Source organism: Streptomyces viridochromogenes, from assembly GCF_001270495.1.
Lineage (GTDB): Bacteria > Actinomycetota > Actinomycetes > Streptomycetales > Streptomycetaceae > Streptomyces > Streptomyces viridochromogenes_A.
Genome location: NZ_LGUR01000253.1, coordinates 1 through 56,634, shown reverse-complemented (window position 1 = coordinate 56,634; position 56,634 = coordinate 1). Strand labels below are relative to the sequence as shown.

52 protein-coding genes and 1 pseudogene (1 of these 53 only partly in view) are annotated in these 56,634 nt (G+C 70.5%); 24 read left to right on the top strand and 29 right to left on the bottom strand.

Annotated elements, in window-relative coordinates:
• Window positions 1-868, top strand: partial view of a LacI family DNA-binding transcriptional regulator gene (locus ADK36_RS40845; RefSeq protein ID WP_048586573.1) — the 3' portion only. It extends 206 nt beyond the left edge of the window; 868 of the gene's 1,074 nt are visible here — the last part of the coding sequence; its start codon lies beyond the left edge, outside the window; its stop codon occupies window positions 866-868.
• Window positions 869-872: 4 nt separating this feature from the next.
• A complete protein-coding gene (locus tag ADK36_RS40840) occupies window positions 873-1,415 on the top strand; it encodes a carbohydrate ABC transporter permease (RefSeq protein ID WP_267887444.1) in 543 nt (180 codons plus the stop codon).
• A 270-nt stretch (window positions 1,416-1,685) separates the two neighbouring features.
• On the opposite strand, the gene ADK36_RS47325 is transcribed toward ADK36_RS40840, so the two are convergent.
• On the bottom strand, window positions 1,686-1,823 hold the full coding sequence (locus tag ADK36_RS47325; RefSeq protein ID WP_234330060.1) for a hypothetical protein: 138 nt from the start codon (window positions 1,821-1,823) through the stop codon (window positions 1,686-1,688).
• Between the two features lie 283 nt (window positions 1,824-2,106).
• Window positions 2,107-2,322, bottom strand: a pseudogene (locus tag ADK36_RS40835) (dihydrofolate reductase family protein); the annotation flags it as partial.
• Between the two features lie 162 nt (window positions 2,323-2,484).
• Here ADK36_RS40835 and ADK36_RS40830 point away from each other — a divergent pair.
• The 4 genes from ADK36_RS40830 (at window position 2,485) to ADK36_RS40815 (ending at window position 6,601) form a co-directional block, all read left to right on the top strand.
• Entirely contained in the window at window positions 2,485-3,381 is an 897-nt protein-coding gene (locus ADK36_RS40830) for an aminoglycoside phosphotransferase family protein (protein ID WP_078916711.1), read from the top strand.
• A 159-nt stretch (window positions 3,382-3,540) separates the two neighbouring features.
• A complete protein-coding gene (locus tag ADK36_RS40825; protein WP_053201227.1) occupies window positions 3,541-4,818 on the top strand; it encodes a GNAT family N-acetyltransferase in 1,278 nt (425 codons plus the stop codon).
• Window positions 4,819-5,095: 277 nt separating this feature from the next.
• The gene (locus ADK36_RS40820; protein WP_053201225.1) at window positions 5,096-5,818 is read left to right on the top strand and encodes a dienelactone hydrolase family protein; all 723 of its coding nucleotides are present in this window, start codon (window positions 5,096-5,098) and stop codon (window positions 5,816-5,818) included.
• 255 nt (window positions 5,819-6,073) lie between these two features.
• Window positions 6,074-6,601, top strand: a complete 528-nt coding sequence (locus tag ADK36_RS40815; protein WP_048586577.1) for a DUF6083 domain-containing protein — start codon at window positions 6,074-6,076, stop codon at window positions 6,599-6,601.
• Between the two features lie 97 nt (window positions 6,602-6,698).
• On the opposite strand, the gene ADK36_RS40810 is transcribed toward ADK36_RS40815, so the two are convergent.
• The gene (locus ADK36_RS40810; protein ID WP_048586578.1) at window positions 6,699-7,268 is read right to left on the bottom strand and encodes a DUF1349 domain-containing protein; all 570 of its coding nucleotides are present in this window, start codon (window positions 7,266-7,268) and stop codon (window positions 6,699-6,701) included.
• Window positions 7,269-7,785: 517 nt separating this feature from the next.
• On the opposite strand from ADK36_RS40810, the gene ADK36_RS40805 reads away from it, so the two are divergent.
• Complete coding sequence (locus ADK36_RS40805) at window positions 7,786-8,604, top strand: lipase family protein (RefSeq protein ID WP_048586579.1); 819 nt, start codon at window positions 7,786-7,788, stop codon at window positions 8,602-8,604.
• Between the two features lie 98 nt (window positions 8,605-8,702).
• Here the strand turns inward: ADK36_RS40805 and ADK36_RS40800 are convergent, their stop codons facing one another.
• On the bottom strand, window positions 8,703-12,914 hold the full coding sequence (locus tag ADK36_RS40800; RefSeq protein ID WP_053201222.1) for an HD domain-containing protein: 4,212 nt from the start codon (window positions 12,912-12,914) through the stop codon (window positions 8,703-8,705).
• A 455-nt stretch (window positions 12,915-13,369) separates the two neighbouring features.
• Between ADK36_RS40800 and ADK36_RS49285 the strand changes: the two genes are divergently transcribed.
• Window positions 13,370-13,540, top strand: a complete 171-nt coding sequence (locus tag ADK36_RS49285; RefSeq protein ID WP_159029320.1) for a hypothetical protein — start codon at window positions 13,370-13,372, stop codon at window positions 13,538-13,540.
• A 13-nt stretch (window positions 13,541-13,553) separates the two neighbouring features.
• Here ADK36_RS49285 and ADK36_RS40795 read toward each other — a convergent pair whose 3' ends face one another.
• The 5 genes from ADK36_RS40795 to ADK36_RS40775 form a co-directional block, all read right to left on the bottom strand.
• Window positions 13,554-14,819 (bottom strand): ArgE/DapE family deacylase, encoded by a 1,266-nt coding sequence (locus ADK36_RS40795; RefSeq protein WP_048586581.1) that lies wholly within the window; start codon window positions 14,817-14,819, stop codon window positions 13,554-13,556.
• A gap of 110 nt (window positions 14,820-14,929) precedes the next feature.
• On the bottom strand, window positions 14,930-16,351 hold the full coding sequence (locus tag ADK36_RS40790; RefSeq protein WP_048586582.1) for a HAMP domain-containing sensor histidine kinase: 1,422 nt from the start codon (window positions 16,349-16,351) through the stop codon (window positions 14,930-14,932).
• A complete protein-coding gene (locus tag ADK36_RS40785) occupies window positions 16,352-17,068 on the bottom strand; it encodes a response regulator transcription factor (protein WP_048586583.1) in 717 nt (238 codons plus the stop codon). It lies immediately after the preceding gene.
• A 206-nt stretch (window positions 17,069-17,274) separates the two neighbouring features.
• A complete protein-coding gene (locus tag ADK36_RS40780) occupies window positions 17,275-18,369 on the bottom strand; it encodes an LLM class flavin-dependent oxidoreductase (protein ID WP_053201220.1) in 1,095 nt (364 codons plus the stop codon).
• A gap of 110 nt (window positions 18,370-18,479) precedes the next feature.
• Entirely contained in the window at window positions 18,480-19,070 is a 591-nt protein-coding gene (locus ADK36_RS40775) for a TIGR03086 family metal-binding protein (RefSeq protein WP_199830356.1), read from the bottom strand.
• Between the two features lie 62 nt (window positions 19,071-19,132).
• Between ADK36_RS40775 and ADK36_RS40770 the strand changes: the two genes are divergently transcribed.
• Entirely contained in the window at window positions 19,133-19,966 is an 834-nt protein-coding gene (locus ADK36_RS40770; protein ID WP_053201216.1) for a helix-turn-helix domain-containing protein, read from the top strand.
• Window positions 19,967-19,987: 21 nt separating this feature from the next.
• On the opposite strand, the gene ADK36_RS50810 is transcribed toward ADK36_RS40770, so the two are convergent.
• Window positions 19,988-20,740 carry a zinc-binding dehydrogenase gene (locus ADK36_RS50810; RefSeq protein ID WP_053201214.1) on the bottom strand — a complete coding sequence of 251 codons (753 nt, stop codon included), beginning with the start codon at window positions 20,738-20,740 and terminating at the stop codon, window positions 19,988-19,990.
• Window positions 20,741-20,883: 143 nt separating this feature from the next.
• Between ADK36_RS50810 and ADK36_RS40760 the strand changes: the two genes are divergently transcribed.
• Complete coding sequence (locus ADK36_RS40760; RefSeq protein ID WP_048586471.1) at window positions 20,884-21,219, top strand: YnfA family protein; 336 nt, start codon at window positions 20,884-20,886, stop codon at window positions 21,217-21,219.
• A 33-nt stretch (window positions 21,220-21,252) separates the two neighbouring features.
• Here ADK36_RS40760 and ADK36_RS40755 read toward each other — a convergent pair whose 3' ends face one another.
• Entirely contained in the window at window positions 21,253-21,681 is a 429-nt protein-coding gene (locus ADK36_RS40755) for an ester cyclase (RefSeq protein WP_048586472.1), read from the bottom strand.
• 116 nt (window positions 21,682-21,797) lie between these two features.
• Here ADK36_RS40755 and ADK36_RS40750 point away from each other — a divergent pair, with 116 nt between their 5' ends.
• Window positions 21,798-22,574, top strand: coding sequence for an SDR family NAD(P)-dependent oxidoreductase (locus ADK36_RS40750; RefSeq protein WP_048586473.1), 777 nt, complete (start codon window positions 21,798-21,800; stop codon window positions 22,572-22,574).
• Window positions 22,574-22,744 (top strand): hypothetical protein, encoded by a 171-nt coding sequence (locus tag ADK36_RS49280; RefSeq protein WP_159029315.1) that lies wholly within the window; start codon window positions 22,574-22,576, stop codon window positions 22,742-22,744. The genes ADK36_RS40750 and ADK36_RS49280 overlap by 1 nt, the downstream gene beginning before the upstream one ends.
• A gap of 25 nt (window positions 22,745-22,769) precedes the next feature.
• Here the strand turns inward: ADK36_RS49280 and ADK36_RS40745 are convergent, their stop codons facing one another.
• Complete coding sequence (locus ADK36_RS40745; protein ID WP_048586474.1) at window positions 22,770-23,963, bottom strand: RtcB family protein; 1,194 nt, start codon at window positions 23,961-23,963, stop codon at window positions 22,770-22,772.
• A gap of 214 nt (window positions 23,964-24,177) precedes the next feature.
• Here ADK36_RS40745 and ADK36_RS40740 point away from each other — a divergent pair, with 214 nt between their 5' ends.
• From ADK36_RS40740 to ADK36_RS40730, 3 genes are all read left to right on the top strand, one after another.
• A complete protein-coding gene (locus ADK36_RS40740; protein ID WP_048586498.1) occupies window positions 24,178-25,053 on the top strand; it encodes a hypothetical protein in 876 nt (291 codons plus the stop codon).
• A 122-nt stretch (window positions 25,054-25,175) separates the two neighbouring features.
• Entirely contained in the window at window positions 25,176-26,096 is a 921-nt protein-coding gene (locus tag ADK36_RS40735) for a DUF3558 family protein (RefSeq protein WP_053201212.1), read from the top strand.
• Between the two features lie 194 nt (window positions 26,097-26,290).
• Entirely contained in the window at window positions 26,291-27,574 is a 1,284-nt protein-coding gene (locus tag ADK36_RS40730) for a DUF2637 domain-containing protein (RefSeq protein WP_048586476.1), read from the top strand.
• A 64-nt stretch (window positions 27,575-27,638) separates the two neighbouring features.
• On the opposite strand, the gene lysS is transcribed toward ADK36_RS40730, so the two are convergent.
• Entirely contained in the window at window positions 27,639-29,381 is a 1,743-nt protein-coding gene (gene lysS, locus ADK36_RS40725) for a lysine--tRNA ligase (RefSeq protein ID WP_048586499.1), read from the bottom strand.
• Between the two features lie 262 nt (window positions 29,382-29,643).
• On the opposite strand from lysS, the gene argS reads away from it, so the two are divergent.
• Window positions 29,644-31,407 carry an arginine--tRNA ligase gene (gene argS, locus ADK36_RS40720; protein ID WP_048586477.1) on the top strand — a complete coding sequence of 588 codons (1,764 nt, stop codon included), beginning with the start codon at window positions 29,644-29,646 and terminating at the stop codon, window positions 31,405-31,407.
• Window positions 31,408-31,491: 84 nt separating this feature from the next.
• Here the strand turns inward: argS and ADK36_RS40715 are convergent, their stop codons facing one another.
• Window positions 31,492-31,938, bottom strand: coding sequence for a peptidoglycan-binding domain-containing protein (locus ADK36_RS40715; protein ID WP_048586478.1), 447 nt, complete (start codon window positions 31,936-31,938; stop codon window positions 31,492-31,494).
• 332 nt (window positions 31,939-32,270) lie between these two features.
• Between ADK36_RS40715 and ADK36_RS40710 the strand changes: the two genes are divergently transcribed.
• From ADK36_RS40710 to ADK36_RS40700, 3 genes are read left to right on the top strand one after another with little or no spacing between them, the layout of a single operon-like run.
• The gene (locus tag ADK36_RS40710) at window positions 32,271-33,089 is read left to right on the top strand and encodes a peptidoglycan-binding protein (RefSeq protein ID WP_053201210.1); all 819 of its coding nucleotides are present in this window, start codon (window positions 32,271-32,273) and stop codon (window positions 33,087-33,089) included.
• Entirely contained in the window at window positions 33,086-34,006 is a 921-nt protein-coding gene (locus tag ADK36_RS40705) for a helix-turn-helix domain-containing protein (protein WP_053201208.1), read from the top strand. The genes ADK36_RS40710 and ADK36_RS40705 overlap by 4 nt, the downstream gene beginning before the upstream one ends.
• 45 nt (window positions 34,007-34,051) lie before the next feature.
• Window positions 34,052-34,831 (top strand): DUF4253 domain-containing protein, encoded by a 780-nt coding sequence (locus ADK36_RS40700; protein WP_048586481.1) that lies wholly within the window; start codon window positions 34,052-34,054, stop codon window positions 34,829-34,831.
• A gap of 49 nt (window positions 34,832-34,880) precedes the next feature.
• On the opposite strand, the gene ADK36_RS40695 is transcribed toward ADK36_RS40700, so the two are convergent.
• On the bottom strand, window positions 34,881-36,089 hold the full coding sequence (locus ADK36_RS40695; protein WP_048586482.1) for a PLP-dependent aminotransferase family protein: 1,209 nt from the start codon (window positions 36,087-36,089) through the stop codon (window positions 34,881-34,883).
• A 379-nt stretch (window positions 36,090-36,468) separates the two neighbouring features.
• Between ADK36_RS40695 and ADK36_RS40690 the strand changes: the two genes are divergently transcribed.
• A complete protein-coding gene (locus ADK36_RS40690) occupies window positions 36,469-36,663 on the top strand; it encodes a hypothetical protein (RefSeq protein ID WP_048586483.1) in 195 nt (64 codons plus the stop codon).
• Between the two features lie 40 nt (window positions 36,664-36,703).
• Here the strand turns inward: ADK36_RS40690 and hemB are convergent, their stop codons facing one another.
• Window positions 36,704-37,702: a porphobilinogen synthase gene (hemB, locus tag ADK36_RS40685; protein WP_048586484.1), complete on the bottom strand. Its 999-nt coding sequence runs from the start codon at window positions 37,700-37,702 to the stop codon at window positions 36,704-36,706.
• Between the two features lie 218 nt (window positions 37,703-37,920).
• On the opposite strand from hemB, the gene ADK36_RS40680 reads away from it, so the two are divergent.
• Window positions 37,921-39,315 carry an FAD-binding oxidoreductase gene (locus tag ADK36_RS40680; RefSeq protein ID WP_048586485.1) on the top strand — a complete coding sequence of 465 codons (1,395 nt, stop codon included), beginning with the start codon at window positions 37,921-37,923 and terminating at the stop codon, window positions 39,313-39,315.
• 129 nt (window positions 39,316-39,444) lie between these two features.
• Here ADK36_RS40680 and ADK36_RS40675 read toward each other — a convergent pair whose 3' ends face one another.
• The 5 genes from ADK36_RS40675 to ADK36_RS40655 form a co-directional block, all read right to left on the bottom strand.
• Window positions 39,445-41,151: a uroporphyrinogen-III synthase gene (locus tag ADK36_RS40675; RefSeq protein WP_048586486.1), complete on the bottom strand. Its 1,707-nt coding sequence runs from the start codon at window positions 41,149-41,151 to the stop codon at window positions 39,445-39,447.
• Entirely contained in the window at window positions 41,148-42,107 is a 960-nt protein-coding gene (hemC, locus tag ADK36_RS40670; protein ID WP_048586487.1) for a hydroxymethylbilane synthase, read from the bottom strand. The genes ADK36_RS40675 and hemC overlap by 4 nt, the downstream gene beginning before the upstream one ends.
• Window positions 42,104-43,909 (bottom strand): glutamyl-tRNA reductase, encoded by a 1,806-nt coding sequence (locus ADK36_RS40665; RefSeq protein ID WP_053201206.1) that lies wholly within the window; start codon window positions 43,907-43,909, stop codon window positions 42,104-42,106. The genes hemC and ADK36_RS40665 overlap by 4 nt, the downstream gene beginning before the upstream one ends.
• Complete coding sequence (locus tag ADK36_RS40660; protein ID WP_030051883.1) at window positions 43,906-44,679, bottom strand: redox-sensing transcriptional repressor Rex; 774 nt, start codon at window positions 44,677-44,679, stop codon at window positions 43,906-43,908. The genes ADK36_RS40665 and ADK36_RS40660 overlap by 4 nt, the downstream gene beginning before the upstream one ends.
• Window positions 44,680-44,978: 299 nt before the next feature.
• A complete protein-coding gene (locus tag ADK36_RS40655) occupies window positions 44,979-45,269 on the bottom strand; it encodes a glutaredoxin family protein (protein WP_078916691.1) in 291 nt (96 codons plus the stop codon).
• A 131-nt stretch (window positions 45,270-45,400) separates the two neighbouring features.
• Here ADK36_RS40655 and ADK36_RS40650 point away from each other — a divergent pair, with 131 nt between their 5' ends.
• The 3 genes from ADK36_RS40650 to ADK36_RS40640 all read left to right on the top strand — a co-directional run bounded on the left by ADK36_RS40650 (window position 45,401) and on the right by ADK36_RS40640 (window position 49,138).
• Window positions 45,401-46,324 carry an HAD family hydrolase gene (locus ADK36_RS40650; RefSeq protein ID WP_078916696.1) on the top strand — a complete coding sequence of 308 codons (924 nt, stop codon included), beginning with the start codon at window positions 45,401-45,403 and terminating at the stop codon, window positions 46,322-46,324.
• 532 nt (window positions 46,325-46,856) lie between these two features.
• On the top strand, window positions 46,857-47,630 hold the full coding sequence (locus ADK36_RS40645) for an ECF subfamily RNA polymerase sigma factor, BldN family (RefSeq protein ID WP_078916693.1): 774 nt from the start codon (window positions 46,857-46,859) through the stop codon (window positions 47,628-47,630).
• Between the two features lie 251 nt (window positions 47,631-47,881).
• Window positions 47,882-49,138, top strand: a complete 1,257-nt coding sequence (locus tag ADK36_RS40640) for a DUF5667 domain-containing protein (protein WP_053201204.1) — start codon at window positions 47,882-47,884, stop codon at window positions 49,136-49,138.
• A gap of 101 nt (window positions 49,139-49,239) precedes the next feature.
• Here ADK36_RS40640 and ADK36_RS40635 read toward each other — a convergent pair whose 3' ends face one another.
• The 8 genes from ADK36_RS40635 to ADK36_RS40605 form a co-directional block, all read right to left on the bottom strand.
• Window positions 49,240-50,292 (bottom strand): lysophospholipid acyltransferase family protein, encoded by a 1,053-nt coding sequence (locus ADK36_RS40635; RefSeq protein ID WP_048586492.1) that lies wholly within the window; start codon window positions 50,290-50,292, stop codon window positions 49,240-49,242.
• Window positions 50,293-50,306: 14 nt separating this feature from the next.
• Window positions 50,307-51,368: an NAD-dependent epimerase/dehydratase family protein gene (locus ADK36_RS40630; RefSeq protein ID WP_048586493.1), complete on the bottom strand. Its 1,062-nt coding sequence runs from the start codon at window positions 51,366-51,368 to the stop codon at window positions 50,307-50,309.
• A gap of 288 nt (window positions 51,369-51,656) precedes the next feature.
• On the bottom strand, window positions 51,657-51,755 hold the full coding sequence (locus ADK36_RS47310; protein ID WP_003948845.1) for a 30S ribosomal protein bS22: 99 nt from the start codon (window positions 51,753-51,755) through the stop codon (window positions 51,657-51,659).
• Window positions 51,756-51,911: 156 nt separating this feature from the next.
• Window positions 51,912-52,124: a helix-turn-helix domain-containing protein gene (locus tag ADK36_RS40625; RefSeq protein WP_004984898.1), complete on the bottom strand. Its 213-nt coding sequence runs from the start codon at window positions 52,122-52,124 to the stop codon at window positions 51,912-51,914.
• Between the two features lie 129 nt (window positions 52,125-52,253).
• Complete coding sequence (locus ADK36_RS40620; protein WP_048586494.1) at window positions 52,254-53,069, bottom strand: phosphatase; 816 nt, start codon at window positions 53,067-53,069, stop codon at window positions 52,254-52,256.
• Window positions 53,070-53,416: 347 nt separating this feature from the next.
• The gene (locus ADK36_RS40615) at window positions 53,417-54,589 is read right to left on the bottom strand and encodes an acetoin utilization protein AcuC (protein WP_048586501.1); all 1,173 of its coding nucleotides are present in this window, start codon (window positions 54,587-54,589) and stop codon (window positions 53,417-53,419) included.
• On the bottom strand, window positions 54,540-55,772 hold the full coding sequence (locus tag ADK36_RS40610; protein ID WP_078916694.1) for an MFS transporter: 1,233 nt from the start codon (window positions 55,770-55,772) through the stop codon (window positions 54,540-54,542). The genes ADK36_RS40615 and ADK36_RS40610 overlap by 50 nt, the downstream gene beginning before the upstream one ends.
• Window positions 55,773-55,838: 66 nt before the next feature.
• The gene (locus ADK36_RS40605) at window positions 55,839-56,507 is read right to left on the bottom strand and encodes an HAD family hydrolase (RefSeq protein ID WP_053201203.1); all 669 of its coding nucleotides are present in this window, start codon (window positions 56,505-56,507) and stop codon (window positions 55,839-55,841) included.
• Between the last annotated feature and the right edge of the window lie 127 nt (window positions 56,508-56,634).

Genomic DNA, 56,634 nt, shown 5'->3' with positions numbered 1-56,634 from the left:
CCGCTCCAGCAAGCTGATCGGCTACGGCATCCTGCCCACACTGAGCAGCAACCCGGTCCTGGACCGGTTCCTGCACGCCTTGTCGCAGGCCGCCGATGAGGCCGGATACCGGATCCTGCTGTTCGCCTGCCCGCCCGGCGGCCCGACCCTTCAGGGGTACGAGGAACTGCTGGACCAGCACAAGGTCGACGGCTTCGTGCTCAGCGGCACCGCCCGCAACGACCCACGCCAGGCGTGGCTCGCCAAACGGGGTGTGCCGTTCGTCGCCTTCGGCCGGATCTGGTCGGGGCGGCAGATCGGCGACTGGGTCGACGTCGACGGCGCCTCGGGCACGGACGCCGCGGTCGAGCACCTGGTCGCCCTCGGGCATCGCAAGATCGCCTTCCTGGGCTGGGAACGCGGCTCCGGCTCCGGTGACGACCGTGCCGAGGGCTGGCAGCGGGCCATGCGCCGGCACGGACTGCCGACCCGCGGGCGGCGCGCGCAGACGGTGGGTGACATCGACGCGGCCCGCACCGCCGTGAAACCGCTCCTGGACGCGGGCGCGACCGCCGTGATCGCGGCCAGCGACATGCTGGCCCTCGGCTGCTACCAGTCGCTGCGCGAGCGCGGCGCCGCCCCCGGCCGCGATGTCGCCGTGGTCGGCTTCGACGACTCGCCGACCGCCGAGAACCTCTTCCCCGCGCTGACCTCCGTCGCCCAGCCGCTGGAGGAGGTCGGCCGGGAGTGCGTACGGCTGCTGCTGGCGCGGATCGCCACGCCGGACGCACCGCCGGAGCGCCTTCTGCTGGAGCCGTCGCTGGTCGTGCGCGACAGCAGCGGCGCAGCGGGCGACGGCACCGCGGACTCGACCGAGTCAGCCGAGTAGCAGGCTGCGCTTCCGGGGACGCGCGCTGCTGTTCGGCTTCGTCATCGCCGTGATGGCGGTGCCCGGCATCGCCCTGCTGATCCCGCGGTTCCTGGTGCTCAACACCCTCGGGCTCTTCGACACCTACACCGGCATGATCCTGCCGATGCTGGTGGGCGCGGGCGGCATCTTCATGATGAAGCAGTTCTTCGAGTCCATCCCGCGGGAAGTGGAGGAAGCCGCGCGGGTGGACGGCGCCGGGGTGTTCCGCACCTTCTGGTCGGTGGTCCTGCCGATGGCCCGGCCCGCCCTGATCACCCTGACCATCCTGTCGTTCCAGGGCTCCTGGAACGAGTTCACCCACTTCCTGGTCGCCACCCAGTCCGCCCAGTACGAGACACTGACGACCGGACTTGCCCGGTTCGTCTCCGGTGGCCTGGGCAGCGGCACACAGTACCCGCTGAAACTGGCGGCGGCCCTGCTGTCGACACTGCCGGTGGCGGTGCTGTTCTTCTGCTTCCAGCGGTACTTCGTCCGGGGCGCCAACGCCGGAGCCGTCAAGGAGTAGCGGCGGGTGAACCCGTAGCGACCCGCACGGCGCCCCCACCGAAGGAGTCGCACAACCGCATGCCGACAACCGGTAACACCGCACCGTGGTGGCGCAGCGCCGTCATCTTGAGGTACGCGCCCTGGCCGTCGACCGTGCGCACGGCATGAACTCCGGCTCCGGACCGCGACTCAAGTGGTGAAGGGGACGCGCGGCGCACCAGCCTCAACGAGTCCAGGGCGGCTGTCGCGAAATCACTCGGTATCCGGGCTCCCGGGACTTGAGATCCGGTCACAGCACCCGGAGCCCGCCGCGGGCCACGATGCGTTCACGGATACGCGCGGCCATGTCGACGGACTCCTCGGTGCTCATGGCCAGCACACCGCCTTCGGCCATCAGGGCGTGGAACTGCTGCTGCTCATAGGGCACGTCCGGCGGCAGGCCGGCGATGTGCCGGTGCAGATGCGCGTTGCCCTGCTGGCTCCCGTGCGGCCCGGGTCCGAGTGGCCGAGGTGCTCGGGGAGCGCCTTGATGCTTTCCCCCGCGTCCCGGAGTACGGACACGTACGCGTGCCGGAGGGCATGGATGCCGTGGTTGGTTTGTGGTTGTGGGCGAGTACGGGGGTCTGCAGTGGTAACTCGCCCACACCTACGCGTTCATCTGCTGGAACACTCGCGTCGGCCACGCTGAGGTTCCCGCGTTGCCTCTCTTGTCATTTGCGCCAGAAAAGGTGGTGCGTCACGCCGCTCGGGCTGGGCACGACCTCCATGTGGAACCGGTCCAGCAGTTGTTCGGGCGAGTCCCAGAGGCGTAGCCCGGACCCGAGCTTCACCGGTGAGACGGCCACGTGCATGGTGTCGACGAGGTCGGCGTCGAGGAACTCCCGGGTGGTGGTCACGCCGCCGCCGAGCCGGACGTCCTTGCCCTTTAGCGATAGCTGCCGAGTAGTTACTCGATGCGGGCGCTTCACCTCGCGTGGCATACCCGTCAGCCGGACCGCCGGACTGCTGGACTGCTGGACTGCCGGCAGGAAAGGTTGCGCGACGAAAAACGGATTGCCGGTGAAGATCGTGACGCGGATGCTGCCACCATGAAGATGCACGCCAACCAACTGGCCCTGTCACCTGAGACGGTGCGCACGTTGGTGGATCAGCAGTTTCCTGAGTGGCGGAGCCTGCCGGTCAGGAGTATTGCTGGGCAGGGTACGGTCAACGCCATCTTCCGCATCGGCGATCGGTTCACAGCTCGATTCCCTCTTGAGTCCGCGGACGTCGATTCGACACGGCGCCAACTGGAATCCGAAGCCGCAGCGGCTCGCGAATTGGCGGGGCGCACGCGTTTCCCCACGCCCGAGCCCGTCGCGCTGGGCGAACCCGGGGCAGGCTATCCCCTTCCGTGGTCGGTGCAGACGTGGCTGCCCGGAATGGTGGCCGCCGATGAGGATCCGGGCGAATCGTCGGCGTTCGCCCGCGACTTGGCCGATCTCATCGGCGACCTGCGGGCGGTCGAGACACGTGGTCGCGTCTTTGCCGGCACAGGCCGGGGAGGCGACCTGCGAGCCCATGACGCGTGGATGGAGACCTGCTTCGAACACAGCGAGGAGCTCCTGGATGTTCCGCGGCTGCGCCGCCTCTGGGCAACGCTGCGCGAGCTGCCGCGCAGTACATCGGAGGACGTGATGACCCACGGTGACCTGATTCCCGGCAACGTGCTCGTGTCCGCCGGCCGGCTGGCGGGGATTCTTGACGTCGGCGGCTTCGGGCCGGCCGATCCTTCTCTGGATCTCGTGAGCGCGTGGCATCTGCTCGATGCCGGGCCGCGGCGGGTTCTCCGCGATCACCTGGGGTGCGACGACCTTGAATGGGAACGGGGCAAGGCGTGGGCCTTCGCTCAAGCCATGGGGTTGGTCTGGTACTACGTCGAAAGCAACCCGCCCATGAGCCGGATGGGCCGACGCTCCTTGGAACGCATCATGGCGAGCGTCTGAGACGGCCGGTGGCCGCAGAGGTGACCGCGGGCGCGCGCCCCTCCCGTCGATGCGGCCGTCGGCCCGGTCGTAATTCGCTTGCCCTTGCCTCGGGTCAACGCTGCATTGTGGCCAGACGCCACGAGTCGTGGTGCCGATCCCGAGGAGGCAGCGGCAGCAATGGAGATCCGTCCCACGACCGACAGGGATCTCGACGTCTTCGTCGACACGGTCCACGCCGCGTTCGGGCGCTTCCCGGAAACCCCGATCGAGGGCGGCGGGCTCTGGTGGTCGGCGCTCGAAATGGACCGCTGCCTGCTCGCCCTGACGGCGGACGGGCGGCCCGTCGGCACCGCCGCGACGCACGCCTTCGAGCTCACCCTGCCTGGTGAGACCCTCGTCCCGGCCCCCGGGGTGACCGCCGTCGGCGTCCTGCCCTCGCACCGGCGCCAGGGCGTGCTCAGCGCGATGATGCGGCATCAGCTCACCGAGTTGCGGGCCCGCGGGGAGTTCCTTTCCGTGCTGTTGGCCTCTGAGGCCCCGATCTACGGCAGGTTCGGCTACGGACCGGCGACCTACACGGCGCGGCTGACGGTGCCGCGCCACCAGGCCGCCCTCGCCGTTCCCCGGGCGCGCGGAGTGGTCCACGCACCGGCGGCCGGCTCAGACCAGGGCTGGGGCCAGGGCCCGGACCAGGGCTGGGACCAGGGCTCGAACGACGGCTCGGTCGAGGTGCTGCGTCGGGCCGAATGCGGCGAGATTCTGGAAGACGTCTACGACCGCTATCGCCGCGCCCAGCCCGGCGCGCTGTCCCGGCCGCACCGCTGGTGGGCCTTGCGCGCGGGGCAGCCCCCGATCTCGCCGGCGCCGCGCTACGTCGCTGTCCACCGGGACGCCGACGGCGTTCCGGACGGGTACGCCAGCTACTCGACCGAGTCCGGCACTCTGACGGTCGACGAGACCATCGCCACCGACGACGCCGTCTTCGCGGCCCTGGCCCGGTTCGTACTCGGACACGACCTGGTCTCTCAGGTCGTGTTCCAGCACGTCCCGCCCGGGCACCCGCTGCGCTGGCAGCTCGCGGACTTCCGCGCCGGCGAGGTGAGCGGCGACATGGACTGGCTCTGGGTGCGGCTGCTGGACGTCCCGCGTGCGCTGACGGCACGCGGCTGGTTCCTGGACGGCGAGCTCGTCCTGGACATCCACGACCCGTTCCTCGGCGAACACGACCGCTACCTGCTGACCGTCCAGGACAGCAAGGCCGACTGCGTCCCGACGGACCGGGACCCCGACCTGTCCCTGGACATCAGCGACCTGGGCTCCGTCTACCTCGGCGGCACTGCCCCGAGCACGCTCGTGCGTGCCGGACACATCCGGGCCCACCGCCCAGGAGCAGCCACCCTCGCTGACGCACTCTTCCGCGCCGAGCGCTCCCCGCACTGCCTGCACTGGTTCTGACCGCCCGCTCGCGGGGCATCGCACCCATGGGCTCGTGCTGTCCGGCTGTGGCCGCAAGGGCGTTGACACGGTGTGGGTGAGTGGCATCGGCCACGGGCCTTGGCAAAGCCCGTTGGCTGACCACGGTGACCACTGCTAGCTTTCCGGAGGCCGTGCCGGAGACGAGGAGGTGGTACCCGTGAACGCAGTATCGACATGGGTGCTCCCCTCCGGGGTCGCGGTCGGGCGGTAGGTCGTCCGGGAGCGCCGTTCAAGCGCACTCCCGAAAGGCACGACCATGCAGTTCACTTCTGAACAGCGTCTCGACGACGGTGTCCTCGCGCGCGAATTCACCCTCGGCGAGATCCCCGGCACCCTGTGGACGCCCGCATCCACCGCACCGGCTCCGCTGATCCTGATGGCCCACAACAACGGCCTGCCCAAGGGGCAGTCCCGGCTGGTGGCCCGGGCCCGGCTCACCGCGGCGTACGGCTACGCGGTGGCCTCCATCGACGCCGCCGGGTGCGGTGACCGGCCCCGTTCCGCCGCCGACGAGCAGGCCCGCGCCGACCTCCGCCGGGCGATGCAGGCCGGCGAGCCGGTCGACGAGATCTTCGAGTCCCTCGTCGGCCCGCTGGTCGAAAGGGCCGTTCCGGAATGGCGGACCACCCTGGACGTCCTCCTCGCACTGCCCGGGATCGGCGGCCCGGTCGGCTACTCGGGGTGGGCCGCCCTCGGCATCCGCCTCGCGGTGGTCGAACCGCGCATCGCGGCCGCCGGTTTCTTCGCCGGGGGTTACGTGCCCCGCGCCCAGCGCGAGGAGGCGCGGCAGGTCACCGTTCCGCTGCTGCTCCTGCTCCAGTGGGACGACGAAGGGAACCCCCGGCAACGGGCCCTGGACCTGTACGACGCCTTCGGCAGCAAGGAGAAGACGCTGCACGCCAACATGGGCGGGCACCTCGGCACCCCGTCGTTCGAGCTGGAGGACGGGGGCCGGTTCTTCGCCCGGCACCTGAGGTGAGGCCGGGCCGCCGCGGTCAGGCCGTCAGGCCGTCAGGCTGGCAGCAGACGCTAGGAGTTAGGCGCTAGGCGGCAGGCGGTGTCAGCCAGGTCGCCGCTCATCGAGGACAGGTCCCGGCCTCCTCGATGGCGGCGGCCTGTCGTGTGCGCTCTGAGCCACCCGGCACGCTTGTCCGCCCCGTGCTCCCCACTTCCCCACCATTGCGCCCGGATCGCGCCCTACCTCCACATAAGACGCACACGGACGCTCAGCAGCATGGGGGAAGCAGACAAGACGAGCACCAGCGCAGCACCCGGCCCGGACGACGGCAAGCAGCCCGTCGTCCCGTTGCCCAGCCCGGACCAGCAGCGCCAGCCGCCACCAGGCACCCCGCAGCCGTGGGGGAACGTCGACCGCGCTCAAGCCGCCATGGACGGTGCCGACGCACCCGAGCCGCCGTCCCCGCCCGTGTGCCCGCAGTGTGGGCTGGCAGGCAAGCGCCACCCGACCTACTACGGGGCGTACGTCCTCTTCGAGCCCGGTCTGACGGCGCCCGCGCACATGGTGCCGGCGTGGCATCGGTGGTACGTCGACTCGAACGGCACGGCATGGAACAGCGGGCCCGAGGAGCCCACACCGGGAGCGGAGTGCCGGGTACCTCACCGGTTGGCGTGTCCGGGGCTGACCCTGGAGGAGATCGGGCTGTGGCGGTGGCTGGACACCCTGCGTCAGGAGAACGCGCGGTGCGCGCAGCGTCAGGCCGATGAACAGCGAATCCCGGGCAGCTTGCCGGACGTTGGCTGAATTCGGGAAGCACGTTGAGGGCACGTTGAGGGCACGTCCAGGGGAAATGGCCTGGGACGGGGGCGCCGAACCAAGTACCGGCCGGCGCAGGTCCGTCTCAGGCGTGCAGATCCCGGCCAATCGGTTCCGTGACGGTGAAGTCGCTGAACCTGGCCCTGAAGCCGGCCCGTTGAGGGGAGCACGCCATGACGCCGACCTGGCAGGTCGCCGGCAGCGGCAGGTAGCCGAGTCGCAGCAACTGCCAGGCGCCGTCCGGTGTCCGGAACTGGACCCGGATCGCCGTACCGTGCCGGGTCAGCCGCAAGGTGACGGACTTCGCGGCCTCGGGTGCCGTGATCACGGACCAGTCGGAGAAGTCACGGGTGACGACGCAGCTGAGATGGGCCGTTCCGTCGGTGAACTCGACGCCGGTCTTGACCCAGTTGTTCTCGTCCACCCGGAGCATCAGTCCGGTCTGGTCGTAGAGGGTTTCGTACTTCCCGGCCAGCGTGACCTGTGCGGTGAAGTCGCCCGTCACCTCCCTGCCGTAGAAGTGCCCGTCGTCGCGGACGAAGTCGTAGAAGGTCTCCCGCCAGAAGTCCGTCCTGTCGCCGGTGGTGACGACGAGCGTGCCGTCGTCCACGGACCAGTGAGGGGGCTCGTTGAGCCACTGCATCGCGTCGAACATGGAGTCCTTCCCGGAATCGTTGAGTTGACCTTGCAGGGCCGGGGCGGGGGAGGCAAGCAATTGTCGCGGACGGTCGGCCGTCGCGGCGCCCACGTCTGTCAAGGCCGGGCCCGGTATCAGGGTGGCCAAGGAGGCGTACGAACCCGAGGGCCCCGCCGACCTGGAACTGGGCACCCGGCACGCCCGCGCCGCCGCCTTGCTGATCCCCTGGTCCGGTCCGGTCCGGTCCGGACCACCGCCCCGTACGGCTTCAGCCCCGACGGCGGTGGCGCCCCGGACCAGGCGGCCTGTCCGGCGGTGTGACGGTCCGACGGACCCGCCCGGAGTCAGGGCGGGACCTCGGACCCCGCCCCTGACCAGGAACGATCCAGGATGACCCAGGGAAGCAGCCGCTGGGTTCTTTCGAGTGAAGATCGACTGCCGGGCCGCGTCCGCCTCCTGAGTCCCGGATAGGTAGATAGCGATCTCGCGCCGCTAGGCGCCGCGCCCTCGCCGCACCCTCTCAGGAGGCAGCACCGTGCCCGTCCCCCCGATCGACCACCGTGCCACCGGCTACAGCCTCGCCCACGCCTACTGGCTCGCCCGCGCCTCCGACCTGGCCTACAAGGACGAGGCCACCATCGAACGGCAGTTGCGGGAGTGGGGCTTCGACCGGGTCCGCCACCACCGCAGCACGTTCACCCCGCCGTTCCCGCTCCAGGACACCCAGGCCTACACGGCCGCCAACGAGCACATGATCATCACGGCGTTCCGCGGCACCGAGCCCGCGAACATCCGCGACTGGCTCACCGACGCCACGACCCCGCCCTGTCCCGGCCCGGCGGGCACCGGTCACATCCACTACGGCTTCGCCGAGGCCCTCGACTCCGTGTTCCCGAAGGTCAAGGACACGCTCGCCGAGTTCCACGACAACGGCCAGACACTCTGGTTCACCGGCCACAGCCTCGGCGGCGCGCTGGCCATGCTCGCCGGCTGCCGCCTCTACCTGGAGGACCCGGAACAGCTGGCGGACGGCGTCTACACCTACGGCCAGCCCCGCACCTGCGACCGACTGCTGGCGACCTCCTGCAACAAGGCGTTCAAGAACCGCCTCTTCCGGTTCGTCAACAACAACGACGTCGTCCCGCAACTGCCGCCCGAGCCCGTCTTCCACCACGTGGACGTCCTGCGCTATATCGACTCCGGCGGAAAGGTCCGGGAGACCATGTCCCTCCTCGGCGGCCTGGGCGACCGCGCGCGGGGCCTGACCACGGATGCCTTCGCCCCGGCAGGGGACGGCATCCGCGACCACTTCATGGGCAGCTACCTCACCGCGCTGGAACGCAACCTCGTCTGACTCCGCCGACAGCTCGAACACGGTCACGGAGTGTACGGAGCGGTGGCCCAACAGTGACCGTTTTCACGGGACTTCATACGGACGGACACAGGACCCTTTCACCGGGTCGACGCCTCCTCCGGCGCCATGACCAGACCGGGGACGTGCGGCAGAGCGGCGCGGACGGCTTCGGCCACGCGGGGCAGTTCCACGCCGAGGCGGGTGAGGCGGGGCAGAAGTTCGTCCAGGGGGAGGCCGGCGAAGCGCACGATGCTGAGAAAGTCGCGGATCGGGTGGCCCAGCGACAGGGGGAGATGCATGCGGTCCCCGCCCTGCTCGTGCTCCTCGACGCACAGGCGGCGGTCGGTCGGGTCCAGGCCGTCCAGCGCCTGCTCGGGGACGCGCAGGCCGAGGGCCTTCAGCCGGGCAATGGCCTCATCCCGCTCCATCATCAGTGTGTGTGGCACGGAGACGAGATGGTGTAGAGGTACCGGCTTGTCCCATACGAGCCAGAGCGAGCCGTGACCGGTTCGGTGACTCAGCAGTTCGGTGTCGTACCTGCTCGCCTTGGCCGGCAGCGTGGCGGGCACGGTGTGCAGGCCATAGCGGGCGAGGCGATCCGCGACGGCCTGTGGTGACATGCGCAGGTTCTCGGCGGCCCGGATCACCGCGAGTACGGGCACGGGCCGCTCCCGGAGCAGCTTCACCTCTTCCGGCAGGCTGAAACAGACATGTTGGAGCACCTCGCCATCACCTGGGACGGCATGCCCGGGGAAGTCTGCATCCGGTGGCAGCACGCCGTAGGCGCGGAGCCGCGACGCCACTTCCCTCGGCGAAAGCCCGGTCGACTGGGAAGCGTGCAGCAGGACGGGCAGTTCGACCTCCTCGTCGACCTCGTACCAGTCGGTCCCGCCGTAGTAGCCACCGAGGATCGCGGGATCCGTCGTGTGCACGGCCTCCGGCAGGGGTCCGGTGGCGAAGCCCAGTTCCCCGACGCGCCGGGAGACGTCGGGCAAGGGGGTGCCCGACACGAGCGACGCGCGAGCGACGAGGCCCGGCGGTACGGCCTCCCCGGCGCTGAGGTACGCGAACTCCTCCTCCCCCCAGCCCCACTCCGATCCGTGTCGCAGCAGTTCCCGGACCGACGACGAGTCAAGGGAGCCGAGTGCCGGACGGTACCCGTAGTCCTGGAGTCGCGCGACGACCTCAGGGAAGGACCGGCCGAGTCTCACGACACCGCGCAGTATGTGTCCTGCCGTCACAGGCTTGTCGAGGTCGAGCCACGGAGTGGCGGCGTTCATGTTCCGACTGAGGAGGCTCAACACCCATTCCTCAGGCGTCTCGTTCGGCATGTCCTGTTCGGGCGGCAGGGTGAAGCCGAAGGCCCTCATCCGCTCGACGGCCTCGTCGACGCCGATGTTCAGCACCAGGGCCGCCTTGAGGAGATGCCCCGGCGGTACGGGGTGCGCGACGTCAAACCAACCGCCACCCACCCGCCCGCCGAGCAACTCCACCCCGGTCGGGTCGACGATGACCGCGTCGCGGGGCCGCCCCGGGTGGGGGAGGCTGAGCCGTTCCAGGCGGGAGAGGGCCGCCTCGTACGACATGCCACAGGCCTCCGCCACGGCAAGGGCGTGTCCTGGACGCACCGTCGCGGCGTCCTCCTCACGACCGGCCCAGCGTCTGGTGTTCCACCTCCCCGAGGCGACGGTCCGCAGCAGAAAATCCGAGGGCCGGGCGGCGAGAACCGCCTTCACCCGCGACAGTTCCGGCACCATCTCGGTCAGCGTGGACAGCTCGGCATTCGGCCGATGGGCGAGCAGCCGCCACAGCAACGTGGCGCCGTCCGGGCTGCCGTAGACCTCGCCTCCCGGCATGCCGCCTGATGCCCCATCAGACTCCGGAATACCCGAGTCCGCCCGATGGACCAGGTTGGCGTCGACCGGTAGGAACCCCACCGTGGCGACGGGCGCGGGGTGACCGTGCAGTTCCAGTTGGACCCCGGCCTCTCCGGCCACCTCGGTCACGATATCCGCGAGCCGGGGGCTGTGTCCCGCGACCGCGGCCAGCCAGCGGCCGTCCAGCAGCGGGGGATCGGCGGAGAGCAGGGTCGGCAGGGCATCCCTGACAAGCCGCTCCACCGGTCGGCACACGTCGTCGTCCAGAATCTCCGTCCGGTCCACGGACAGATCGCGAGGGCGGGTCCCCCCGGTCAGGTTGACCACGATCCCACGCGGGCGGCGATTGCTCCCCGGATCGGTCAGCACTCCGCGCCGCACCCGGGACTCGGTGTAGATGCCGTCGACCAGGACACCGCCGCCCTTCTCGCACCAGATCACCTGCCCGTCGGACCCGTAGCCCTCCTCCGGCCAGGCGACCGTGTGCCCATGGGCCACATGGCCGTCCACTCGGCCCGTGGGAGCCTCCCGGGGCTGCAGCACTCCGGGGTCCCACTTCGCCTCCTGGCTGCCGTGTCTGGCGACGGTGCGGAACTCCGCGATGCCCAGGAGCCGGCGCAACTCCCGTACGCAGGAGGGCGCCTTGCCCTCGTCCCGGAGGTAGAGGCGCACCCGGGTGCCGACACGGCCCGTGGGCCGATCGGTCTTCCGGACCCTGAAGTAGTGGCCGGGCCCGGTGATCAGAACGGTCAGCTCCTCCAGACGTCCGTTGTCGCCGCCGTCCATGGGACAGGTCGTGACCCGGATCTCGTCCGCGATCATGAAGTAGCTGAGCACGCCGATACCGAACCTGCTGTTCGGGTGGACGGTGATGCCCTGCCTCTCCCAGTCCTGCTGCTCCTCCTGATAGCGGGCGAGGTCCGTGAACCGGACTCCGGCCCTGGAGAAGACGTCCGCCAGCACGGTCTCGTCCATGCCGATACCGTCGTCCGCGCACTCCAGGTAGTGACGGCCCTCCGACGCGTCGAAGTCCTGGATGAAGGTGATCTCGCCCTGGTAGGTGTCGCGTCCGTCGCGTGCGTGCTGGCGCGCCCGGCGGTAGCGGCAGGCGTCCAGAGCGTTCTGGTAGAGCTCGCGGATGGCGAGACTGCGGTCGCGATAGAGGTTCTCGCCCATGAGGAGTTCCTGGACGCGTTCCTCGTCGAGACGGAAACGGATCACCTCACCCGGCTTCCCCGGCCCGACCCCGTCGCCCGCCTCGTGCTTCTCGTGCACCTCGTCGGCGTGGGCATAGACGGGCAACGCGCCGACTTCGCCTGCCAGCCTGGCCCTGCGCGCACCGCGCAACAGGGTGTCCACCAGCTGGGCCTGTTCGGACAGCGCGGCCACGGCGGCCGGGTGATCACAGGTCGCGTTCAGCCCGAGAACGTCCCGATGGACCGTCCAGGACGCGTCCCGCACGGTGGTGAAGAGGCGGCCGAGATCCAGCGGGTCCGGAATGCCGACGTGGCGGACGGCCGCCGGGGGGAGTTCCGTGACCTCTATCGCCAGGGCGTGAGCGATCGCGAACAGCGGCCCCACCAGCCATTCACGCACCTGTTGCCAGTCCCGGCCGCTGAAGTCGAGCTGGAAGGGTTCGCCCCGCAACGTCGCCGTACGGCCCTCTTCGTACAGCTTGCGCGGCGCCATGTGCGCGCACGACAGCAACCGTGGCAGCAGTCTGGGGTCGAGGACGGTCGCGATGTCCTTCCCGTCCTCGCCGTGGGCAGCGGCCAGCAGGGCACGAGGATCCCCGGGCTGCCGTTTGGCCCACTGGTGGAACAGCCACCACCCGATCTCCCGGCGTCCGTCCGCACGGTCCGGCAGGGTGTCACCGCGCATCGCCTGCCGGACGAGCCTCTTGTGGGCTCGCAGGAGCATCCCGTACGCCAGGCGTTCGGGGCTGTCCTTGGCGGGGTCTTCCAGGTTCGTCGGGTCCACGTGTGACAGCCCGGCCGCGGTGATGGTGCGGTGCGTCTGGTGGAGGAAGGGCAGCAGCGCGAGCAGGGCCGCCTCGGCCGGGGCGAGGACTCCCCGCTGATGTCGGCGAAGGTGGTGCAGCAGAAAGTTGGTCCGGCGGGTGATGCGGCCGCCCAGGTCAGGGTCTTGCCAGGGATCGTCGGCGAGGACGGTGCGTGACCGGTCGTAGAGCTCGGCCAGCCGGCCCACAGTGCCGGCGCACTGCTCCTTCAGAGCCTGGGTCCGTTGCTCCGAGCCCTGCTCGACGAACTCCCACGCCTGGGCATGGGTCACGTCGTCCAGCCACTGCCGCCCCGTCGCGGGCTCCCCGATCGGTGCGGCGACGGGGGTGACGGGCTCGGCCGATCGCTTGGTCCGCGCTCGGCGCGCCTCGTCGGCGAAGCCTTCCCACTGTCGCGGTGTGGGGAGCGACAAGCGGGCTCCGCGCTGTCGATGCGCGATTCTCGCCAGAGCGTTCAGGAAATCGTGCAGATCCCTGCGGTCCCGAGGGATTCTCCCCGCACGCCAGTCCCTGATCGAGGGAGTCGGAGGGAGCCCGCCCGACACCCGGTCCTTCGCCATCTCCGCACGTAACTCGGCCAGGGTGGGGCTCCCGGCCGCCTCGATCAGACTCGCCAACGCCCTGTCGTACCGGAGTGGTCCCGCCGTCACCGCCGCCCCCGCCTTCCGCACAGCACAGCAACCCGAGGGAGCCGAGTGAGCCGAGATACGCGACTCGTTCGACTCGTACGACTCGTGGCACCGCACACTACCGCTTTGACCTGCGATATCCCCCGGAATCAAGCAAATCGACCAGAGCACCTTCCCCTGCCGCTCGGGCACTGTCCTCCCTGTCGCCCCCGATGTTGTGTGCTCCGGAAGGAACCTCGATGGACCCCGTGCTCGTCGCCGCCGCCTGCGGCGTCCTGATGCTGCTGATCGTGGCCTGTGCGGCCGTTCTCGTCGTCCGGTCCGCCCTCGGCGGAGCCGAGTCGAAGGACCGGGCGCGGATCCTGGTGGCCGTCGCGGAGGTGCTCCGGGCGCTCCGGGGGAGGCGCTGACCGTGGACGTGACTCACTTCGTGCCGACCGTCCGCAACACGGTCACCGCCAGCGTCCGCGCCGCCTGCACCACTTCGGCGAGCGCCACCTGCTCCCGCTCGCTGTGCGCCACCCGGATGTCCCCCGGCCCGAACTGCAAGGTCGGAATCCCCGCCCCGGCGTACAGCCGCAGATCGCTGCCGTACGGCGCCCCGCACTCCCGCAGGCCCGCCGCTCCCCCGGCATCGGCATGGGCGCCCCGGATCACCTCCGGCAGCGGGTGCCCTTCCGGCAGCCGCCCGCTGGCGAACCGGCCGCCCGGCCAGGTCACCGTCGCCGGATGCGCCCGCAGCCAGGGGTCGCCGGCACACGCCTCGGCGACGCACCGCTCGAAGGCGGCCCGCGCCTCGGCCGGGTCCTCGCCGAGCCGCACCCCCAACCGCCCTTCCGCGACCAGCAGATCGGGCACGCTGCTCGCCCAGTCCCCGGCACGCACGCTTCCCACCGACAGGGCGTACGGGATCGGGTGCTCGGCCATCAGGGGGTGCGGGTCCCGGTTCCGCTCGGTCTCCAGCCGGGCCAGCGCCCGGTGCAGCGGCACATACGCGTCGATCGCGCTCACGCCCTGGTCCCGCGCGCTGCCGTGCGCCGCCTTGCCGGGCACGGTGAGACGGAAGGTCAACGCCCCGGCGTTCGCGGTGACCAGGGCGCCGCCCGTCGGCTCGGTGATGACACAGACGTCTCCCCGGTGGCCGCGCCGCAGCGTGCCGAAGGCGCCGAGGCCGCCGTCCTCCTCCCCCACGACGAAGTGCACCCCGACCCGCCCGCGCAGCCGCACCCCGGCGGCCCGTATCGCCGTGAGGGCGGCGAGGTGGGCCACCAGCCCGGCCTTCATGTCGCAGGCGCCCCTGCCGTGCACGACGTCCCCGGTCACCCTGGGCACGAACGGATCGCCGGCCCACGCGCCGAGATCCCCGGGCGGTACGACGTCGACATGGCCCTGGAGAACGAAGGTGGGCCCGTCGCCGCCGTCCTCCGTCACCCCGACCAGCCCCCAGGCCTCCTCGCGCTCGGCCTCCGTGCCCGGGAAGCCGGGGTCGGCGCGCAGGGCGTCCAGGTCCATGGACCACAGGTCGACATGCAGCCCGAGCCGCTCCAGCCGCCCCGCCAGCAGATGCTGGAGCTCCGACTCGGCCGCGCTGCCGGTCACACTCGGCACCGAGATCAGCTCCAGCAACGTACGCCCGATCCCGGCCTCGTCGATCTCCGCCAGGACGGCGCCCTCCACGTCACTCAGCACGATGACGTTCCTCCCCTCGAGCCGGCCGCCGCGCGCGGCTCCCGGACTGCCCCCGGCCAGTCACCCATACCCGGGGAGAACCGACGGCGAAGCCTCTCGGCCGCAGCCGCTCAGGCCGAGCCCCCCACCGTGAACCCGATCGCCGCCCCGCCGCCCTCCCGCCGGAAGGCGAAGGGCGCTCCCCCGTGCGACAGCGCCACCTCCCGCACGATCGACAGCCCGAGCCCCGAACCGGGCAGGGACCGCGCGTCGGCGGCACGGTAGAAGCGGTCGAAGACCCGGAACAGGTCGTCCTCGGCGATGCCCGGCCCTCGGTCGAGGACCTCGACGCGCACGGTCCCGGGGCGGGCGGGTCCGGCGACGTTGATCTCGATCGGTGCGATGCCGTCGCGGTCGAACTTCGCCGCGTTCTCGACGAGGTTGGTCAGCGCGCGCTGGAGCATCCCGGGCCGCCCCTCCGTCGTCGTGTCGCCGCTCACGCGGACCACGATCCGCCGTCCCGTGCGCCGCCGGGTGAGCCCCGCGACGTCCTCGGCGATGTCGGCGAGGTCCACCCGCTGGGCCGGCTCGGTGTCGGACTGCCCGGCCGCCAGGTCGACCAACTCGTTGACCAGATCGGTCAGTTCGCGTGCCTCCTGGCCCAGGTCGGCCACCAGCTCCTCGCGGGTGGCGGGCGGCAGCTCGTCGATGCGGCGCAGCAGGGAGATGTTCGTACGCAGTGAGGTGAGCGGCGTACGCAGTTCGTGGCCCGCGTCCTGCACGAGCCGCCGCTGGTCCTCCTCCGACTGGGCCAGCCGGCCCAGCATGCGGTCGAAGGCGCGGCCCAGGCGGCCCACCTCGTCGTATCCGGTGACCGGCACCTGGATGCCGAGCCGGCGGGTGCGGGCGACGTCCTCGGCGGCGGAGGTGAGGACGACCAGCCGGCGCGTGATGCGCCGGGCCAGCCACCAGCCGAAGAGCCCGGCGAGCGTGACCACCGCCGCCATCAGCAGCAGCGTCCGCTGCTGGAGCGCCCGCAGCAGGTCCTCGGTGTCGCTGAACTCCTGGGCCACCTGCACCGCACCCCGCCCGCCGCCGAGCGCGACGGTCGCGATGCGGTAGACGTCGCTGTCGACGCCGACGTCCTTGTGCTGGACCATCCGCCCGGCCGTCCCGTCGACCGCGATCCGCCGGTCGGCGGACGTGACCGGCAGCCCCGGGCGGCCCGGGTCGACGACGGCGCCGTCCGGGCCCAGCACCTGCACATCGGTACGGGCCGGCCGTACGAGATCGTGCCCCGGCGCGGAGGACGAGAAGTCCTCCGGGGTCATCGGCCGCTGCCGGACCTCACCCCGCAGATCCTGCACGACCTCGTCGAACACCGACTCCTGGTCCACCCGCACCAGCCGGGCGGCGGCCGTGTACGACAGCAGCCCGACCAGGACCGTGACCACGGCGGTCACGGTCGCGAAGGACACGGCGAAGGTGGTGCCGAGTCCCGATCTGCGGCGCCCCGTCAGCAGTCTCCCGAGCCGGCGCCGGGCGGCGCCCACTCAGTCCTCCCGCAGCACGTAACCCACCCCGCGGACCGTGTGGATCAGCTGCGGGGCGCCCGGCTCGTCGAGCTTGCGGCGCAGGTAGCCGACGTAGACGGCGAGGTTCTTGGAGCCGGGGCCGAAGTCGTAGCCCCAGATGCGGTCGTAGATGGTGGAGTGGTCGAGGACGATGCCGGCGTTGCGCACCAGCAGCTCCAGCAGCTCGAACTCGGTCCGCGTCAGCTCCAGCTCCCGCGCGCCCCGCCACACCCGCCGCGCCTGCGGGTCCATCCGCAGCCCGGCCGCCTCGACCAGCCGGCCGGACGTCTCCGGAGCGGGCTGCTTCGGTACGTCGACGGGGGCGGCGGCGCCGTTCGACTCGCTGGTGCGGCGCAGCAGGGCGCGCAGCCGGGCGAAGACCTCCTCCACGTCGAAGGGTTTCACCACGTAGTCGTCGGCGCCCGCGTCCAGGCCGGCGATGCGGTCCTGGGTCTCCACGAGCGCCGTCAGCATCAGGATCGGGGTGCGGTCGCCCTCGGCGCGCAGCACCCGGCAGACCTGGAGCCCGTCTATGCCGGGCATCATCACGTCGAGCACGAGCACGTCCGGTGGCGTGCGATGGGCCTGCGCCAGCGCCTCGACACCGTCGGCGACCGCGGTGACCCGATAGCCCTCCAGGGTCAGCGCGCGCTCCAGGGCGTGGCGGATGGCGCGGTCGTCTTCGGCGAGGAGCACAGTCTGGGGCACGGGTTCATACTGCCAAGGCCGTCGGCGGTTGGGCCGTGTGAGGGAGCTAACGATCATCCTTCTTACTGGGATCTCACCGTCACACGGCCGTCATGGGGCTCCTCAAACGCCGGACGGGCCGGAGAGTGCCGCCAGCCCGTCCGGCGCCCACTCGATACGCCCGTCCAGCCTCCGCGCGGACGCAGCCGTCGGGCTCATGCGGTGGTCACCTCTGCCGAGCCCTTCCTGGCCAGCAGCGAGGCGTGGGTGGGGGCGTCCGGCACCCCGGCGGGGCGCCGCGCCGCGAACTCCTTGCGCAGCACCGGTACGACCTCCTCGCCGAGCAGGTCGAGCTGTTCCAGGACGGTCTTGAGCGGCAGCCCGGCATGGTCCATGAGGAACAGCTGGCGCTGGTAGTCACCGGCGTACTCGCGGAAGGACAGCGTCTTCTCGATCACCTGCTGCGGGGAGCCGACCGTCAGCGGTGTCTGGTCCGTGAAGTCCTCCAGCGACGGCCCGTGCCCGTACACCGGCGCGACGTCGAAGTACGGCCGGAATTCCCGCACGGCGTCCTGGGAGTTCTTCCGCATGAAGACCTGCCCGCCCAGCCCGACGATCGCCTGCTCGGGCGTGCCGTGCCCGTGGTGGGCGTACCGGGTCCGGTACAGCTCGACCATCTGCTTGGTGTGGTCGGCCGGCCAGAAGATGTTGTTGTGGAAGAAGCCGTCGCCGTAGAACGCGGCCTGCTCGGCGATCTCCGGCGAGCGGATCGAACCGTGCCAGACGAACGGCGGTACGCCGTCCAGCGGGCGCGGCGTGGACGTGAAGCTCTGCAGGGGCGTACGGAACCTGCCCTCCCAGTTCACGACGTCCTCGCGCCACAGCCGGTGCAGCAGGGCGTAGTTCTCGATGGCGAGGTTGATGCCCTGCCGGATGTCCTGGCCGAACCACGGGTAGACCGGGCCGGTGTTCCCGCGGCCCATCATCAGGTCCACCCGCCCGTCGGCCAGGTGCTGGAGCATCGCGTAGTCCTCGGCGATCTTCACCGGGTCGTTGGTGGTGATGAGGGTGGTGGAGGTGGAGAGCACCAGCCTCTCGGTGCGCGCCGCGATGTAGCCGAGCATCGTCGTCGGCGACGACGGCACGAACGGCGGGTTGTGGTGCTCGCCGGTCGCGAAGACGTCGAGTCCGACCTCCTCCGCCTTCAGCGCGATGGCGACCATGGCCTTGATGCGGTCGCGTTCGGTCGGCGTACGGCCCGTCGTCGGGTCCGGCGTGACGTCGCCGACGCTGAAGATCCCGAACTGCATGGTCGCTCACCCTCCAGATTGTTGACGGTTCAACTATAGCCGGAGAACGGGGCCCGGCCGGGGACTATTCCCGAGGGCCCGCGACCATGGCCCTCGACCAGAGCCCGCGGCTACCCCCAGTGCGGGTCCCTGCCGGTCCGCGCGAGCAGCCGCTCGAACGCCGACGCGCCCTCGGCCGCCGGCACCGGCTCCCCGAACACCCCCATCTTCCTGGCCGTCGGCGCCAGCTCGTCCACCGCGGCGGACAGCTCCGCCACGACCGCCTCGTCGGCACCCGGGTACTCCTGACCCGTCGCCCGCGCCAGATCCCACACATGCACGGTCAGGTCGAGCAGCGCCATCGAGCCCACCAGCCGCGCGGGCATGTTCATCCCGCCGGTCGTCCCCTCCTCGGCGCCGGGCGCCGACCAGGCCGCCACCAGCCGGTCCGTCTCGTCCGTGAGCCGCTCCCGCCACTTGGGACTCCCGCCGACCCGGTCGGGCGTCTCGCCGAAGTCCGACGCCTCCTTCGCGGCCAGCCGCTGGAACTGCACGATCACCTGGAAGAGGTGATTGACCAGGGCCTTCACGTCGTACTCGGCACAGGGCGTGGGAGCGGCGAGGGCGGTGTCCGCTATGCCCCGGACCACCGGGACCGCCCGCTCGCGCGCCATGCCCAGCAGCTCACCGATGCCGTACGTCCTCACAGGGTTCGTGTCCATGCCTCGACCGTAGGGACACGGACCGCTGCCGTTCTTGAAGAAACGCGACGTACGATCCGGCCATGGAGGCACCCCGCCACGACACCCGCGGGATCGTCGACCCGGCCGCGCTGCTGAGCCGCGTGCGCTTCCGCCGCCACGAGCCCGCCGAGCCGCTGCGCCGGTACGTCGAGTGGTACTGGCTCATCGACTGGGACCTGCCCGCCCCCTACGCCTCCCACATCGTCCCGCACCCCTCCGTCAACCTCACCTTCCAGTGGGACGGGGCCGACGAGGAACAAGCGCCTCCCTACGGCGAGGTCACCGGCGTCGCGCTCGGCCTGTACGCCAGGAAGCTGACCGGACGGGGGCGGGTCTGCGGGGCTAAGTTCCGGCCCGGCGGCTTCCGGCCGTACGCCCCCGAGGTGCCGGTGTCCCGCTGGACCGGCGTGGCGCTGCCCGCCCAGGAGGTGTTCCCGCAGGCCACACGGGACGCCGCCCGCTCGGTCGTCACCCCCGCCGACGACCATGCCCGGGTGGCCGCCCTGGACGCCTTCCTCCTCACCCTGCCCTGCGAGCCGGATCCGCAGGCCGACCTCGCCATGGACCTCGTCCGGCGCATCCGCGCCGACCGCACGGTCCGCCGCGTCGGCGACTTCGCGCACGCGCAGGGTCTGTCGGTGCGGGCGCTGCAACGGCTCTTCTCCACCTACGTCGGCGTCAGCCCCAAGTGGGTGATCCTCCGGTACCGCATCCATGAGGCCCTGGAACACGCCGGCACCCACAGCGACATCGACTGGGCCACCCTCGCCACCGAGCTCGGCTACGCCGACCAGGCCCATCTGGTGCGGGACTTCACGGCGACGGTGGGGGTGCCGCCCGCGGCGTACGCGGCGGAGGCCGGAGCCGGGGGCTGAGGCCGGGGCCAGGGCCGGGGATCAGGGCACGAGCACCAGCCGACCCCGCACCCCGCCCTCCGCGAGCCGGGCATGCGCCTTGGCGGCATCGTCCAGCGCGAACGTCTCGGCCACCCGCGTGGTCAGCACCCCCTCGTCCACCAGCCGCACCAGCTCCGCCAGCCGTGCCCCGTCGGCGCTCACCTCGACCGCCCCGGTCCGCACGCCCCGAACGGAGGCGGGCTCGGCCTGCGGGATGACGCCGATGTACCGGCCCCCGTCCCGCACCCACGCCAGGGCCGGCTCACCGAGGACGGCGGCATCCAGCACCAGCACCCGCTGCACACCACCCCGCCGGGTGCCGTCCGCGACCCCGCCGCTCCACACGGTGTCGAACTCCAGCAGCACCTCCGAGGGCGCTCCCCGCAGCCGTACCCGCAGACCGAGCGACTCCCCCACCCCGCCCGCGTCCAGCGCCCCGACCCGGCACCACACGACCCGCTCCCCCGCCCGCGCACACCCCTGAGGCAGCTCCTGCCGGTCCGCCAGCGGCTCCGACCAGCGCAGCCGTACCGTCGCCGCCGCCGTCGAGTCCGGCACGCCGCCCGGCCCGTGATGGTGCGGAGTGAACCGCACGTGGACCCGGCCGCCGGACATGGCAGCGGAACCGTGATAGGTCAGCTCCGCCTCCGGGCCGCGCCCGCGGCCCTCCACCGCCCCGGTGACCGGAGCCACCCCGCCGACCACCGCCACCACGGCGGCACCGCACACCGCAGCAACCCGCATCCGCCGCATAAGGCCCACTCCTCGACTCCACCACCGTGGTCGTAGGGGGATGTATCCCCCGCGGGGCGAGCCGCAGGCGCCGTCCAACAGGTGACACGGGGCCCGGACTCAAGGCGTGCGGGGCGGGTGCGGGGGCGTGCGAAGCTGACCGCATGCTCGTCCTCCGCTCGGCCGCCCTCTTCGTCGTCGCCGCCCTCTTCGAGATCGGCGGCGCCTGGCTGGTCTGGCAGGGCGTGCGCGAACACCGCGGCTGGCTGTGGATCGGCGCGGGCGTCATGGCCCTCGGCGCCTACGGCTTCGTCGCCACGCTCCAGCCCGACGCCCAGTTCGGCCGCATCCTCGCCGCCTACGGCGGTGTCTTCGTCGCCGGCTCACTGGCCTGGGGCATGGTCGCGGACGGCTACCGCCCGGACCGCTGGGACGTCACGGGCGCGCTGATCTGCCTCGCGGGCATGGCGGTGATCATGTACGCGCCGCGAGGAAACTGAGCGAGGCTCCGAGGGCGCTTCAAGTCGATCGCTTCACGTCGGCGGCAGCAGTCCCAGCTGGTCCAGGAACTCCATCTCGTCGAAGTAGAGCCGGTAGTCGACGATGTGCCCGGTGTCGTCGATGGTGGCCAAGTCCACCCCGCGGATACTGATCTCCTTCTGCGTCGCCGGCAGCGTCTCCCCGGTGGGCAACTGGATCGGCCCCGTGTTCCGGCCGCGGAAGATCCCCTCGTCGATGGCCGTGTTGCCGATCTCGTACGAGTGCACCGACTCGTACGAACCGTCGGGAACCGCCTCCGTCATCTGGCGCCAGTACCCGGCGATGTCGTCCCGCCCGTGCAGCTCCCCGCCGTCGGGGGTGACGGCGACCGCGTCCGGTGCGTAGAGCTCGGCGATGGCCTTGGAGTCCGCCGTGGTGATCGCCGCCGTGAGCCGGTCCATGACCTCACGTGCCTGTCCCATGATCCACCTCCCGTGGTGGAGGATGACCCCTCTCATTCTCCCACCGCCGACCCGGGTCGGCCGCCCGCCTATCCTGGCCGGACAGCGTCCGGAACCGACCCGCTCAAGGAGCAGCCATGCCCACCGCCGCACCGTCCGCCGCCTCCCGCATCGCCGTCATCACCGGTGCGAGCAGCGGAATCGGCGCCGCCACGGCACGCCGGCTCGCCGCGGCCGGCTACCGGGTCGTCCTGACCGCCCGCCGCAAGGACCGCATCGAGGCGCTGGCGGAGGAGATCAACGCGGCCGGCCACTCGGCGGCGGCCTACCAGCTGGACGTGACGGACCGCGCCGCGGTCGACGAGTTCGCGACGGCCTTCAGGACGATCGGCGTCCTCGTCAACAACGCGGGCGGCGCACTGGGCGCCGACCCCGTGGCCACCGGCGACCCGGCCGACTGGCGCACGATGTACGAGACGAACGTCATCGGCACCCTGAACCTCACCCAGGCGCTGCTCCCGAAGCTGGAGGCGAGCGGCGACGGCACGGTGGTCGTGGTCTCCTCCACCGCCGGCCACGGCACCTACGAGGGCGGCGCCGGCTACGTCGCCGCCAAGCACGGCGCCCACGTCCTCGCCGAGACCCTGCGCCTGGAGATCGTCGGCCGACCGGTCCGCGTCATCGAGATCGCGCCCGGCATGGTCAAGACGGACGAGTTCGCCCTGACCCGCTTCGCCGGCGACACGGACAAGGCGGAGAAGGTCTACGAGGGCGTCGCCGAGCCCCTCACGGCCGACGACGTGGCCGACACCATCACCTGGACGGTCACCCGCCCCAGCCACGTCAACATCGACCTCCTGGTCGTCCGCCCGCGCGCCCAGGCGTCCAACACGAAGGTCCACAGGGAGCTGTAGTGGCGGAAGAAGTGGCGGAAGACGGCGGCAAGGACAGAGCCAAGAACAAGGCCAAGGACGACGGCCCGCACAACGAACGCCAGATGTGGTGGTGGCTGGCCTACTTCCTCTTCGGCATCCACATCGTGGCGTTCGTGATGATCTACGCGGTGACGCACGCCCCGAAGTGACGGCTGACGGCCCGTCGAGCGGCCGTCAGCCCTTCACGCACACGACCTGCTTGAGCTTCGCCACGACCTCCACGAGGTCCCGCTGCTGGTCGATGACCTGCTCGATCGGCTTGTACGCACCCGGGATCTCGTCCACGACGCCGGAGTCCTTACGGCACTCCACGCCCCGCGTCTGCTCCTCCAGGTCCTTCGTCGAGAACCGCCGCTTCGCCGCGTTGCGGCTCATGCGCCGACCCGCGCCGTGCGAGGCCGAGTTGAAGGACTTCGGGTTCCCGAGGCCCTTCACGATGTACGAACCGGTGCCCATCGAGCCCGGGATGATGCCGTACTCGCCGGAGCCGGCCCGGATCGCGCCCTTACGGGTCACGAGCAGGTCCATGCCGTCGTAGCGCTCCTCGGCCACGTAGTTGTGGTGTGCGCTGATCTCGGACTCGAAGGCCGGCTTGGCCTTCTTGAACTCCTTGCGGACCACGTCCTTCAGGAGCGCCATCATGATCGTGCGGTTGTACCTGGCGTACTCCTGCGCCCAGAACAGGTCGTTCCGGTACGCCGCCATCTGCGGGGTGTCCGCGATGAAGACGGCGAGGTCGCGGTCGACCAGGCCCTGGTTGTGCGGGAGCTTCTGGGCCACGCCGATGTGGAACTCGGCCAGTTCCTTGCCGATGTTCCGGGAACCGGAGTGCAGCATCAGCCAGACGGCACCGGTCGTATCCGTGCAGACCTCGACGAAGTGGTTGCCGCCGCCGAGCGTTCCCATCTGCTTCCCGGCCCGCTCCGCACGGAACTTGACCGCTTCCGCGACCCCGTCGAACCGCCCCCAGAAGTCGTCCCACCCGGCCGTACCGAACCCGTGCAGCCGCCCCGGATCCACGGGGCTGTCATGCATGCCCCGCCCCACCGGAATCGCCTGCTCGATCTTCGACCGCAGCCGCGACAGGTCCCCCGGCAGGTCATTGGCCGTGAGCGACGTCTTCACCGCCGACATCCCGCACCCGATGTCCACCCCCACCGCCGCGGGACACACAGCCCCCCGCATCGCGATGACGGACCCGACCGTCGCGCCCTTTCCGTAGTGGACGTCCGGCATGACCGCCAGGCCCTTGATCCACGGCAGGGTCGCGACGTTCCGCAGCTGCTGCAGCGCACCGTCCTCGACCGTCGCCGGGTCGGTCCACATACGGATCGGAACCTTCGCGCCCGGCATTTCCACGTACGACATATCGCCCTCAATCCCCCGGAAACACATACAAGTCTGAAATCGCAAAACCGGCGCCAGGGTCTATGAAAAAGGACAACGGACCGGCGTCCACGGCAGTGCGTGCGATACACATTGTCTCCAGGTGGCGCCCCCGCGCGGCAAGCGATTAACCAGCGGGGACACTGAAAGACCGGCAATGGACCGAGCACACAGCACCGTCGAGAGGAGCCTGACCGTGCAGCGGAAGGCGTACGTATCCGGCGTCGCCGCGCTCCTCGTGGCGCTGCTGGCCGGCTGCACCGGCAGTTCCGACGACGGCGGCACGGCCGACGACTCCAACCCCGGCGACTCCGGTACGGCGACCGCGGCCGCCGAGCCCGGCCGGTACGCCACGCTGATCGAACCGTGTGGCGCGGTCGACCAGGAGACGCTCGACCTGCTGCTGCCCGGCATCAGGCAGGTCACGGACGAGGACCAGCGAGAGAAGGCGTACGAGGGCACACCGACGATCACCTACGACACCGACCGCAAGGCCGGCTGCCGTTGGAAGGCCGAGTCGACCGAGGCCACGAATCGCCTGTTCGTCGACTTCGCGCGCGTGGTGTCGTACGACACGTCGGTCAGCGACGACAGCGAGGCAGAGCAGCTCTTCGCGACCCGGCAGGTGGCCGCCGGCCTTCCGGCGCCGACGAGTTCCGAGTCCGGCGACGGTGCGGGCACTCCCTCCGCCGACCCGAGCGGCTCGCCCTCCTCGTCGCCTTCCTCCTCGACCTCACCATCGGCACCCACACCCTCTTCGTCCTCTTCACCCTCTTCGTCCTCTTCGTCCGCCGCCTCCGCCAGTCCGACAGACGGCGCGACGCCGGCCGAACTCCAGCCGCGCGTCCTCGACGACCTCGGCGACGAGGCCTTCCTCGACGACGAGCTGAGCAGCTCCGGTTCGACGGCTCAGCAGCGCACGGTGACTGTGGCGTTCCGCACGTCCAACGTGATCGTGACGATCGAGTACGAGGAGCAGCCGGCGACCGTCGGCGCGGTCCCGGACAGTGAGGAAATGCAGGACAGGGCCCAGAAACTGGCGGCGCAACTGGCCGACGCGCTGGCGGAGTAGCGCGCCCCGGTCGCCCCCGTACGCCCGAGTGCGACGTAACCGAAACGAGACCACACAGCTTCTTCACCGCGTACCGTGGCCCCTCGGACCCGATCCGACCGCAGGAACCACGAGTGTCAGTCATGAGTGAAGGAACCATGCAGCGAGCAGCAGAGCGAGACCCGCGTGACCGGCGTGACCAGGGCGAGCAGCGTGTGAGGGGTGGCCTTCACCGTGTCCTTGTCGGCGCGGCCGTCGTCCCCGTGATGCTGATCGCCGCGGGCTGTTCGTCGGACTCCGGTTCGGACGACGGGGCCGGCGACAGCGCGAAGACCTCCTCGTCGGCGCCGTCCGCGTCCGCGAGTCCTTCACCGACGGTGCAGGCGGCCGTGTACAAGTCGCTTCCCCAGCCGTGCAAGGTGCTGTCGAAGAAGACGCTGGAGGACCTGGTCCCGGAGTCGAAGTCCGGCAAGGCGGGCACGTCGGACGACACGTCGACGCGTGGCGCCTGCTCCTGGAGCAGCTTGGACAACAACGGCGTGAAGGGCTCGCAGTTCCGCTGGCTCAACGCCTCCCTGCTGCGCTTCGACTCGAACGTCACGCGCGGGTCGGGCGACAAGCTGGCGCGGGAGTACTACGAGACGCAGGTCCAGGACGCCCGTTCGGTGAGCGGCGCGAAGAACACGAAGTCGGAGCCGGTCGCCGGGGTCGGCGACGAGGCGACGGCGGTGCGCTACGACCTGAAGAAGAAGGAGGGTTCCTTCAAGCAGGTGACGGTCGTGGCCCGGGTCGAGAACGTCGTCGTCACGATCGACTACAACGGCGCCGGTTTCGCGGGCGACAAGGCCCCGAGCGCGGACACCCTGAACAAGCAGGCGCAGAAGGCGGCCAAGGAGGCGGTGGCCGCGGTGGCGAAGGCGAACGGCAGCGGCAGCGGCAGCGCGGGCACGCCGAGCAGCGCCCCGTCGAAGTCGGCGTCGAAGTCTCCCTCGAAGTCCCCGTCCGAGGGCTCCTCGAAGGCGGCGTCGAGCTCTCCCTCCAAGTCAGCGTCGAAGAAGAGCTGACCGTCACACCTGCCCCACCCCTGCGTCACAACGCGCAGCTCAGCCACGCCTGTTGCACGAGCCCGGCCCTCCTGAAGGGACCGGGCTCGTGGCATACGTGAATCCGTACGCCGCACATGTGTGCCACCCTGTTGCGCGCAACAACACGCACTGGGAGGGGAGTACGAGTGGCCGCGCCACCGCAGCTGACTCGGATGCACCGCATTCTCATCGGTGTGGTCGTGTTCGGCGCCGTCATCATCGCCGGCATCGGCTTCGCCGGTTCCTACGCGGCCGTCCGCGAGCTGGCCATCCAGAAGGGGTTCGGGAACTTCAGCTATGTCTTCCCGATCGGCATCGACGCGGGCATCTGTGTGCTGCTCGCCCTCGACCTTCTCCTGACGTGGATCCGCATCCCGTTCCCGCTCCTGCGTCAGACGGCCTGGCTGCTGACGGCGGCGACGATCGCCTTCAACGGCGCGGCGGCCTGGCCGGACCCGCTGGGTGTCGGGATGCACGCCGTGATCCCGATCCTGTTCGTGGTGGCGGTGGAGGCGGCCCGGCACGCGATCGGCCGCATAGCGGACATCACGGCCGACAAGCACATGGAGGGTGTCCGCCTCACCCGCTGGCTGCTCTCCCCGCTGCCGACGTTCCTGCTGTGGCGCCGTATGAAGCTGTGGGAGCTGCGCTCGTACGAGCAGGTCATCAAGCTGGAGCAGGAGCGGCTGGTGTACCAGGCCCGGCTGCGCTCCCGCTTCGGCCGGGCGTGGCGGCGCAAGGCGCCGGTGGAGTCGCTGATGCCGCTGCGGCTGGCCCGGTACGGGGTCCCGCTGGCGGAGACGGCCCCGGCGGGTCTGGCGGCGGCGGGCATCGAGCCGGCGCTGCTGCCTCCGGCCCCGAAGCAGGCGCTGGACGTGACTCCGGCGCCCGCACCCCAGCAGGCGACGCCTCCCGGCGAGCAGCGCCCGGAGCTGGTCGCCACGCCCCACCTGGACCAGGCGGGGCAGCCGGATCAGCCCGCGCAGCCGTATCGGCAGGAGCAGCCGGAGTACGTGCAGGACTGGTTCAACACTCCCCGCAACGTGGAGTACCAGGGCGGCTACGACCCCGCGTACAACACTCAGGAACAGTACGACCAGTGGTACCAGGAGCAGCTCCAGGCCGAGCAGTACCAGGAGCAGTTCCAGGAGGAGCCGCCCGTCCAGGAGCCCTCCCCGGAGGACACCGGCACCTTCCCGATCCCCGTGACCGGCAATCGCACCCGCCAGCTCGGTGACGGCGGTGGCCCCCCGGAGCCCTCGGATCCGACCGAGGAGGACTACTACCAGGTCTTCAAGAAGTCGATAGGCGGCACCGGCTACCCGACCCCGCGCGAGTTCAGCGAGAACGTCGAGGCGGAGTTCGGCACCGCGCTTTTGCCGGACGCGGCCAAGCGCATGGTCACCCGGTTCACGAATCTCTACAACGCGGAACTGGAAGCGGACCACATCGCCTGACGTGCAGCAGAAAGGGGCCCTCGCCGGAGGGCCCCTTTCGCGTACCGCTTACGCGTTCACTCGCTCACTCGCCGAGCAGGTGCCGGACCCGCTCCTGCCCCACCGCCAGCAGCAGCGTGGGCAGTCGCGGCCCCGTGTCCCGCCCGACCAGCAGGTGGTACAGCAGGGCGAAGAACGACCTCTGCGCGGTCTTGATCTCCGGCGGCAGCTCCTTGGGCGTGGCGTCCGCGGAGAACCCGGCCTGCACCTTGGGCACGCCGTAGACGAGGTGGGTCAGCCCGTCGAGCGACCAGTGCGACTCCAGCCCGTCGAGGAGCAGCCGCAGCGACTGCTGCGACGCCTCGTCGAGGGACTTCAGCAGTTCGGCGTCGGGCTCGTCGCGCACGATGGTCCGCTGGTCGGCGGGCACCTGCGTGTTGATCCACGCCTCGGCCTTGTCGTACCGGGGACGGGCCTCGTCCAGGGTGCCCAGCGGGTTCTCCGGGTCCAGCTCGGAGAGGATGCGCAGCGCCTGGTCCTGGTGCCCGGCGGTGATGTCGGCGACGGACGCGAGCGTCCGGTACGGCAGCGGTCGCGCCGTGCGCGGCAGCTCACCCCCCGCCGTGCGCACCGCACGGGAGTGCGCGGCGACGTCGGCGGGCAGAGCGGACCCGTCCGCCACCTTCGCGTCCAGCTTGTCCCACTCGTCGTAGAGCCGCTGGATCTCCTGGTCGAAGGCGATCTTGAAGGACTGGTTGGGCCTGCGGCGGGCGTAGAGCCAGCGCAGGAGCTGCGGTTCCATGATCTTCAGCGCGTCGCCCGGGGTGGGCACCCCGCCCTTGGAGGACGACATCTTCGCCATGCCGGAGATCCCCACGAAGGCGTACATCGGCCCGATGGGCTGCTTGCCGCCGAAGATCCCGACGATCTGGCCGCCCACCTGGAAGCTCGACCCCGGGGACGAGTGGTCGACACCGCTCGGCTCGAAGACGACACCCTCGTACGCCCACCGCATGGGCCAGTCGACCTTCCAGACCAGCTTGCCGCGGTTGAACTCGTTGAGCCGGACGGTCTCGGAGAAGCCGCACTCGTTGCAGGTGTACGACAGCTCGGTCGTGTCGTCGACGTACGAGGTGACGGTGGTGAGGTCCTTCTCGCAGTTGCCGCAGTACGGCTTGTACGGGAAGTACCCGGCGGAGCCGGAGCTGCCGTCGTCCTCGGCTGCCGCCCCCGACCCCTCGGCGGCCTCCAGCTCGGCCTCGTCGACCGGCTTCTGCGACTTCTTGGCGCCGCCCTTGGCCTTGGTGCGGTACTGGGCGAGGACGGCGTCGATGTCGCCCCGGTGCTTCATGGCGTGCAGGATCTGCTCGCGGTACACACCGGAGGTGTACTGCGCGGTCTGGCTGATCCCGTCGAACACCACGCCCATCTCGGCGAGCGCCTCGACCATCGCCGCCTTGAAGTGCTCGGCCCAGCTCGGGTAGGCCGAGCCCGCCGGCGCCGGCACGGAGGTCAGCGGCTTGCCGATGTGCTGGGCCCACGACTCGTCGACCCCGGCGACCCCGGCCGGCACCTTGCGGTAGCGGTCGTAGTCGTCCCAGGAGATCAGGTGCCGGACCTGGTGCCCGCGCCGCCGGATCTCGTCGGCGACGAGGTGCGGCGTCATGACCTCCCGGAGATTCCCCAGGTGGATGGGACCGGAGGGCGAGAGCCCGGACGCGACGACGACGGGTTTGCCCGGGGCCCGACGCTCCGACTCCTCGATGACCTCATCCGCGAAACGGGAGACCCAGTCGGTGGTCTCGGTGCTCTGAGCCACGATCGGCACGTCCTTCTTTCTCCAGGGCAGCCGTACGGTCAACGGCTGGCGCCGTCCATTGTCCCAGACCCGCTAAGCGGCGCAGCCGCTTATCAAGGGGCGCGGTCCGTATCGATATGCGGCTCCGCCGCGTGGGCGCGACCAGCCTCCACCGGCCCGCACGCGGCAAGGGTCGGCACGCCCCGAGCTCGTAGCCGCAAAAACCCCTTTACCCCCCATGGGATACTGACCGTGTCTATCGATTCCCACGAGGAGAACGGCACCCACACCCATGGCCTCGGTCACGTCCCTCACCGCTTCCGTCCACCAGCGCATCGCCGACGCTCTCGCTTCCGCCCTCCCGGAAGCCGCCGGAGGCGACCCGCTTCTGCGACGCAGCGACCGGGCCGACTTCCAGGCCAACGGGATCCTGGCGCTCGCCAAGAAGGCCAAGACGAACCCGAGGGAGCTGGCGACGCAGGTCGTCGGCGACGTCGTCACCGGTGACGTCATCAAGGACGTCGAGGTCTCCGGCCCCGGCTTCCTGAACATCACGGTCTCCGACAAGGCGATCACGGAGAACCTCGCGGCGCGCCACGCGGACACCGAACGCCTCGGCGTCCCCCTCAAGGACACCCCCGGCATCACCGTCGTCGACTACGCCCAGCCCAACGTCGCCAAGGAAATGCACGTCGGCCACCTCCGCTCCGCGGTGATCGGCGACGCCCTCCGCGGCATGCTCGACTTCACCGGCGAGAAGACGATCGGCCGGCACCACATCGGCGACTGGGGCACCCAGTTCGGCATGCTCATCCAGTACCTGTTCGAGCACCCCGGCGAGCTGGCGCCGCCGGAGGACGTCGACGGCGAGCAGGCCATGTCGAACCTGAACCGGGTGTACAAGGCGTCGCGCGCTGTCTTCGACGCGGACGAGGAGTTCAAGGAGCGGGCCCGCAAGCGGGTCGTCGCCCTCCAGTCCGGCGACAAGGAGACCCTCGAACTGTGGCAGCAGTTCGTGGACGAGTCGAAGGTCTACTTCTACTCGGTCTTCGAGAAGCTCGACATGGAGATCCGGGACGAGGAGATCGTCGGCGAGTCCGCGTACAACGAGGGCATGCCCGAGACCGCCCGCCTCCTGGAGGAGATGGGCGTCGCGGTGCGCTCCGAGGGCGCGCTCGTCGTGTTCTTCGACGAGATCCGCGGCAAGGACGACCAGCCGGTCCCGCTGATCGTGCAGAAGGCCGACGGCGGCTTCGGCTACGCGGCCTCCGACCTGACGGCGATCCGCAACCGTGTCGTCGACCTGGACGCGACGACGCTGCTCTACGTCGTGGACGTACGCCAGTCCCTCCACTTCAAGATGGTCTTCGAGACGGCCCGGCGGGCCGGCTGGCTCAGCGACGGCGTCACCGCGCACAACATGGGCTACGGCACGGTGCTCGGCGCGGACGGCAAGCCGTTCAAGACGCGTGAGGGCGAGACCGTACGGCTGGAGGACCTGCTGGACGAGGCCGTCGATCGGGCGACCGCGGTCGTGCGCGAGAAGGCCGAGAAGGTGGGCCTGGCCGAGGAGGAGATCGTCGAGAACGGGCGGTACGTCGGGATCGGCGCCGTGAAGTACGCGGACCTGTCGACCTCGCCGAACCGTGACTACAAGTTCGACCTGGACCAGATGGTGTCGCTGAACGGCGACACGTCGGTCTACCTCCAGTACGCGTACGCCCGTATCAAGTCGATCCTGCGCAAGGCGGAGGGTGCCGCCCCGGTCGCGCACCCGGAGGTCGAACTCGCCCCGGCGGAGCGGGCGTTGGGCCTGCACCTGGACGCGTTCGGCGACACCGTCTTCGAGGCCGCCGCGGAGTACGCACCGCACAAGCTGGCCGCGTACCTGTACCAGCTGGCGTCGCACCTGACGACGTTCTACGACCAGTGCCCGGTGCTCAAGGCCGAGACCCCGCAGCAGACGGAGAACCGCCTGTTCCTGGTCGAGCTGACGGCCCGGACCCTCCACCGGGGCATGGCCCTGCTGGGCATCCGGACGCCCGAGCGGCTCTGACCCACCCGCAGAACGAGCACCGCGGCCCGTCCTCTCCCCCGCAGGGAGGGCGGGCCGCGGCGGGTGTGCGGTCGTCAGTCCGGATCAGCAGCCGACGGCGTTGAAGTCCCAGAACGCGGCCCTGGTCTTCGGTCCGGCGATCCCGTCGTCGTCACCTGCGTTGAAGCCCCAGAAGTTCAGGTAGCGCTGCAGCGCCCCGATCGTCTTGGGGCCGACCTTTCCGTCCTCTGCTCCAGCGTTGAAGCCCTGGTCGTTGAACATCTTCTGCGCGGCCGTCCAGCTCTTGGTGCCGAGCTGCCCGTCGATCGTGCCGGGGTTGTAACCCTCGTCGCGCAGCCAGCACTGCCAGTTCTTGGCCCGTTCCGTGTTCAGGCCGAGGTTGTTCACCGCGAGGATGGAGACCTCGGAGTTCACGGCCGGCTTCACGTCCTGCGCCGCGAAGCTGGTGCCCGCGGTCGCGAGGCCCCCGGCGGCGAGGCCGACGACGGCGCTGACGCTGACGAGGGTCCTGGTCCAGACATTCGGTCGCATGCGTTTCCCTCTCGATCTGGGTCGGGTGGCGGTCCGTGCCGCCTGGCTTGCGATACGAGAGTGCGGGGCCGGTGACGAGGGCTGCCACAGTCGCCGCGCAACTGACGTCATGGCGGGACGTCCCACCCTCTGACCTGCGTGGACGCCGACCGCCGGGACGCCGCCGCGGGACATCTTCGGCGGGACATCCGTGGCGGGGCGGTGGCCGATTCCGTACCGGTGCGGGAACCCGCTTCCGCTGCGGGCCGTGGATGCTGATGCAGAATGCGCGGGGGCGGGGGCCGCTGACCGACGGACCACGCGCCCGGACCGTGAACGCGAGTGGGGGGAACATGTCGCGTTGGGCAGTGCTGCCCGCGGAACTGGATCCGCGCGTGCGGCAGTTGGTGGTGCGATTACGCCGGCTGAAGGATCACAGCGGGCTGAGCCTGCGGCAGCTGGCGGCGAGGACGGGGTACAGCCCGAAGTCGTGGGAACGGTATCTGGGCGGCAGGTCGCTACCGCCCGCGGAGGCCGTCGAGGCGCTGGCCCGGGCGGTGGGCGAGGATCCGACGCGCCTCCTGGCCTGCCATGAGGTCGCCGCGGAGGCATGGGGGAACAGGCGCGCCGAGGCGGCGGCAACGGGGCCGGAGAGCCTCTCCTCCGAGGCCGTCGAAGGCACGGAAGCCACCGAGGTCACCGACGCCACCGCCGTCACCGGGGCGCGCCCACCGGGCCGTTCGCTCCGTGTCACGCTCATGGCAGGGACCCTGGCCCTGGTGCTGGCGGTCGCCACGGCCGTCCTGCTCGTCGTACGACTGGGAGGCGGCGAGGAGGAGCGGCCCACGGCCCCGCTCGCCGCGACCGCCACATCGGCCTCCGCGCCGGCCCCGCAGTCGACACCCATGTACACGTGCCGCATCGAGCGGACCGACGGCCGCTGGTACGCGGGCATCAGCCGCACCCGGGGCGCCATCCTGGCGACCGGCCACGCGGGGCCGGAGGTGGCCGAGGCGCAGTGTCTGCTGCGCCGGGCGGGCCTCTCGCCGGGCGGCATCGACGGGATCTTCGGACCGGTGACGGAACACGCGGTCAAGCTGGCGCAGAAGCGGGCCGGGCTGGTCGTGGACGGCATCATCGGCCCACACACCTGGAAGGCCCTACGGCGATGACGACACCGCCGCCCGAGCGGGCCCGACTGGCCGCCTCCCTGCGGGGGTTGAAGGCGCGGACCGGCCTGAGCCTGGCCGCCCTCGCGGCGAAGACCGCGTTCAGCAAGTCGTCGTGGGACCGCTACCTCAACGCCGGGACGCTCCCGCCGCGCGACGCGGTGCAGGAGCTGTGCCGCCTCGCCGGTGAGCCGGAGGGACGCTGTCTGGCCCTGTGGGAGATCGCCGAGTCGGAGGGGAGCGGACGGGCGGCGACGGCAGCCCCACGCTCCCCTTCTCCGGCCTCGTCTCCGCCGCCCCCGCCGCCCCTTCCGCCGTCTCCTCCTCCGCCACCGGAAGAGGCCGTGCCCGCCGGCGACACCGCCGACGCCGGCTCCGTCCGTCGCGGTGCGGCGACCGTGGCGGTGCTCGCGTCGGTGGGTGCCCTGGTAGCCGGGGGCGTCGCGGCGGTGGCCCTGCTGCTGCCGCACCGGGACGACGAACGCCGGGCGTCCCTGCCTCCGCCCTCGTCCGCGGCAGCGCCGCGCTGCCGGGGAACGGTCTGCGAGGGCCAGAGCCCGATGCACATGAACTGCGCCGCCGCGCCCGCGACCCTCGCCGCGTACCGCACCGCCACCGGTGCCTGGGTGGAACTGCGCTACAGCGTGGAGTGCGGGACGAGTTGGGCGCGGATGTGGGCGACGCACATCGGTGACCGGATCGAGATGACGGCGGGCAGCCGGGACCGTCGTGACGCTCCCGAAAGCCGCAAGGACCGTGGGGGCCGCATCCGGAGCGCCGAGGTCCAGGACGACATCGACGCGGACGCCTACGTCTACACACCCATGACGGCGGCTCGTCCAGGGGCCGTCGTCCGGGCCTGCTTCCGGCCCGCGACAGGGGGCGAGGGGGAGTGCTTCAACAGCCGCGTGGGCAGATGAGTCGGCGAAGTCGCGTTGTCAGTGCCGGCCTCTACAGTCACTGACATGGCGACTCTTCCGAACCCTCTGCCGAGGCTCGCTTCCCTCGGCCTGCACCTTCCGCCCGGTGGCCTGGTCGACGCGACCGACGACGGGCACTGGCAGGAGCCGCTGCTGTGGCTGGCGGACGGCCCGGCGGCTCCCGGCGACTGGGCCGCGCTCCGGCGGACGGCACCGGCCGTCGGCCTGCTCCCGGTCGTCCTCGATGTCGGCGCCGGTCATGGCGGGCCGGAGCTGTGGGAGTTGCTGCCCGGCGAGATGTCGTACCCCGGGGATCACGACGCCGAGGAGGTGCTTGAGGAGTTCTGGGACGAGTGCGCGGAGGAGGACGCGGACTGGCCCGGCCTGGCCGTCACCGAGGTCGCCGACGCCGCCCCGGACCCCGAATCCGTGGCCTCCGACATCGTGGACTCACTCCTCGACGGCCGCGGCGGCCCCCTCAAGGACCCCCGCCTCGCCCTCGTCCCGGCCCGCCGCAGCGCCGACATCCCCACGGCGATCGGCTGGATGGGTCCGGCGAACCACGAGAGCGACACCGGCCGTCTGTCCGCAGTGCTCCGCTCCTGGGAGGACCGGTTCGGCATACGGACCGTCGCCCTCGGCTTCGACACCCTGCTGGTGTCCGTGGCCGCCCCGCCCACCACCCTCGCGGAGGCGGAGGAACTGGCCGCCGAGCACTTCGCGTTCTGCCCGGACAACATCTGGCAGGGCAGCGACAGCACTCTCCGCGCCTACGCCGAACACCAGCTCCTCAACCAGCCGGCGTGGCACTTCTGGTGGGACTGACCGGCTGTCGGGCCCCGGTCACCCGCAAGGTGCCGGACATGACGTCACCCTAGGACCGCAGCCCCTTGCCCAGCCGCCTCAGCCCCTCCCCGATCTCCTCCGGCGTCTGCGTCACGAAGCACAGCCGCAGCGTCGACCGGTCGGGCACACCGGCGTAGAAGGGTGCGCCGGGCACGTAGGCGACGTCGTGCCGCACCACCTCGGGCAGCAGGGCGGTCGTGTCGTACGACTCCGGCAGGCGGGCCCAGAGGAACATGCCGCCCTCGGGGCGGTTCCACGTCGAGCCCTCCGGCAGCGCCTCGGCCAGCCCCGCCAGCATGGCGTCGCGGCGCTCGCGGTAGACGTCCCTGACACGGGCGACATGGGTGTCGAGGCCGGTCAGGTAGCGGGCGGCGGCGAGCTGGTTCACGGTCGGGGTGTGCAGGTCGGCGGCCTGCTTGGCGACCGCGCAGGCCCGCCGCAGAGCAGCGGGTGCGCGTAGCCAGCCCAGCCGCAGCCCCGGTGCCATCACCTTGGAGAAGGAGCCGAGCAGCACCGTACGGTCCTCCGCTCCCGGGTATCTCGCGATCCACGGCACGCGCTCGCCCTCGTACCGGAGTTCGCCGTACGGGTCGTCCTCGACGATCCACACCCCGCTCCGGGCGGCGACCTCGGCGACGGCCGCCCTGCGCTCGGCGGGCAGGGTTCTGCCGGTCGGGTTCTGGAAGGTGGGGACCGTGTAGAAGAGCTTCGGCCGCTCGCGCGCCACCAGTTCCTCCAGGGCCCGCGGATCCACCCCGTCCGCGTCGCCCGGCACCGCGACGACCCGCGCTCCGGCGAGCCCGAACGCCTGAAGTGCCGCCAGGTAACAGGGATCTTCGACGAGGACCGTGTCACCGGGCTCCAGCAGCGCGGTGGCCAGCAGCGACAGGCCCTGCTGGGAGCCGGTGCTGATGAGCAGGTCGTCGGCGCCGGTCGGGAGCCCGCGCGCCGACAAGCGCGCGGCGAGCCCGGTACGCAGGCTCGGCTCGCCCTCGGTCGTGGAGTACTGGAGGGCCTGCGCCGGCGTCTCGGCGAGCACGTCCCGGAAGGCGGCCGCGATGCCGTCCCGGTCGAACAGCTCCGGCGCCGGCAGTCCGCCCGCGAAGTTGATGACCTCGGGGCGCGCGGTGACGGCGAGTATGTCCCGCACGGGCGAGCCGCCGACCGACGTGGTCCGCGCCGCGAGCGGCGGCACGGCGGCTGGGGCGGGACGGGGCGCGGGCTCTATGACGGTCATGACACGGCTCCTTCGGCTGGGCGGCGAGGGTGACGGCTCGTGCCGGGCAGCCTAGAGAACTACGTGCCGCCTACATGCAGCTTTTCGGCATACGGACGCGGCCCCTCCGGCCGATGCCTGGGCACACGGCGACACCGAGGTCGACAGGCCGACCAAGGGCGGGACTTGATGACTCGCACGCTCACGAACACTTGCCGCCGCCGCACTTGACCGACCCCCCGCGTCCCGTGCCGAGCCGTCGGGACATGACATCCCCGCAGGTCAGAGGCGATCGTGTCGTGCGGGCGTCCCGAATTCCGCCCCGACGGTGGCGGCCGGGACGGATGATCACGCAGGCTGAGGACCGACCCCAACCCCCACGGATCGAGAGGGCCGCACCATGTCCGCGTCCGCACACCCCACTCGCACCCGCGCCGGGCTGCTAGCCGCCACACTGGTGACGATCGTCGCGCTCACGCTCACCGCGTGCGAGGACGGCGAGGGCCTGCGCGACGAGGGCCCGTCGACCCCGACCAGCCCGACCGCCACGGCACCCGCGGCACCCACGTCGCCCCCGGCGTCCGACCGCCCCTGACCAGGACGCCGTACGCCCGACACCGCGTCAGCGGCCTGCGTCAGCCGCGCCCCAGCTTCTGCGCGGCCTCCGTGGCCCAGTAGGTGAGGATGTTGCGCGCACCCGCCCGCTTGATGCCGGTCAGCGTCTCGAAGATCGCCCGGTCCCGGTCGATCCAGCCCTTCTCGGCGGCGGCCTCGACCATCGAGTACTCGCCGGAGATCTGGTAGGCGGCGACCGGCACGTCCACCGCGTCAGCGACCCGCGCCAGGATGTCGAGGTAGGGCCCGGCCGGCTTGACCATCACCATGTCGGCCCCTTCCTCCAGGTCGAGGGCCAGCTCGCGCAGGGACTCCCGCGCGTTCGCCGGATCCTGCTGATACGTCTTCCGGTCCCCCTGCAACGACGAGGCGACGGCCTCGCGGAAGGGCCCGTAGAAGGCGGAGGCGTACTTGGCGGTGTAGGCGAGGATCGCGACATCCTCCCGACCGATCTGATCAAGGGCGTCCCGAACGACCCCGATCTGCCCGTCCATCATCCCGCTGGGCCCGACGACATGCGCGCCCGCGTCGGCCTGCACCTGCGCCATCTCGGCGTACCGCTCAAGGGTCGCGTCGTTGTCGACGCGCCCTTCCGAGTCCAGCACCCCGCAGTGCCCGTGATCGATGGTCTCGTCGAGGCACAGGTCGGACATGACGAGCAGGTCGTCCCCCACCTCGGCCCGCACGTCCCGGATGGCGACCTGAAGAATCCCGTCGGGATCGGTACCGGGCGTCCCGAGGGCGTCCTTCTTCTCCTCCTCGGGCACCCCGAACAGCATGATCCCGGAGACACCGGCCTGGACCGCTTCCAGCGCGGCCTTCTTCAGACTGTCCCGGGTGTGCTGGACGACCCCCGGCATGGCGGCGATCGGCACCGGCTCGCTGACGCCCTCGCGCACGAAGGCCGGGAGGATGAAGTCGGCGGGGTGCAGCCGGGTCTCGGCGACCATGCGCCGCATGGTGGGGCTGGTCCGCAGACGCCGCGGCCGCGTACCGGGGAAGGATCCGTACGTCGTCATGCCACCTACGCTACGCCCGCCCCGGCAGCGCCTTTGCCGACGTGCCGTCGGGACGGCCGGGGAGCCGAACGAGGCCCGGCATGCGGCCCCGACCCCCACGGGTCCATCCTGAAAAGGGACCCAAAAGCGAAGGACCCCGACGGCCCCGCCCCAGCCCCATCCCCACCGCCTCGCCGCCGCCGTCCCTCCGTACGTACGCGCGCACCACGGAGGACGCGATGACCGCCATCCACCACAACACCCCCGATCTCTTCGCCCTCTCCGAGATCCACGGCCCGGTCCTGCGCCCCGGCGACGACGGCTACGCCGACGAGGTGACCGGCTTCAACCTGGCCGCGCTGCACACCCCCGACGTAGCCGTGGGCGCGACGGGCGCGGACGACGTCGTGACGGCGCTGCGCTGGGCGTCGGCGACCGGCACCCCGGTCGCGGTCCAGTCGACGGGCCACGGCGCGAACTTCCCGATCGACCACGGCCTGCTGATCAGCACGGCCCGCATGACGGACGTACGCGTAGACCCCGACCGGCGCCTGGCAACGGTCGCGGCGGGCGCGAAGTGGCGCCACGTCCTGGAGGCGACCGCGCCGCACGGCCTCGCCGCCCTCTGCGGCACCTCCACCGACGCGGGCGCGGTCGGCTACACACTCGGCGGCGGGCTCCCGGTCATGGGCCGGGCCTACGGCTACGCGACCGACCTGGTCCGCTCCTTCCAGGTCGCCACACCCGACGGCACGCTCCACGAGAGCGACCCCGACCACGAACCGGAGCTGTTCTGGGCGCTGCGCGGCGGCAAGGGCAACGTGGGCGTGGTGACCTCCATGGTCTGCGAGCTGCTGCCCCTCCCCACGGTCCTCGGCGGCGGCGTGTACTGCCCCGGCGAACACACCGAGGCCCTGCTCCGCACGTGGGCCGACTGGACCGGCACCCTCCCGGACGACATGTGCAGCGCGTTCACCCTGCTGCGCCTGCCCCCGATCCCGGAGATCCCCGAACCGCTGCGGGGCGGCTTCTGGGCCCGCGTCGCGATCGCCTGGCCCGGAGACCCGGCCGAGGGCGAACGCCTGCTGGCCCCGATCCGCGCGGCGGCGCCGGTGGCGGTCGACACGGTGGAGGTGATGCCGTACGCGGCCCTGGACCGCATCCACATGGAGCCGCAGGACCCGCTCCCCGCCCGCGAGTCATGCGCCCTGCTGCGCGACCTCACCCCCGAGGCCATCGACACGTTCCTGTCCCAGGTCGGCCCGGAGGTCCCCGACTGCCCCCTCCTCATGGTGGAGTTCCGCCACCTGGGCGGCGCCCTCTCCCGCCCCGCCCGCCGCGAGGACGCGATCTGCTCCCGGGACGCGAACTACCTCCTGGAAACGGTGGGCGTCCTGGCCGCCCCACCCGCAGCCGAGGCCATAGAACAGGCCACCCGGGCCCTGCACACCGCGATGTCCCCGTACGGCACGGGCCACACCATGGTCAACATCCACGGCACCCCGGGCAACGAATCCGACCGAGCCCGAGCCTGGACCCCAGAGGTCTACACCCGCCTACGCCAGGACAAATCCACCTACGACCCACAAAACCTACTCCGCTTCGGCCACACCATCAGCCCGTCCGGCGTTTGAGGACGAGGCCGAAGGCCGAAGCGGGGGGCCAGAGGGCGGCAGCCCCCTGGCGGGGTCGAAAGGGCAGCGCCCCTTCAAGGGATGGGACGGGTAGGGACGGCGGGGGCGAAAAACTCACCCCGCCCCCACCTACGTCGTGGACCGCCGCCGCCGAGCCCCCGGCCGCCGCTCACTCGGCCGAGTAACCGGATCCCCGGCCTCCACCGCAGCGGCCCGCCGCCGCATCCCGAACTCAGCCAACGCCTCAGCCAACTTGTGCACAGACGGCTCCGGAGCCATCACATCCACCCGAAGCCCATGCTCCTCAGCAGTCTTGGCCGTAGCAGGCCCGATACAGGCGATCACCGTCACGTTGTGCGGCTTCCCGGCGATCCCCACCAGATTCCGCACAGTGGACGACGACGTGAAGAGAACGGCGTCGAAGCCACCCCCCTTGATCGCCTCCCGAGTCTCGGCCGGCGGCGGCGAAGCCCGCACGGTTCGATAGGCCGTGACGTCGTCGACCTCCCAGCCCAGCTCGATGAGCCCGGCCACAAGCGTCTCGGTGGCAATGTCCGCCCGAGGCAGGAACACCCGGTCGATCGGATCGAAAACGGGGTCGTACGGCGGCCAGTCCTCGAGCAGCCCCGCAGCCGACTGCTCCCCACTGGGCACCAGATCCGGCTTCACACCGAAGGCGATCAACGCCTTCGCGGTCTGCTCCCCCACCGCGGCGACCTTGATCCCGGCAAAGGCACGGGCATCAAGCCCGTACTCCTCGAACTTCTCCCGCACGGCCTTGACCGCGTTGACCGACGTAAACGCGATCCACTCGTACCGCCCGGTCACCAGCCCCTTGACCGCCCGCTCCATCTGCTGAGGCGTCCGCGGCGGCTCGACGGCGATCGTCGGCACCTCGTGCGGCACGGCCCCGTACGACCGCAGTTGGTCGGAGAGCGAAGCAGCCTGCTCCTTCGTCCGCGGCACGAGCACCCGCCACCCGAAGAGCGGCTTGGACTCGAACCACGACAACTGATCACGCTGAGCAGCGGCGGAACGCTCACCGACCACGGCTATCACCGGCCGCCCGCCCTCGGGCGAGGGCAGCACCTTGGCCTGCTTCAGCGTCTGCGCGATGGTCCCGAGCGTCGCGGTCCAGGTCCGCTGCCGCGTCGTCGTACCGGCGACCGTGACCGTCATCGGCGTATCGGGCTTACGCCCCGCCGACACCAGCTCGCCCGCGGCCGCGCCCACGGAGTCCAGCGTCGTCGACACGACCACCGTCCCGTCCGACGCCCCGACCTCGGTCCAGCACCGGTCCGAAGCCGTCCGCGCGTCCACGAACCGCACGTCCGCGCCCTGCGCGTCCCGCAACGGCACACCGGCGTACGCCGGCACGCCGACGGCCGCGGCCACACCGGGCACGACCTCGAACGGCACACCCGCGGCGGCGCACGCCAGCATCTCCTCGGCGGCGTACGCGTCGAGCCCGGGATCCCCGGACACCGCACGTACGACCCGCCTGCCGCCTCGCGCGGCCTCCATGACAAGATGTGCGGCATCCCGCACCGCGGGTAGCGCAGCGGTCGTTGACGCGCCGTCAACAACCGCTAGCTGGGGCGTGCCTGTGCCCGGAACGGCGTCCGAATCGGGACCCGTGTCCGTATGCACCTCGGCGACACCGGCTCTGGCGTGGTGGCGTACGACGTCGAGCACTTCGTGCTCGGCGACGAGTACGTCCGCGTTCGCCAGCGCCTCCACGGCGCGCAGAGTCAGCAGCCCCGGATCCCCGGGTCCGGCACCGAGGAAGGTGACGTGCCCGTGTTCAAGGCCGGCGGGAAGGGTGGTGGGGCTCACTGTGCTCGCTCCCCCATCAGACCGGCCGCGCCCTGCGCAAGCATCTCGGTAGCGAGTTCGCGACCGAGCGCCAGCGCTTGGTCGTGCGTCTCGGGCACGGGACCGGTGGTGGACAGCTGCACCATCCGCGTGCCGTCGGTCGTGCCGACGACGCCGCGCAGGCGCATTTCCTTGACAATCTGCCCGTCGGCCAGCAGGTCGGCCAGCGCGCCCACAGGGGCGGAGCAGCCGGCCTCCAGGGCGGCGAGCAGTGATCGCTCGGCGGTCACGGCGACCCGGGTGAACGGGTCGTCGAGCTCGCCGAGCGCGGCGACGAGGTCCGCGTTGTCCGCGGTGCACTCGATCGCCAGGGCCCCCTGGCCGGGGGCGGGCAAAACCGTGTCGACCGACAGGAAGTCGGTCACCTCGTCGATGCGGCCGATGCGCTGCAGCCCAGCCGCAGCGAGCACCACCGCATCCAGCTCACCATCACGCACGAACCGGATCCGCGTATCCACGTTCCCGCGGATCGCGACCGTCTCGAAATCCAGCCCATGCCCGCGGGCGTACGCGTTCAGCTGGGCCATCCGGCGCGGCGAACCCGTACCGATGCGCGCCCCGCGCGGCAGGTCGGTGAGCTTCAGGGCGTCCCGCGCGACGATCACATCGCGCGGGTCCTCCCGCTCGGGAACGGCCGCGAGGGTCAGCTCCTCGGGCTGCGCGGTCGGCAGGTCCTTGAGGGAGTGCACCGCGAAGTCGACCTCGCCCTTGAGGAGCGCGTCGCGCAGGGCGGTGACGAACACACCCGTGCCGCCGATCTGCGCGAGGGCCTCGCGCGAGACATCGCCGTACGTGGTGATCTCGACGAGTTCGACGGGCCGTCCGGTCACCTGGCTCACCGCGTCGGCGACCTGCCCGGACTGGGCCATGGCGAGCCTGCTGCGCCTGGTGCCGAGCCGTAGTGGCTGCTGAGTCATCGTGGGCCTCGGTTCTTCTCGGTGCTGTCCTCGGCCCGGGAGACGGAGGCCACCGTCTCCTGATCGAGGTCGAACAGGGTCCTCAGGGCATCCGCGTACCCCGCGCCGCCCGGCTCCGCCGCGAGCTGCTTGACCCGGACGGTCGGCGCGTGCAGCAGCTTGTCGACGACACGCCGCACGGTCTGTGTGATCTCGCTGCGGTGCTTGTCGTCGAGGCCCGGCAGCCGGCCCTCGAGACGGGCGATCTCGCTGGCCACGACATCGGCGGCCATCGTGCGCAGGGCGACGACGGTGGGCGTGATGTGCGCGGCCCGCTGCGCCGCCCCGAAGGCCGCGACCTCGTCGGAGACGATACGGCGGACCTGGTCGACGTCGGCGGCCATCGGGCCCGCGGACGGAGTTCGCTGATCAGACGCAGTGGCGGAAGCTTCCGCCAGCGACTCGATGTCGACCAGCCGCACCCCGGCCAGCCGGTGCACGGCCGCGTCGATGTCGCGCGGCATGGCGAGGTCGAGCAGCCAGAGCACCGGTGCGGGGCGGGGCACCTCGACGACCGGCTCGGGCTTGCGGCGCTCGGGGATACGGCCGACGGTGGCCACGGTCGCGGCGAGCGCGGTGATCAGCTCGGCGTCTGCCTCGGGGCTGCGCCGGGCGGCCTCACGCCGGTCGACGGCACTGCCCGCGGCCCAGCTCGCGTGCTGCTCCAGGGTGGCCGCGTCCATACCGGCGACGGCGGCCTCCCCGAGCACGGAGAAACCTCCCTGCACGGCGGCCATGTCCAGCGGACAGCCCTCGTCGGTGCCGACACTGGTGGGCGGCAGCGGAGTCTGCCGCACGTCACCGCCATCGGCGTTCGCCCTGGCGGCGGGCGCCTTGGCAGCCGTACGACCGTGACCCTCGGCTGCTCCGGCCTCCTCGAAGGCGACCGGCTGACCGGTACGGCCTTCCACCGCCCCGGCGACCTCTTCGGCCGTGAGGACGATCCCGGTCGCGCCGGTGCAGGAGACCACGACATCGGCACGTGTCAGCTCGGCCGGCGCCGAATCCATCGGTACCGCGCGGGCCTTCACGTCCGTGCCGTCGGGCAGGCCCTGTCCGTATTGCTCCACGAGCAGGGCGGCGAGACGCTCGGCGCGGTCGTGGGTGCGGTTGGCGACCACGATCTCGGCGACCCCGACCCGCGCGAGCGTGGCCGCGGCCAGGGAGGACATCGAGCCGGCGCCGATGACCAGGGCCTTCTTGCCGCGGGCCCAGTCCTCGACGGTCGTACCGGCGGAGGCGGACAGCTGCTCCAGACCGAAGGTGACCAGGGACTGCCCGGCGCGGTCGATGCCGGTCTCGGAGTGCGCGCGCTTGCCTACGCGCAGGGCCTGCTGGAACAGGTCGTTCAGCAGCCGCCCGGCGCTGTGCAGCTCCTGCGCCTTGGCGAGGGAGTCCTTGATCTGTCCGAGGATCTGCCCTTCCCCGACGACCATGGAGTCGAGCCCACAGGCCACGGAGAACAGATGGTGGACGGCCCGGTCCTCGTAGTGCACGTACAGGTAGGGCGTGAGCTCGTCGAGCCCCACTCCGCTGTGCTGGGCGAGCAGCGTGGACAGCTCGGCGACACCGGCGTGGAACTTGTCCACGTCGGCGTACAGCTCGATGCGGTTGCAGGTGGCGAGCACCGCGGCCTCAGCGGCCGGTTCCGCGGCGACGGTGTCCTGCAACAGCTTGATCTGGGCATCGGCGCTCAGTGCCGCCCGCTCCAGAATGCTGACCGGGGCGCTGCGGTGACTCAGCCCCACGACGAGGAGACTCATGCCGGCATCACGGCGGGTACGTCCCCGTCAGGCCCCTGGTCGGCGGATGCGTCGGACTCCTCGCGGGTGACGGCGGCCGGTCCGGTGCCGTCGGAGTGAGCGGCTTCCTCCCCGGCCTTGCGCTGCTCGTGGAAGGCGAGGATCTGCAGCTCGATGGAGAGGTCGACCTTGCGCACGTCGACGCCGTCCGGAACGGTCAGGACGGTCGGCGCGAAGTTCAGGATGGAGGTGACCCCGGCGGCCACGAGCCGGTCACAGACCGCCTGGGCGGCACCGGCGGGGGTGGCGATGACACCGATCGACACGCCGTTGTCCTGGATGATCTTCTCCAGGTCGTCGGAGTGCTGCACGGGAATCCCGGCGACGGGCTTGCCGGCCATCGCGGGGTCGGCGTCGATGAGCGCGGCGACCCGGAACCCACGGGAGGCGAACCCGCCGTAGTTGGCGAGCGCGGCACCGAGGTTACCGATACCGACGATCACAACCGGCCAGTCCTGGGTGAGCCCCAGCTCACGGGAGATCTGGTAGACGAGATACTCGACGTCGTAGCCGACACCCCTCGTGCCGTACGACCCGAGGTACGAGAAGTCCTTGCGCAGCTTGGCGGAGTTGACCCCCGCCGCGGCCGCGAGCTCCTCGGAGGAGACCGTGGGTACCGAGCGCTCCGACAGTGCGGTCAGGGCTCGGAGGTACAGCGGAAGCCGGGCGACGGTGGCCTCGGGAATCCCTCGGCTACGGGTCGCCGGTCGGTGAGTTCGGCCAGTTGCCACGGTGCTCCTGCGGGTAGAGCGGGACTGCCGGCGGTCAGTCGTCCCCAGACCGCCCCGTCGAATGCAGGCTATGTCTTTGTGAACGCGTGCACAAAGATGGTGTCCGATTTGCCCGCCCAACGTGACCGGGCTCACGCACGCCCGGCGCACTGGTCTGGAACCGGCGCATACGCACCACCGTTCCTCATCTCTTGGGGGCAAAACCGCACACTCTCCTCAACGATCCCCGCCCCCGAGACCAAGTCGCCGTCGATCCTAAGCCGTTTTCGACTCAGTTGGACTACTCGGTCAGTCACCGGTCACCGCTCGGTGAGTGCTTTGCGGAGGCGATCTTCGTTCACGCGCCAGAAGGTGTGCTGGGCGCCGTCGACGAGGACGACGGGGATCTGTTCCCAGTACTGGTCGTGGAGTTGGGGATCCTGGTTGATGTCCTTCACCTCCCACGGAACCCCCAGTTCGGCGCAGACCTTCTCGACCACGCCCTGTGCGGCATCACACAAATGGCAGTCGGGCTTTCCGATGAGGGTGACGAGCCGGTCCTGCGGGGACCTGGCTGCGGCGCGACGAAAAAGGGGACTCATGCCAGCCATTCTCCCGCGCCGCCACGCGGAAGCCCGGCCGCTGTTCCACCACGCCGTTTAACTGCGCGGTCGCGGAGAGTTCACAACCTTCAAACCTCTCGACTCCGGAAGCACCGAACAAACTGGCTATGCTCACGGTCATGGCCGCTCTTGGATGGCTCACTCCCCGTAGGCGTTCCGCCACGGCGCGGAGCGTGTTGGCTGGCGAGGCTTCGGCGGAGGCAGCGCGCAAATCGTCGCAGGAAGCGACGGAGGTCTCCGAGACCGCCGAACCGGAGTTCCCGGTGCTCGGCGACGAGAAGGCCGCCGCGTTCTTCGACCTGGACAACACCGTGATGCAAGGTGCCGCCCTCTTCCACTTCGGGCGGGGCCTGTACAAACGGAAGTTCTTCGAGACCCGCGACCTCGCCAAGTTCGCCTGGCAGCAGGCATGGTTCCGGCTGGCCGGCGTCGAGGACCCCGAGCACATGCAGGAGGCCCGCGACTCGGCCCTCTCCATCGTGAAGGGCCACCGCGTCGCCGAGCTCCAGTCGATCGGCGAGGAGATCTACGACGAGTACATGGCCGAGCGCATCTGGCCCGGCACCCGGGCCCTGGCCCAGGCCCACCTGGACGCGGGCCAGAAGGTATGGCTGGTCACAGCCGCCCCGGTGGAGATCGCCACGGTGATCGCCCGCCGCCTCGGCCTGACCGGCGCGCTGGGCACGGTGGCGGAATCCGTGGACGGCGTCTACACCGGCAAGCTGGTCGGCGAGCCCCTGCACGGCCCCGCGAAGGCGGAAGCGGTCCGCGCCCTGGCCGCCGCGGAGGGCCTGGACCTCTCCCGGTGCGCCGCGTACAGCGACTCGCACAACGACATCCCGATGCTCTCCCTCGTCGGCCACCCCTACGCCATCAACCCCGACACCAAGCTCCGCAAGCACGCCCGCAAGCTGGACTGGCGCCTACGCGACTACCGCACGGGCCGAAAGGCAGCCAAGGTCGGCATCCCGGCGGCCGCGGGCGTAGGCGCGGTGGCCGGGGGAACGGCAGCGGCGATCGCACTACACCGACGCCGTCGATAGACCTGCGGCCGACTTCACCTCACTTGACGGTCACTCTCCGGAACGGTCCAGGCATTTCACCCTGTCCGGCGTTTGACGACGAGGCCCTTCGGGCCGAAGCGGGGTCCAGGGGGCGGCAGCCCCCTGCCCGGGTCGAAGGGGCGGAGCCCCTTCAGGGACGGGACGGGTAGGGGCGGCGGGGGCGAGAAAAGCCCACATGGGCGCCGAGTTGACCACGCCCGGCCGCACAAGCCAATCCGCACCCCATACCCCCGCAACGCCCTGTCCAGTCCCCTTGGCTGCACACGACCACAACACGCCCCGGAGACAGCCGGAACACGGACGAATTCGATCAACAAGCGATCACTCTGCGGCACTTGATCGGCCGCCAAACGGTTACAGAAGAGACGCAATCGATGATTTGAGCAACTGGGCGTAGCAGTGCCTGCACGAAGCGTTATTCTCCTCAGACGCAAACCGGTACCCCTCCGTCGCTACGACGGGTGAACGGTCCCGCACTGCACGTGATGGAAGCTCTGCCTCTGGGAGTCCCGTGTACCCACACGTCGGGGTTGACGCCTCGGGCCTGGCTACGCTGCGCGCAACGGTCAAAGACCTGTTGCGCGGCTTCGTCCCCACCGCGTACGCCGTCCCCGCCCTCGCCGTAACCACCGCGCCCGTAGGCCCGTGCTACGCGCTCGCCGACGGCAGCGCCGCCGTCGGCAGACGGGGACGCTCGGCCGGTGCGGCAACCGCCCGTCGACCTGCCGCGGACAGCGACAGCGCTCGAATGATGGATCTCGTGGAACGCGCACAGGCCGGCGAGGCCGACGCGTTCGGAAGGCTCTACGACCAGTACAGCGACACCGTGTACCGCTACATCTATTACCGGGTCGGAGGAAAGGCCACCGCCGAGGACCTCACAAGCGAGACCTTTCTGCGGGCGCTCCGGCGCATCGGCACCTTCACCTGGCAGGGCCGCGACTTCGGCGCCTGGCTCGTCACCATCGCCCGCAACCTCGTAGCCGACCACTTCAAGTCCAGCCGCTTCCGGCTGGAGGTGACCACCGGCGAGATGCTCGACGCCAACGAGGTCGAGCGCTCCCCCGAGGACTCCGTCCTCGAATCCCTCTCCAACGCCGCCCTCCTCGACGCCGTACGGCGACTCAACCCACAACAGCAGGAGTGCGTCACCCTCCGTTTCCTCCAGGGCCTCTCCGTCGCCGAGACCGCCCGCGTCATGGGCAAGAACGAGGGCGCCATCAAGACCCTCCAGTACCGCGCCGTCCGCACCCTCGCCCGGCTGCTCCCGGACGACGCCCGCTGAGCGCACACCCCCTACCGAACCGACACACTCCGCAACCATCAACTCACCCTCGGTGAAAGTCCGTTGACTTCGCGGTCCGTTCATCCTCCGTCCGTAACCCAAGTGCCAAGCCGCTCGTTGTGCGGGATGCAGGCTCCCTGTGGTCGCTCCCTGGCCGACTTCGATCACTCGATCGTGTGGATTCGGTCAGGGCGTGCAACCCTCAGGACCCCCTGGGGAGTCGACCGTCATGACGAGAGGAGGTGCCGCCAGTGATCGCGAACGTATCGGCGCACCGGCGGGCGAACGCCTTCGCCCAGGCCCTGGAGGAGCTGACCGACCGGGACTCGGCGGCCGAGCAGGCCGAGCACGCCGAGCAGCCCGATGGATCGGCACCGGCACCCGCTGCCGCGGAACACAGCGAGCAGGGGCGCCTGTTGGCCCTCACCACGAGTCTCGGCGAGCTGCCCAAGCCCGTACTCGACCCCGAGGTCAAGGTCGTCCAGCGCGCCCAGCTCGTGGCCGCGATGGAGGCCATGCTCCAGGAGGGCACCGCGGGAGGCGAGGCGGGACCCGTCCTGCCCGAGCAGCGTTCGGAGCGGGCACGGGGCGCGCATCGGGCCTCACCGCTGGGGAAGTTGCGACCGCGTTCACGGCTGGCCAAGGGCCTCACCGCGGGCGGGCTCAGCGTCGGTGTCGCCGCGGGAGCCTTCGGCGGAGTCGCCGCCGCGAGTTCGGACGCCCTACCCGGTGACTCTCTCTACGGCCTGAAGCGCGGCATAGAGGACTTCAAGCTCAACGTCCTTGCCGACGGCGAGGACGAGCGCGGGCGAACGTATCTCGACCAGGCGTCCACCCGGCTCAGCGAGGCCAGGCGGCTGATGGAGCGCGGTCGCGGCGGACAACTCGACCACGAGTCGCTCAGCGAGATCCGCCGCGCCCTGTCCGGCATGCGGCACGACGCCTCGGCGGGGCACCGCCTGCTCCGCGAGGCGTACCAGCGCGACCCGAACTCCCTGGGCCCCATCCAGGCCCTCTCCGCCTTCTCCCGCTCGCACCGCGCGGCGTGGGGCAACCTCCGACAGCGACTCCCCCTCCAGCTCGGGGACGTCAGCGACCAGGTGTCGTCGGTGTTCGACGCCATAGACGACGAGGTCGCCCCGCTGGAGTCACTCCTGCCCCCGACCCCGTCGAAGGGCGGCGACGGCAAGGGACGCGGCGGTTCCGGGTCGGCGTCCACCGGTACGTCCGGCTCCGACCGGTCGGCCCGCCCCAGCGCCGGCGGCAGCGGCTCCTCCGACGGCAACAGGTCCAGCAGCCCCAGCAAGGCGGCCGAGGGCTCCGCGGGCGAGAGCGAAGGTCTGCTCGGCGGAAACACCGGCGGCCTCCTGGACCCGCCGAAGGACACCGGCAACACCGGCGCCTCACCGTCCACGTCGACACCGAGCACCGAGCCCGCCGTCACCCTCCCACCGCTCCTCCCGGGCCTCCTGCCCGGCCTGGGCATCGAGGGCGAGGACGCGAACTAGCGGCCACGGAACCAGCCGTATGGCGATGGGGGCGCCCCTCTCAGGAGGGGCGCCCCCATCGCCGTACCGCTAGAAGGTCGCGCCATCAGAAGGTCGCACCGTCAGAAAAAGACCGACCGCCGCTGCACCAACAACTTGTACAGCGTGTGCTGGATCTGCTCCCTCACCTGATCGGTCAGGTTGAACATCAGCATCGGGTCCTCGGCCGCCTCCGGCGGATAACCGTCCGTGGGAATCGGCTCGCCGAACTGGATCGTCCACTTGGTGGGGAGAGGGATCGCGCCCAGCGGGCCCAGCCACGGGAACGTCGGCGTCAGCGGGAAATACGGGAAGCCCAGGAGGCGGGCCAGGGTCTTCGCGTTGCCGATCATCGGGTAGATCTCCTCGGCCCCGACGATCGAGCACGGGATGATCGGGGTGCCCTGGCGCAGGGCGGTGGAGACGAAGCCGCCGCGGCCGAAGCGCTGGAGCTTGTAGCGCTCGCTGAAGGGCTTGCCGATGCCCTTGAAGCCCTCCGGCATCACGCCGACCAACTCGCCCTGGCCCAGCAGCCGCTCGGCGTCCTCGGCGCAGGCCAGGGTGTGGCCGAGCTTGCGGGCGAGTTCGTTGACCACGGGCAGCATGAAGACCAGGTCGGCGGCGAGCAACCGCAGATGGCGCCCCGCCGGGTGGTGGTCGTGCACGGCGACCTGCATCATCAGGCCGTCCAGCGGCAGCGTCCCGGAGTGGTTGGCGACGATCAGCGCGCCGCCCTCGGACGGGATGTTCTCGACGCCCTTCACCTCGACCCGGAAGTAGTTCTCGTACACCGGGCGCAGCAGGGACATCAGGACCTGGTCGGTGAGCTCCTCGTCGTACCCGAAGTCGTCGACCTCGTAGTCCCCGGTGAGGCGGCGGCGCAGGAAGGCCAGGCCGCCCGCGATGCGCCGCTCCAGGCCGCCGTCGTCCTGGGGCTTCTGGGGCGGCTGTTCCTCACGTGTCACAGGAACATCATCCTGCGCGAAGGCCCGTCCGGGGAGAGGCTGGACCTCGCGTACCAGCGCGGATTCACCGCTCTTGCGCCGGCTGCCCGTACTCCGGCGCCGCTGCGGCCGCTGCACGGCGCTCCCACGGGACCGGTCGTCGTCGAACGGAATGACCTTGGCGTCCGCCATCGTTGATGCGCTCCTCAGTTGGCGCTCTGCGTCGGAAGGTGGCCCCCGCCCAGGGCGGGCAGCGCGGCGATCCGGTCGACGGCCCCCGCGAGGGCCTCCGGCGGCAGGAGTCCGGGACCGCGGCTCTTCGCGAAGTCCGCGAACGTCTCCGCCGTCGTGTACTTCGGCTTGAATCCGAGCGTCTCTCGCATCTGGTCCGTCGACACCACCCGGCCGTGCGTGAGCAGCCGGATCTGCTCGGGTGAGAAGTCCGACATGCCCAGCGTACGCACCAGGGAGCCCGCCCAGGTCACCGCCGGAAGCAGCAGCGGCACGGTGGGGCGGCCGAGCCGCCGGGAGCACTGTGAGAGCAGCAGGACGCCGTCGCCGGCGATGTTGAAGGTGCCGCTGTTGAGCGTGCCCCGCTCCGGCTCGTGCGAGCCGATGCGCAGCACGTCGATCACGTCGTCCTCGTGCACGAACTGAAGCCGCGGGTCGTAGCCGAACACGGTCGGCAGGACCGGCAGCGAGAAGTACGAGGCGAGGGGCGTGTCCGCGGTGGGCCCGAGAATGTTGGCGAACCGAAGCACACACACGGCGACGTCCGGCCGCCGCCGCGCGAATCCGCGCACATAGCCCTCGACCTCGACCGCGTCCTTGGCGAAGCCGCCGCTGGGCAGGGACTTGGGCGGGGTCGTCTCGGTGAAGACGGCCGGGTCGCGGGGCGCGGATCCGTACACGTTCGTACTGGACTTGACCACGAGCCGCTTGACGTTGGGGGACTTCTGGCAGGCACCGAGCAGCTGCATGGTCCCGATGACGTTGGTTTCCTTGACCGTGGTCCGGCTGCCGCTGCCGAGCGCGGTTCCGGTCACGTCCATGTGTACGACGGTGTCGGCGCCGCTCTCGGCCAGCACCCGCGCGATGGTGGGCTGCCGGATGTCGGCCTGGATGAAGTCGGCACCGCCCAGATGATGCTCGGGCGGGACTGCGTCCACGGCGACCACCCGGTCCACCTGTGGGTCACGCTGGATCCGTCGTACGAAACGGCCACCCAGTTGACGGGCCACTCCGGTCACGAGCACGACCTTGCCCAAGATCAGCGCCTTCCTTCCAGCACTCGTACCCTGCCGAGTTCCCCGTGTGCGGCCAACTTAGCGGTTCGGTGTTGCGCTGTGATGACCGCCCAATGCATGAAGTGACGAGAATTCCATGCGTACGACCAGACGGCGCAGACATCGCTCCAGGCATACGCACGAGGTTCGACCCTTCGCACACAACCCCACACGCCTCTCGCACATGACCTCGATACACGTGTGGCCCCCCACCGGATCTCGGATCTGGTGGGGGGCCACAAAGCACGCCACTTTCGCGGCGCGCCGCGCTTACTTCTTGTTGCGACGCTGAACGCGCGTGCGCTTGAGCAGCTTGCGGTGCTTCTTCTTCGCCATCCGCTTGCGCCGCTTCTTGATAACAGAGCCCACGACTACCCTCGCTCACTTCTCATCACTCGGCGTTGGGCGCCATGGGCCCATACGACCTACGAGGGGCTAGCCTACCCGCCCGAGCGCTGAGGTCGTAATCGAGGGGACAAGGGGGAATCCTGAACAGCCCTGAGGATCCCCCCTCGCCCACTGCCGTCAGGCGGTTTCCACCCCCACGTAGCTCTCGCGGAGATATTCGTGAACCGCTTGCTCGGGGACGCGGAACGACCGCCCCACCCGGATCGCGGGCAGATGACCGCTGTGCACCAGCCGGTACACGGTCATCTTCGACACTCGCATCACCGAGGCGACTTCCGCCACGGTAAGGAACTGAACCTCGTTCAGAGGCCTCTCGCCAGCTGCAGCCATGACACACCTGAACCTTCCGCACTCGACGGCCACCGGCTTCCCCTTCCGGTGACTCTTCGTCGCTGCGTGCTCACTCCCCAGACTAGGGGCGGGTGATGCGAGTGGGGAAGAGGTGCAGCCATCGGCGACCTACTGTGACAGACACGCTCGATTGAGTACGTAGCGGGTAAGCGGCCGGTAGTAATCAGACCGCACAGCGTCATCAAGTGGAACGACGGCGGACACGGTCCCCTCGGCCTCCCCCACAAAGAGCGCGGGGTCATTCGTATCGGCGAGCCCAATGGCCTCAAACCCCAGCTGACCTGCCCCGCAGACCCAACCGTGATCCCCGATCACCAGCTCCGGCAACGGCCCGCCGGCCTCCGCCGCGCCGGCCAGCGCGGTACGAACCGGGAGCGGCGAGTGCGTGTGTGCGCCGGTCTCACGCCGGGGGCTCGGAGCGCCGGCTTCCCGCACCAACGCGACTCCTCGTACGTAGTCAAGGTTGTACGTGCGTAGGCCGAACCGGGTCGTTATGTCGACACAGCGACCATGCGCGGGGGTGAGAACGGCACATCCCGCCGCCGACAACGCGTCCGCCAACGCGGCGTAGAAGCCGAGCAGCCGATGCGGATGCCCGGTACCGAGCAACACGGGCGCCCTGCGCTGGGCGGCCTCACCCACGCGATCGGCAAAGGCACTCAGACCACTCAGAGTCCGTTCCGGATCGATCACATCCAGCCCGGACACACAATCCGGATCGGCCGAAACCCCACACCGATCCGCCATCAACTCGATCAAATCCCGCAGTCCCCAAGGCCACACAGGATCGAGCCCGATGAGCACCCGCGGATCCCGAGCCGCAAAGAGCCGATAACTCCTGAGACTCGCCTCCCGAGAAGTAGCCACACTCCCAGCAAGCCGAGCGGCCAGGAGATGGGCACGAAGGGCTCCGGTACTCACCACGTGAGCGATGGTGACGGACGAGACGGCACAGAAAGGTGGGAACGGGAAAACACCGCACAGTTGGGCTAACGCGGAGGCTGGCCTCACGGGCGGACGCGGGTCGGGGAGGCGCTCACCTGTCGACGCCGGTCCGCGCACCTCCAGCCCGTCCGGCGTTCGAGGACGAGTACAGCCGTGGGGCTTCGCCCGACCAGGCACTCTCGAGGACGAGGCCCCTTCAGGGCCGAAGCGGGGGTCCAGGGGGCGGCAGCCCCCTGGCGGGGTCGAAGGGGCGGAGCCCCTTCAAGGGATGGGACGGGTAAGGGCGGCGGGGGCGAAGAATTGCATTACCTCCACCGCCACCCCACCTACGCCAACAACCCCCGCAACGGAAACACCGCCCGCCGCGTCGCCAACACCGCCTGATCCAACCGATCCGCAGGGTCATACCCCGCATCCCAGCCGACCCACGAAACCGGCCACCGCCCATCAGTCATCCGCGCCGGCCCCAACTGCCGAGTCCGCGCAAAGACTTCCTGCCGCCACCCCTCCGGAATCATCGCCTCAGGCTCAATCGCCCGCCCCGCCACAATCCCCACCAAATGCGTCCACGACCGCGGCACAACCTCCACCACGGCATATCCACCCCCACCCAGCGCCACCCACTTCCCGTCGGCGTACTCGTGCGCCAGGTCATGACAGGCCACCTGCACGGCCCGCTGCGCGTCCAACGAAACAGCAAGATGAGCCAGCGGATCCTCAAAGTGCGTGTCAGCCCCATGCTGAGTCACCAACACCTGCGGCCGAAACTCAGCGATCAACTCCGGCACCACGGAATGGAACGCCCGCAACCACCCCGCATCCCCGGTCCCGGCCGGCAAGGCCACATTCACGGCCGTGCCCTCCGCGGCCTCGCCCCCGGTCTCCTCCGGCCACCCGGTCTGCGGGAACAACGTACGAGGATGCTCGTGCAACGAAATCGTCAGAACCCGCGGATCCTCCCAGAACGCCGCCTGCACCCCGTCCCCGTGATGCACATCCACGTCGATGTAGGCGACCCGCTCGGCCCCCAGCTCCAACAGCCGGGCGATAGCCAGCGAGGCATCATTGTAGATACAGAACCCCGACGCGCCCCCCGGCATCGCATGGTGCAGCCCACCCGCGAAGTTCACCGCATGCAGCGCCTCCCCCCGCCACACAGCCTCCGCCGCCCCCACCGACTGCCCCGCGATCAACGCAGACACCTCGTGCATCCCCACGAAGGCGGGATCATCCAGCGTCCCGATCCCATACGACTGGTCCGCGGCCGCCGGATCCACCGATGCCGCCTTCACGGCCTCGATGTAGTCCTCCCGATGGACCAGCCGCAACGTCGACTCACCGGCCGGCTGCGCCGCGACGACGTCCACGTCCTTGTCCAGCCCGAAGGCATCGACGAGTCTCCTGGTCAGGGCGAGCCGGACCGGGTCCATCGGATGGTCCCGACCGAAGTCATAGCCCGTTACTGCCTCGTCCCACATCAGCTGTGCGCGGCCGCTCATGCCCGTCACCGTATCGGTCCGGTTGAGCGGCGAACGACCGGGCGTACACAAGCGTCACCAGCACCAACACCATCGGCACCAACATCGCCCCGCGGTAGCTCCACGCATCGCCGAGCGCACCCACCAGGGGCGAACCGATCAAAAACCCCACGTAATTGAACACATTGAGCCGCGCGATAGCCGCATCCGAAGCCCCCGGACCGTACTTCTCAGAAGCGAGCCGCCCGGCCGCCGCGAACGTCTGCGGCACCAGCACACACAACCCCAGCCCGAGGAGCGTGAACCCCAACATCCCGACCCACGCCCCCGGCGCCCCCGCCACCACGGCGAACCCGCCGGCCGCCACCAACGCCCCCATCCGCACGACCGCGACAGCCCCGAACTTCCGCACCCCGAAGTCCCCGATGGCGCGGCCCAGCAGCGTGGTCACCATATAGACGTTGTACGGCACGGTCGCCAGCTGCTCCGAACTCCCCAGCACGTCCTGCAGATACTTCGCACTCCAGTTGGAGACGGTCGAGTCCCCGATATACGCGAAGGTCATCACCAGACACAGCGGCAGCAGCACCTTGAAGGAAACGGACGCCCCCGCGGCAGCCTCCTCGGCCACCACATCGGCACCGCCCCCGCCATCGACGTACCACCGACTCCCCACCAGCGCGGCCGGCAGCAACACCACCACAACGGGCAGATACGACACGACCAGCGCCAGATCCCAGTGCGCCCCCACCCAGGCCAGCGAGGCCCCCACGATCCCACCCAGGCTGTACACCGCATGGAAGCTGAGCATGATGCTGCGCCCGTACGACCGCTGCAGCCTCACCCCGAGCATGTTCATCGAGGCATCAAGCACACCCACGGCCAGCCCGAACACGGCAAGCGCGAGCCCGAGCTCCACCATCCGCTCCCCCGCCCCGACCCCGAGCAGCGCCAGGAGCACGACGGGCTGGGACCACCGCAACAACCGGCTCGGCGGTATCCGCTTCACCAGCCGCTCGGTCGTCACACTCCCGACGCCGGCCAGGATCGGCACGGCGGCAAGAAAGACGGGCAGCAACCCGTCGGAGACCCCGTACCGATCCTGAATGGCCGGAATCCGGGTCACAAGCAGGGCAAAGGCGACCCCCTGAGCGAAGAAGCTGAACGCCAACGAGGCCCTACCGCGCCGCAGCACATGCGTCATGGCGGCGAGCGTAAGGCCCCGGGATACTGGTGGGTAGATCCAGCCAAAGATGAATTTCCCTCAAGTTCAGCGGGCGCCACGGTCGGAAGCAGACAGAAGCAGGTCGACCAACTCCCCCATACCGGCGAAGAGTCGAGTGGCCCCGGCCAACCTCCCGGCAGGCGTCATCGCGGTGAACCCGTACACGTCCATCCCCGCCGCCAGGGCCGCCTGCACCCCCAGCGGGCTGTCCTCGACGACGACACACCGCTCCGGTACGACCCCCATCCGCTCAGCCGCGTACAGAAACAGGTCCGGCGCCGGCTTCCCCCGCCCCACGTCCTCCGAACTGAAGATCCGCCCCTCATCGAAGAACCGCTCAAGCCCCGTCGACCGATGCCCCACCCGAATCCGCTCATGACTCCCGGACGACGCCACGCAGTACGGCACCCGATCCCCGGCAAGCTTCTCGAGCACGTCGACGACGCCGACCACCGCCTTCAACTCCCGCTCGAACGCGGCGAACACGCGCCCATGAAAGACATCGTCAAAGCCCTCGGGAAGCCGCTGCCCCGTCCGCTCCAGCACCAGCTCATGAACCCGATGCATCGCCGAGCCCATGTAGTCCCGTATGGAGTCCTCATACGACGTCGGGTGCCCCAGCTCGGTGAGATACGCGGCGAGAAGCCGGTTGGAAATGGACTCACTGTCGACGAGCACGCCGTCGTTGTCGAAGATGACGAGTTCATAGCGCATGCCTACGAGCCTAATGGCCCAGAAATGCAGAAAGCCCCCGGACCGGTATCCCCGGCCGGGGGCTCTCTCAAAATTTGTTCGGCGGCGTCCTACTCTCCCACAGGGTCCCCCCTGCAGTACCATCGGC

Excerpts from the sequence above, each read along its gene's own strand:
- ADK36_RS40605 (WP_053201203.1), bottom strand. The coding sequence starts at position 56,507 with ATGCGCTATGAACTCGTCATCTTCGACAACGACGGCGTGCTCGTCGAC.
- ADK36_RS40825 (WP_053201227.1), top strand. The coding sequence starts at position 3,541 with ATGGAGATCCGTCCCACGACCGACAGGGATCTCGACGTCTTCGTCGAC.
- ADK36_RS40810 (WP_048586578.1), bottom strand. The coding sequence starts at position 7,268 with ATGTTCGACGCGATGCAGTGGCTCAACGAGCCCCCTCACTGGTCCGTG.
- ADK36_RS40770 (WP_053201216.1), top strand. The coding sequence starts at position 19,133 with ATGGAGGCACCCCGCCACGACACCCGCGGGATCGTCGACCCGGCCGCG.
- ADK36_RS40710 (WP_053201210.1), top strand. The coding sequence starts at position 32,271 with ATGTCGCGTTGGGCAGTGCTGCCCGCGGAACTGGATCCGCGCGTGCGG.
- ADK36_RS40730 (WP_048586476.1), top strand. The coding sequence starts at position 26,291 with ATGCACCGCATTCTCATCGGTGTGGTCGTGTTCGGCGCCGTCATCATC.
- ADK36_RS40735 (WP_053201212.1), top strand. The coding sequence starts at position 25,176 with ATGAGTGAAGGAACCATGCAGCGAGCAGCAGAGCGAGACCCGCGTGAC.
- ADK36_RS49285 (WP_159029320.1), top strand. The coding sequence starts at position 13,370 with ATGGACCCCGTGCTCGTCGCCGCCGCCTGCGGCGTCCTGATGCTGCTG.
- ADK36_RS40750 (WP_048586473.1), top strand. The coding sequence starts at position 21,798 with ATGCCCACCGCCGCACCGTCCGCCGCCTCCCGCATCGCCGTCATCACC.
- ADK36_RS40635 (WP_048586492.1), bottom strand. The coding sequence starts at position 50,292 with ATGGCGGACGCCAAGGTCATTCCGTTCGACGACGACCGGTCCCGTGGG.
- ADK36_RS40820 (WP_053201225.1), top strand. The coding sequence starts at position 5,096 with ATGCAGTTCACTTCTGAACAGCGTCTCGACGACGGTGTCCTCGCGCGC.
- ADK36_RS40830 (WP_078916711.1), top strand. The coding sequence starts at position 2,485 with ATGAAGATGCACGCCAACCAACTGGCCCTGTCACCTGAGACGGTGCGC.
- ADK36_RS50810 (WP_053201214.1), bottom strand. The coding sequence starts at position 20,740 with ATGCGGCGGATGCGGGTTGCTGCGGTGTGCGGTGCCGCCGTGGTGGCG.
- hemC (WP_048586487.1), bottom strand. The coding sequence starts at position 42,107 with ATGACTCAGCAGCCACTACGGCTCGGCACCAGGCGCAGCAGGCTCGCC.
- ADK36_RS40665 (WP_053201206.1), bottom strand. The coding sequence starts at position 43,909 with ATGAGTCTCCTCGTCGTGGGGCTGAGTCACCGCAGCGCCCCGGTCAGC.
- ADK36_RS40690 (WP_048586483.1), top strand. The coding sequence starts at position 36,469 with ATGTCCGCGTCCGCACACCCCACTCGCACCCGCGCCGGGCTGCTAGCC.
- ADK36_RS40755 (WP_048586472.1), bottom strand. The coding sequence starts at position 21,681 with ATGGGACAGGCACGTGAGGTCATGGACCGGCTCACGGCGGCGATCACC.
- argS (WP_048586477.1), top strand. The coding sequence starts at position 29,644 with ATGGCCTCGGTCACGTCCCTCACCGCTTCCGTCCACCAGCGCATCGCC.
- ADK36_RS40625 (WP_004984898.1), bottom strand. The coding sequence starts at position 52,124 with ATGGCTGCAGCTGGCGAGAGGCCTCTGAACGAGGTTCAGTTCCTTACC.
- ADK36_RS40775 (WP_199830356.1), bottom strand. The coding sequence starts at position 19,070 with ATGGACACGAACCCTGTGAGGACGTACGGCATCGGTGAGCTGCTGGGC.
- ADK36_RS40655 (WP_078916691.1), bottom strand. The coding sequence starts at position 45,269 with ATGGCTGGCATGAGTCCCCTTTTTCGTCGCGCCGCAGCCAGGTCCCCG.
- ADK36_RS40715 (WP_048586478.1), bottom strand. The coding sequence starts at position 31,938 with ATGCGACCGAATGTCTGGACCAGGACCCTCGTCAGCGTCAGCGCCGTC.
- ADK36_RS40760 (WP_048586471.1), top strand. The coding sequence starts at position 20,884 with ATGCTCGTCCTCCGCTCGGCCGCCCTCTTCGTCGTCGCCGCCCTCTTC.
- ADK36_RS40650 (WP_078916696.1), top strand. The coding sequence starts at position 45,401 with ATGGCCGCTCTTGGATGGCTCACTCCCCGTAGGCGTTCCGCCACGGCG.
- ADK36_RS40780 (WP_053201220.1), bottom strand. The coding sequence starts at position 18,369 with ATGCAGTTCGGGATCTTCAGCGTCGGCGACGTCACGCCGGACCCGACG.
- ADK36_RS40615 (WP_048586501.1), bottom strand. The coding sequence starts at position 54,589 with ATGAGCGGCCGCGCACAGCTGATGTGGGACGAGGCAGTAACGGGCTAT.
- ADK36_RS40745 (WP_048586474.1), bottom strand. The coding sequence starts at position 23,963 with ATGTCGTACGTGGAAATGCCGGGCGCGAAGGTTCCGATCCGTATGTGG.
- ADK36_RS40705 (WP_053201208.1), top strand. The coding sequence starts at position 33,086 with ATGACGACACCGCCGCCCGAGCGGGCCCGACTGGCCGCCTCCCTGCGG.
- ADK36_RS40680 (WP_048586485.1), top strand. The coding sequence starts at position 37,921 with ATGACCGCCATCCACCACAACACCCCCGATCTCTTCGCCCTCTCCGAG.
- ADK36_RS40815 (WP_048586577.1), top strand. The coding sequence starts at position 6,074 with ATGGGGGAAGCAGACAAGACGAGCACCAGCGCAGCACCCGGCCCGGAC.
- ADK36_RS40700 (WP_048586481.1), top strand. The coding sequence starts at position 34,052 with ATGGCGACTCTTCCGAACCCTCTGCCGAGGCTCGCTTCCCTCGGCCTG.
- ADK36_RS40610 (WP_078916694.1), bottom strand. The coding sequence starts at position 55,772 with ATGACGCATGTGCTGCGGCGCGGTAGGGCCTCGTTGGCGTTCAGCTTC.
- hemB (WP_048586484.1), bottom strand. The coding sequence starts at position 37,702 with ATGACGACGTACGGATCCTTCCCCGGTACGCGGCCGCGGCGTCTGCGG.
- ADK36_RS40695 (WP_048586482.1), bottom strand. The coding sequence starts at position 36,089 with ATGACCGTCATAGAGCCCGCGCCCCGTCCCGCCCCAGCCGCCGTGCCG.